At 64.2% G+C, this 55,827-nt stretch carries 54 protein-coding genes (2 of these 54 only partly in view); 26 read left to right on the plus strand and 28 right to left on the minus strand.

All coding sequences use genetic code 11. The annotated features are described in order from the left end of the window. The 3 genes from DEM26_RS06105 to DEM26_RS06115 form a co-directional block, all read left to right on the plus strand. A protein-coding gene (locus tag DEM26_RS06105) for a PfkB family carbohydrate kinase (protein WP_088718586.1) crosses the window boundary here: on the plus strand, window positions 1–896 show its 3' portion. The gene continues 7 nt to the left of window position 1, outside the view; only the last 896 of its 903 coding nucleotides appear in the window; the start codon falls outside the window, past its left edge; its stop codon occupies window positions 894–896. Next, window positions 893–1,813, plus strand: a complete 921-nt coding sequence (locus DEM26_RS06110; protein ID WP_088718585.1) for a pseudouridine-5'-phosphate glycosidase — start codon at window positions 893–895, stop codon at window positions 1,811–1,813. The genes DEM26_RS06105 and DEM26_RS06110 overlap by 4 nt, the downstream gene beginning before the upstream one ends. A 77-nt stretch (window positions 1,814–1,890) precedes the next feature. Further along, window positions 1,891–2,592 carry a DUF502 domain-containing protein gene (locus DEM26_RS06115; RefSeq protein WP_075774844.1) on the plus strand — a complete coding sequence of 234 codons (702 nt, stop codon included), beginning with the start codon at window positions 1,891–1,893 and terminating at the stop codon, window positions 2,590–2,592. Here the strand turns inward: DEM26_RS06115 and DEM26_RS06120 are convergent. The 11 genes from DEM26_RS06120 to DEM26_RS06170 form a co-directional block, all read right to left on the minus strand. Continuing rightward, a complete protein-coding gene (locus DEM26_RS06120) occupies window positions 2,574–3,611 on the minus strand; it encodes a patatin-like phospholipase family protein (RefSeq protein ID WP_075774845.1) in 1,038 nt (345 codons plus the stop codon). The two genes, DEM26_RS06115 and DEM26_RS06120, sit on opposite strands and share 19 nt — an antisense overlap. Before the next feature lie 86 nt (window positions 3,612–3,697). Further along, window positions 3,698–4,918: a cysteine desulfurase gene (locus DEM26_RS06125; RefSeq protein ID WP_075774846.1), complete on the minus strand. Its 1,221-nt coding sequence runs from the start codon at window positions 4,916–4,918 to the stop codon at window positions 3,698–3,700. A gap of 8 nt (window positions 4,919–4,926) precedes the next feature. Then, window positions 4,927–5,520: a YIP1 family protein gene (locus DEM26_RS06130; RefSeq protein WP_075774847.1), complete on the minus strand. Its 594-nt coding sequence runs from the start codon at window positions 5,518–5,520 to the stop codon at window positions 4,927–4,929. Beyond that, window positions 5,520–6,011 carry a Yip1 family protein gene (locus DEM26_RS06135; RefSeq protein WP_075774848.1) on the minus strand — a complete coding sequence of 164 codons (492 nt, stop codon included), beginning with the start codon at window positions 6,009–6,011 and terminating at the stop codon, window positions 5,520–5,522. Before DEM26_RS06135 ends, DEM26_RS06130 begins: the two co-directional genes overlap by 1 nt. Window positions 6,012–6,020: 9 nt before the next feature. Continuing rightward, window positions 6,021–7,298, minus strand: coding sequence for a Fe-S cluster assembly protein SufD (gene sufD, locus DEM26_RS06140; protein WP_088718583.1), 1,278 nt, complete (start codon window positions 7,296–7,298; stop codon window positions 6,021–6,023). Further along, window positions 7,298–8,071, minus strand: coding sequence for a Fe-S cluster assembly ATPase SufC (sufC, locus tag DEM26_RS06145; RefSeq protein WP_075774850.1), 774 nt, complete (start codon window positions 8,069–8,071; stop codon window positions 7,298–7,300). Before sufC ends, sufD begins: the two co-directional genes overlap by 1 nt. Before the next feature lie 9 nt (window positions 8,072–8,080). Beyond that, window positions 8,081–8,395 carry a heavy metal-binding domain-containing protein gene (locus tag DEM26_RS06150; RefSeq protein ID WP_075774851.1) on the minus strand — a complete coding sequence of 105 codons (315 nt, stop codon included), beginning with the start codon at window positions 8,393–8,395 and terminating at the stop codon, window positions 8,081–8,083. A gap of 52 nt (window positions 8,396–8,447) precedes the next feature. Then, window positions 8,448–8,981, minus strand: a complete 534-nt coding sequence (locus DEM26_RS06155) for a hypothetical protein (RefSeq protein WP_109171956.1) — start codon at window positions 8,979–8,981, stop codon at window positions 8,448–8,450. A gap of 99 nt (window positions 8,982–9,080) precedes the next feature. Further along, complete coding sequence (gene sufB, locus DEM26_RS06160; RefSeq protein ID WP_075774853.1) at window positions 9,081–10,601, minus strand: Fe-S cluster assembly protein SufB; 1,521 nt, start codon at window positions 10,599–10,601, stop codon at window positions 9,081–9,083. Between the two features lie 18 nt (window positions 10,602–10,619). Further along, window positions 10,620–11,663, minus strand: coding sequence for a cysteine desulfurase family protein (locus tag DEM26_RS06165; protein ID WP_109171957.1), 1,044 nt, complete (start codon window positions 11,661–11,663; stop codon window positions 10,620–10,622). Window positions 11,664–11,807: 144 nt separating this feature from the next. Next, window positions 11,808–12,266, minus strand: coding sequence for an Rrf2 family transcriptional regulator (locus tag DEM26_RS06170; RefSeq protein WP_075774855.1), 459 nt, complete (start codon window positions 12,264–12,266; stop codon window positions 11,808–11,810). Window positions 12,267–12,521: 255 nt separating this feature from the next. Here DEM26_RS06170 and DEM26_RS06175 point away from each other — a divergent pair, with 255 nt between their 5' ends. The 6 genes from DEM26_RS06175 to DEM26_RS06200 all read left to right on the plus strand — a co-directional run bounded on the left by DEM26_RS06175 (window position 12,522) and on the right by DEM26_RS06200 (window position 18,138). Further along, a complete protein-coding gene (locus tag DEM26_RS06175) occupies window positions 12,522–13,199 on the plus strand; it encodes an alpha/beta hydrolase (RefSeq protein WP_075774856.1) in 678 nt (225 codons plus the stop codon). Beyond that, window positions 13,199–13,462, plus strand: coding sequence for a hypothetical protein (locus DEM26_RS06180; protein ID WP_075774857.1), 264 nt, complete (start codon window positions 13,199–13,201; stop codon window positions 13,460–13,462). Before DEM26_RS06175 ends, DEM26_RS06180 begins: the two co-directional genes overlap by 1 nt. Further along, window positions 13,459–13,896 carry a hypothetical protein gene (locus DEM26_RS06185; protein ID WP_088722800.1) on the plus strand — a complete coding sequence of 146 codons (438 nt, stop codon included), beginning with the start codon at window positions 13,459–13,461 and terminating at the stop codon, window positions 13,894–13,896. The genes DEM26_RS06180 and DEM26_RS06185 overlap by 4 nt, the downstream gene beginning before the upstream one ends. Beyond that, window positions 13,893–14,483 (plus strand): HD domain-containing protein, encoded by a 591-nt coding sequence (locus tag DEM26_RS06190; protein WP_109171958.1) that lies wholly within the window; start codon window positions 13,893–13,895, stop codon window positions 14,481–14,483. Before DEM26_RS06185 ends, DEM26_RS06190 begins: the two co-directional genes overlap by 4 nt. A gap of 135 nt (window positions 14,484–14,618) precedes the next feature. After that, window positions 14,619–16,823, plus strand: a complete 2,205-nt coding sequence (locus DEM26_RS06195; RefSeq protein ID WP_088722801.1) for an NADP-dependent isocitrate dehydrogenase — start codon at window positions 14,619–14,621, stop codon at window positions 16,821–16,823. A gap of 100 nt (window positions 16,824–16,923) precedes the next feature. Continuing rightward, the gene (locus DEM26_RS06200) at window positions 16,924–18,138 is read left to right on the plus strand and encodes an NADP-dependent isocitrate dehydrogenase (protein WP_075774861.1); all 1,215 of its coding nucleotides are present in this window, start codon (window positions 16,924–16,926) and stop codon (window positions 18,136–18,138) included. A gap of 311 nt (window positions 18,139–18,449) precedes the next feature. Here the strand turns inward: DEM26_RS06200 and DEM26_RS06205 are convergent, their stop codons facing one another. Continuing rightward, on the minus strand, window positions 18,450–18,671 hold the full coding sequence (locus DEM26_RS06205) for a hypothetical protein (protein ID WP_088722802.1): 222 nt from the start codon (window positions 18,669–18,671) through the stop codon (window positions 18,450–18,452). Between the two features lie 425 nt (window positions 18,672–19,096). Between DEM26_RS06205 and DEM26_RS06210 the strand changes: the two genes are divergently transcribed. The 9 genes from DEM26_RS06210 to gluQRS all read left to right on the plus strand — a co-directional run bounded on the left by DEM26_RS06210 (window position 19,097) and on the right by gluQRS (window position 30,185). Next, window positions 19,097–19,714 carry a YitT family protein gene (locus tag DEM26_RS06210; protein WP_088718578.1) on the plus strand — a complete coding sequence of 206 codons (618 nt, stop codon included), beginning with the start codon at window positions 19,097–19,099 and terminating at the stop codon, window positions 19,712–19,714. A 118-nt stretch (window positions 19,715–19,832) separates the two neighbouring features. Next, complete coding sequence (locus tag DEM26_RS06215) at window positions 19,833–20,480, plus strand: YitT family protein (RefSeq protein WP_077701228.1); 648 nt, start codon at window positions 19,833–19,835, stop codon at window positions 20,478–20,480. Window positions 20,481–20,498: 18 nt separating this feature from the next. Continuing rightward, window positions 20,499–20,834 carry a DMT family transporter gene (locus tag DEM26_RS06220; RefSeq protein ID WP_075774864.1) on the plus strand — a complete coding sequence of 112 codons (336 nt, stop codon included), beginning with the start codon at window positions 20,499–20,501 and terminating at the stop codon, window positions 20,832–20,834. 99 nt (window positions 20,835–20,933) lie between these two features. Next, window positions 20,934–22,751 carry a translational GTPase TypA gene (gene typA / locus DEM26_RS06225; RefSeq protein WP_075774865.1) on the plus strand — a complete coding sequence of 606 codons (1,818 nt, stop codon included), beginning with the start codon at window positions 20,934–20,936 and terminating at the stop codon, window positions 22,749–22,751. 149 nt (window positions 22,752–22,900) lie between these two features. Continuing rightward, window positions 22,901–25,717 carry a DNA gyrase subunit A gene (gyrA, locus tag DEM26_RS06230; RefSeq protein WP_109171959.1) on the plus strand — a complete coding sequence of 939 codons (2,817 nt, stop codon included), beginning with the start codon at window positions 22,901–22,903 and terminating at the stop codon, window positions 25,715–25,717. Window positions 25,718–26,066: 349 nt separating this feature from the next. Then, window positions 26,067–27,677, plus strand: a complete 1,611-nt coding sequence (locus DEM26_RS06235; protein WP_075774866.1) for a BCCT family transporter — start codon at window positions 26,067–26,069, stop codon at window positions 27,675–27,677. 97 nt (window positions 27,678–27,774) lie between these two features. Next, complete coding sequence (gene trmFO, locus DEM26_RS06240) at window positions 27,775–29,124, plus strand: methylenetetrahydrofolate--tRNA-(uracil(54)-C(5))-methyltransferase (FADH(2)-oxidizing) TrmFO (protein ID WP_109171960.1); 1,350 nt, start codon at window positions 27,775–27,777, stop codon at window positions 29,122–29,124. Continuing rightward, entirely contained in the window at window positions 29,121–29,315 is a 195-nt protein-coding gene (locus tag DEM26_RS06245) for a hypothetical protein (protein WP_075774868.1), read from the plus strand. The genes trmFO and DEM26_RS06245 overlap by 4 nt, the downstream gene beginning before the upstream one ends. A 21-nt stretch (window positions 29,316–29,336) precedes the next feature. Next, entirely contained in the window at window positions 29,337–30,185 is an 849-nt protein-coding gene (gene gluQRS, locus DEM26_RS06250; protein ID WP_109171961.1) for a tRNA glutamyl-Q(34) synthetase GluQRS, read from the plus strand. Between the two features lie 28 nt (window positions 30,186–30,213). Here the strand turns inward: gluQRS and hisI are convergent, their stop codons facing one another. Then, the gene (hisI, locus tag DEM26_RS06255; RefSeq protein ID WP_088718574.1) at window positions 30,214–30,576 is read right to left on the minus strand and encodes a phosphoribosyl-AMP cyclohydrolase; all 363 of its coding nucleotides are present in this window, start codon (window positions 30,574–30,576) and stop codon (window positions 30,214–30,216) included. 61 nt (window positions 30,577–30,637) lie between these two features. Between hisI and DEM26_RS06260 the strand changes: the two genes are divergently transcribed. Then, a complete protein-coding gene (locus tag DEM26_RS06260) occupies window positions 30,638–31,066 on the plus strand; it encodes an iron-sulfur cluster assembly scaffold protein (protein ID WP_109171962.1) in 429 nt (142 codons plus the stop codon). A gap of 170 nt (window positions 31,067–31,236) precedes the next feature. Here DEM26_RS06260 and DEM26_RS20810 read toward each other — a convergent pair whose 3' ends face one another. The 5 genes from DEM26_RS20810 to sciP all read right to left on the minus strand — a co-directional run bounded on the left by DEM26_RS20810 (window position 31,237) and on the right by sciP (window position 36,857). Then, the gene (locus tag DEM26_RS20810; protein WP_255266459.1) at window positions 31,237–31,359 is read right to left on the minus strand and encodes a hypothetical protein; all 123 of its coding nucleotides are present in this window, start codon (window positions 31,357–31,359) and stop codon (window positions 31,237–31,239) included. Window positions 31,360–31,471: 112 nt separating this feature from the next. Then, on the minus strand, window positions 31,472–33,562 hold the full coding sequence (gene recG, locus DEM26_RS06265; RefSeq protein WP_109172133.1) for an ATP-dependent DNA helicase RecG: 2,091 nt from the start codon (window positions 33,560–33,562) through the stop codon (window positions 31,472–31,474). Beyond that, window positions 33,559–35,682, minus strand: coding sequence for an NAD-dependent DNA ligase LigA (ligA, locus tag DEM26_RS06270; protein ID WP_109171963.1), 2,124 nt, complete (start codon window positions 35,680–35,682; stop codon window positions 33,559–33,561). Before ligA ends, recG begins: the two co-directional genes overlap by 4 nt. 88 nt (window positions 35,683–35,770) lie before the next feature. Continuing rightward, window positions 35,771–36,484 (minus strand): response regulator transcription factor CtrA, encoded by a 714-nt coding sequence (gene ctrA, locus DEM26_RS06275; RefSeq protein WP_075774873.1) that lies wholly within the window; start codon window positions 36,482–36,484, stop codon window positions 35,771–35,773. 94 nt (window positions 36,485–36,578) lie between these two features. Continuing rightward, window positions 36,579–36,857, minus strand: a complete 279-nt coding sequence (gene sciP, locus DEM26_RS06280; protein WP_075774874.1) for a CtrA inhibitor SciP — start codon at window positions 36,855–36,857, stop codon at window positions 36,579–36,581. Window positions 36,858–36,988: 131 nt separating this feature from the next. Here sciP and mnmA point away from each other — a divergent pair, with 131 nt between their 5' ends. Next, a complete protein-coding gene (gene mnmA, locus DEM26_RS06285) occupies window positions 36,989–38,125 on the plus strand; it encodes a tRNA 2-thiouridine(34) synthase MnmA (RefSeq protein WP_088724335.1) in 1,137 nt (378 codons plus the stop codon). A gap of 127 nt (window positions 38,126–38,252) precedes the next feature. On the opposite strand, the gene DEM26_RS06290 is transcribed toward mnmA, so the two are convergent. Continuing rightward, on the minus strand, window positions 38,253–38,624 hold the full coding sequence (locus DEM26_RS06290; protein WP_158275091.1) for a phasin family protein: 372 nt from the start codon (window positions 38,622–38,624) through the stop codon (window positions 38,253–38,255). Window positions 38,625–38,795: 171 nt separating this feature from the next. On the opposite strand from DEM26_RS06290, the gene DEM26_RS06295 reads away from it, so the two are divergent. Continuing rightward, window positions 38,796–39,797 carry a ligase-associated DNA damage response exonuclease gene (locus tag DEM26_RS06295; protein WP_088722809.1) on the plus strand — a complete coding sequence of 334 codons (1,002 nt, stop codon included), beginning with the start codon at window positions 38,796–38,798 and terminating at the stop codon, window positions 39,795–39,797. Next, a complete protein-coding gene (locus tag DEM26_RS06300) occupies window positions 39,794–41,368 on the plus strand; it encodes a cisplatin damage response ATP-dependent DNA ligase (protein WP_109171965.1) in 1,575 nt (524 codons plus the stop codon). The genes DEM26_RS06295 and DEM26_RS06300 overlap by 4 nt, the downstream gene beginning before the upstream one ends. Here DEM26_RS06300 and DEM26_RS06305 read toward each other — a convergent pair. Beyond that, window positions 41,365–43,236, minus strand: a complete 1,872-nt coding sequence (locus tag DEM26_RS06305) for a PHA/PHB synthase family protein (protein ID WP_109171966.1) — start codon at window positions 43,234–43,236, stop codon at window positions 41,365–41,367. The genes DEM26_RS06300 and DEM26_RS06305 overlap by 4 nt on opposite strands. A gap of 507 nt (window positions 43,237–43,743) precedes the next feature. Between DEM26_RS06305 and DEM26_RS06310 the strand changes: the two genes are divergently transcribed. From DEM26_RS06310 to DEM26_RS06325, 4 genes are all read left to right on the plus strand, one after another. Further along, window positions 43,744–45,222: an MFS transporter gene (locus tag DEM26_RS06310; RefSeq protein WP_109171967.1), complete on the plus strand. Its 1,479-nt coding sequence runs from the start codon at window positions 43,744–43,746 to the stop codon at window positions 45,220–45,222. Between the two features lie 64 nt (window positions 45,223–45,286). Next, the gene (locus tag DEM26_RS06315) at window positions 45,287–45,772 is read left to right on the plus strand and encodes an Lrp/AsnC family transcriptional regulator (protein WP_152844310.1); all 486 of its coding nucleotides are present in this window, start codon (window positions 45,287–45,289) and stop codon (window positions 45,770–45,772) included. A 102-nt stretch (window positions 45,773–45,874) separates the two neighbouring features. Next, window positions 45,875–47,350, plus strand: a complete 1,476-nt coding sequence (locus tag DEM26_RS06320) for an NAD-dependent succinate-semialdehyde dehydrogenase (RefSeq protein ID WP_088722813.1) — start codon at window positions 45,875–45,877, stop codon at window positions 47,348–47,350. A gap of 47 nt (window positions 47,351–47,397) precedes the next feature. Further along, window positions 47,398–48,768, plus strand: coding sequence for an aspartate aminotransferase family protein (locus DEM26_RS06325; RefSeq protein ID WP_109171968.1), 1,371 nt, complete (start codon window positions 47,398–47,400; stop codon window positions 48,766–48,768). Window positions 48,769–48,789: 21 nt separating this feature from the next. On the opposite strand, the gene DEM26_RS06330 is transcribed toward DEM26_RS06325, so the two are convergent. The 8 genes from DEM26_RS06330 to DEM26_RS20335 all read right to left on the minus strand — a co-directional run. Further along, window positions 48,790–49,053 (minus strand): hypothetical protein, encoded by a 264-nt coding sequence (locus tag DEM26_RS06330; protein ID WP_088734362.1) that lies wholly within the window; start codon window positions 49,051–49,053, stop codon window positions 48,790–48,792. Beyond that, complete coding sequence (lpxB, locus tag DEM26_RS06335; RefSeq protein WP_109171969.1) at window positions 49,053–50,204, minus strand: lipid-A-disaccharide synthase; 1,152 nt, start codon at window positions 50,202–50,204, stop codon at window positions 49,053–49,055. The genes DEM26_RS06330 and lpxB overlap by 1 nt, the downstream gene beginning before the upstream one ends. Beyond that, entirely contained in the window at window positions 50,201–51,016 is an 816-nt protein-coding gene (locus DEM26_RS06340; protein WP_109171970.1) for an LpxI family protein, read from the minus strand. Before DEM26_RS06340 ends, lpxB begins: the two co-directional genes overlap by 4 nt. After that, window positions 51,013–51,810, minus strand: a complete 798-nt coding sequence (gene lpxA, locus DEM26_RS06345; RefSeq protein ID WP_109171971.1) for an acyl-ACP--UDP-N-acetylglucosamine O-acyltransferase — start codon at window positions 51,808–51,810, stop codon at window positions 51,013–51,015. Before lpxA ends, DEM26_RS06340 begins: the two co-directional genes overlap by 4 nt. A 4-nt stretch (window positions 51,811–51,814) precedes the next feature. Next, complete coding sequence (gene fabZ / locus DEM26_RS06350) at window positions 51,815–52,276, minus strand: 3-hydroxyacyl-ACP dehydratase FabZ (protein WP_075774887.1); 462 nt, start codon at window positions 52,274–52,276, stop codon at window positions 51,815–51,817. Window positions 52,277–52,398: 122 nt separating this feature from the next. After that, on the minus strand, window positions 52,399–53,277 hold the full coding sequence (locus tag DEM26_RS06355; RefSeq protein WP_109171972.1) for an OmpH family outer membrane protein: 879 nt from the start codon (window positions 53,275–53,277) through the stop codon (window positions 52,399–52,401). A 9-nt stretch (window positions 53,278–53,286) separates the two neighbouring features. Beyond that, entirely contained in the window at window positions 53,287–55,539 is a 2,253-nt protein-coding gene (bamA, locus tag DEM26_RS06360; RefSeq protein ID WP_109171973.1) for an outer membrane protein assembly factor BamA, read from the minus strand. Between the two features lie 287 nt (window positions 55,540–55,826). Further along, window position 55,827, minus strand: partial view of a hypothetical protein gene (locus tag DEM26_RS20335; RefSeq protein WP_157771582.1) — a 1-nt sliver only. The gene runs 173 nt beyond the window's last position; just 1 of its 174 coding nucleotides falls inside the window; its start codon lies off the right edge, out of view; the stop codon is cut by the window's right edge — 1 of its three bases falls inside, at window position 55,827.

Below are 55,827 nucleotides of genomic sequence, written 5' to 3' on the forward strand. Positions count from 1 at the left end.
AATCCAGACCTGATATTCTGTGCATCGGTTCGGTCCTGTGGGACATCATCGGCCGCGCCTCGGTGCATATGCACGAGGGCTCCGACGTGCCGGGGCGGATCGAGCGGCTGCCCGGCGGCGTTGCGATGAACATCGCGATGACGCTCCATCGGTTCGGGCTGAAACCGGCCGTGCTGACCGCGCTCGGGCGCGACAGCCAGGGCAACGATCTGATCCGAACCGCCGAGGTGCTGGGCGTCGATTGCAGCTATCTCTACCGCTCCGACGACCTTCCGACCGACCGCTACATGGCGATCGAAGGGGCGAACGGGCTGATCGCGGCGATCGCGGATGCGCATTCGCTGGAGGCGGCGGGCGAGAAGATCCTCGCACCGCTTTCCGATGGGCGGCTCGGCACCGAAAACGAGCCGTGGACCGGCGCCATCGCACTCGACGGCAACCTGACCGAGGCTCTGCTCAGCCAGATCGCGCATTCGCCTCTGTTCGCCAAGGCCGACCTGCGCGTGGCGCCTGCCAGCCCCGGCAAGGCGGAAAGGTTGATGCCACTTCTGACGCATCCGGCGGCGACGCTTTACGTCAATCTCGAAGAGGCGGGCATCCTGTGCCAGGGCCGCTTCGACAGCGCCCAGCACGCCGCCGAAACGCTACTGGAGCGCGGGGCGCAGCGCGTGCTCGTGACGGATGGCGGCAAGGCGGCCGCCGACGGAAGTGCTGTCGCGGGCAACGTGATCGCCTCGGCGCCGCCCCCCGTCCTCGTGACCCGCGTGACCGGCGCGGGCGATACTTTCATGGCCGCGCATCTCGTGGCCGAACAGCGCGGCGCGGGTCGTGAGGAGGCGCTGGAGCGCGCTCTGACCGCTGCCGCGCGCTACGTTTCCGGAGAACTGGCCACATGACCGCCCCCCTCACCTTCGCCGCCGAAGTCGCTGATGCGAAAGCACTAAACCGTCCCATCGTCGCGCTCGAGTCGACGATCATTACCCACGGGATGCCCTATCCGCAGAATCTTGAAACCGCGCAGGCGGTCGAGGCCGAGATCCGCAAGGCGGGCGCGGTACCGGCTACGATCGCGGTGATGGGCGGCAAGATCCATATCGGGCTGGAGCCGGAGGAACTGGAGCAGCTCGCGCAGACCAAGGACGCGATGAAGGTGAGCCGCGCCGATCTGGCGGTGTGCCTCGCGAAGGGCGCGACCGGGGCCACCACCGTCGCCGCGACGATGATCTGCGCGAACCTCGCGGACATCGACGTCTTTGCCACCGGCGGGATCGGCGGCGTCCATCGCGGTGCCGAAGACAGCTTCGACATCTCCGCGGACCTTCTGGAACTGGCACAGACTCCGGTCAGCGTGGTCGCGGCCGGTGCGAAGGCGATCCTCGATCTGCCGAAGACGCTCGAAGTGCTGGAGACCCACGGCGTGCCGGTCATCGCCTACGGGCAAGACGCCTTCCCCGCTTTCTGGTCGCGCAATTCCGGCCTTCCCGCGCCGCTGCGCGCCGATAGCGCCGCCGAGATCGCCAAGTCACAACTCGCGCGCGCGTCGCTCGGTCTGCCGGGCGGCCAGCTGATCGCGAACCCGATCCCCGAAGAAGCCGAGATTGCCCGCGAAGAGATCGTGCCGGTGATCGAACAGGCGCTGAGCGAGGCCGAGGCGCAGGGCATCGCGGCGAAGGCCGTCACGCCCTTCCTGCTGTCGCGCATCTTCGAACTGACCGAAGGCCGCTCGCTCGAGGCCAATATCGCCCTCGTTCTGAACAATGCCCGTCTGGCTGCCGCAATCGCGGGCGAAATCATCACAGCTCGCGGCGCCTGATACGCGGACCATTGCTCATCGTGGCGGCGCTGCCTAGATAGCAGGCAACGCATCGCCACGAGAGGGCGCATCCTGACATGACCAAAGACGATTCCCATCCGCGCCGCCGCTCGCGTTTCGGCGCGCTGCGCGCCTCCTTCTTTACCGGGTTGATCGTCGTCGCGCCGATCGGCCTGACGATCTGGCTGATGTGGACGATGGCCGGTTGGGTCGACGGCTGGGTGCTGCCGCTGGTGCCGCCCGAGCTGCGCCCCGAACGCTATATCGGCATCAATGTACGCGGGCTCGGCGTCATCATCTTCCTGGTATTCACGGTCATCGTCGGCTGGCTCGCGAAGGGCTTCTTCGGCCGCACGATGATCCGCTTCGGCGAAAGCATCGTCGACCGGCTGCCCTTCGTGCGCACGGTCTATAACGGTCTCAAGCAGATCGCGGAAACGGTGCTAAGCCAGTCCGAGGGCAAGTTCGACCGCGCCTGCATCATCGAGTATCCGAGCGAGGGCCTGAAGGCGATCGCCTTCGTGTCGTCGACCGCGAAGGGCGAGATCGCGGCACAGGCCGAGGATGGCGACCCGCTGATCTCGGTGTTCCTGCCGACGACGCCGAACCCGACCTCGGGCTTCCTGCTCTTCGTGCCGGAATCGAAGGTCACCTATCTCCAGATGTCGGTCGAGGATGCGGCGAAGCTGATCATCTCGGCGGGTCTTGTCTATCCGCAGCCCAAACCGGTGAAGGAGCCGCGCAAGTCGAAGGCGAAGATTCAGTCGAACAACGCCTGAAGGTCGGTCGACGCCTCTTTGCCGATCTTGTCGGCGTGAGCTTCGAGCCAGCGATCCGCCGCCGCCCGGCCTGCCAGTTTCAGCTTTGCCAGCATCCCCCATTCGGGAAGGATTTTGGACTTCGCACCCAGCTCGGTCATGACGTCGTCATCGGCGATCATGTGGATCAGCACATCCTTCATCGACCCCTCCGGCAGCCGGTCTTCGCGGATCAGCCGATGTACGAAATTGATCGCGCGCAATTCCCGCAGCAGCGAGGTGTTGAAGCTGATCTCGTTGATCCGCTCGTCGATCTGCGCGGGCGTCCGGGGGATTTCGTCGCGCCAGAGGGGGTTGATCGAAATCACCACGACGTCGCGCGGATAGGCGGGTTCGAACAGCGGGAAAAGCGGCGGATTTCCGGTATAGCCGCCATCCCAATACGCCTCTGTGCGGCCCGTCTTCGGGTCGTCGATTTCGACCGCCTGGAAAATCTCGGGCAGGCAGGCCGAGGCGAGGATGGCATCCGCTGTAATTTCTTCGCCGGTGAAGACACGGACCTTGCCGGTGCGCACATTGGTCGCCGAGACATGCAGCCGTGGCCCCTCTTCCGCGCAGACATCGCGATATCGGAACCGTTCGACCACCGAGCTCAGCGGATTGACGTAGAACGGCCCTGCATCATAGGGCGAAAAGACGCGCGACATGCCGTCGATGAAGGCCGCAGGAGTAAAAGCGTCGAACCAGCGTTTCAGCGCCTCGGAGCCGGGCACTTGCGCGGGCATCAACCGCTCGAGCCGCAGATCGACGCTTTCTGCCACCTGGCTCCAAAGTTCGTCGAGCGACTCGCGCGCGCCCTGACGGCCAGCGCGCGCATAGCCCGCCTTGAACGCGGCCCCGTTCAGCGCCCCGGCAGAGGTGCCGGAGATCGCCGCGTAGTCCAGCCACTCTTCATCCAGAAATCGGTCGAGAACGCCCCAGGTGAACGCGCCATGTGCGCCCCCGCCCTGCAATGCGAGATTGATGCTCTTGCGGTTCATCGGCTCGGCCCTTTCGCTGCCCGCCTCCCTGCCGCAGAGTTATGCTGCGTCGCAGCAAAAGCAAGTCTCTCGCCCGGGCGGTCGCCTCAGCCTAGCAGATCGTGGCAGAGTTCCAGCGCGGAAATCAGCGCATCGGCCTCTTCGCGGGTGTTATACATCCCGAAAGACGCGCGCGCCGTGGCGGAAACGCCCAGCCATTCCATCAGCGGCCCGGTGCAATGTTGCCCCGCGCGCACCGCGACGCCCCGCTTGTCGAGGATGGTCGAGATGTCATGCGGATGCGCCGGCCCGTTCAGCGTGAGCGAGAAGATCGCACCCTTGTCGGGCGCGGTGCCCTGCTGGTTGAGCCAGTTCAGCCCGCTCAGTTTCTCGGCCGTATAGTCGCGCAGATCGCGCTCATGCTCGGCGATGTTCTCCATCCCGATCCCCATCAGGTAATCGAGGGCGACGCCCATGCCGATCTGCTGCACGATGCCGGGTGTGCCAGCCTCGAATTTCATCGGCGGCGTGTTGTAGATCACCGTATCGCGGGTAACGGTGTCGATCATGTCGCCGCCGCCAAGGAATGGGCGCATCTCGAGCATCCGGTCGCGGTGAATGAAGAGCGCCCCGGAACCGCTTGGCCCGTATAGCTTATGTCCGGTGATGACGTAGAAATCGCAGCCCAGATCGTCGATGTCGACGGGGCCATGCACTGCCGCCTGCGAGCCATCGACCAACGTGGCGATCCCGCGGGCACGCGCTGCCTGCGCGATCGGTTTCACATCGACCCGGGTGCCCAGCACGTTCGACATATGGGTGATCGCGATCAGCTTGGTGCGCGGCGTGATCGCCTCCAGCACCTTTTCGGGCGGCAGCGAGCCATCGGCCTCGGGCTCCACCCAGACCAGCTTCACGCCCTGCCGCTCGCGCAGGAAATGCCACGGCACGATATTGGCGTGGTGCTCCATCACCGACAGGATGATCTCGTCGCCCGGCTCGAGGTTCGGCGCACCCCAGGCATAGCTCACGAGGTTGATCCCCTCGGTCGAGCCGGTGGTGAACACGATCTGCTCTTCATCTGCGACATGCAGGAAGCGCGCGACGATCCCGCGCACGCTCTCGTATTTCTCGGTCGCGATATTGGACAGCGTATGCAGCCCGCGATGCACGTTGGAATAGTCGTGCTCGTACATCTGCGTCATCGCGTCGATCACGACGCGCGGCTTCTGCGCCGAGGCCCCGTTATCGAGGTAAACCAACGGCTTGCCGTTCACTTCTCGCGTCAGGATCGGGAAATCCGCGCGGATTTTTTCGATATCATACATGGAGCACCTCAGAGTGACGCGGGGTCTGCGGGCATTTGCACGAGGCCGGTCGAGACCAGCACGATCCCCGCGATCATCGCCGAGCCCAGAAAGGTCAAGATAACCCCGAAGCCGGTCGCCAAGGGGTTTTCGAACCCGTGCAGAACCATCGTGAACTGCACCAGCAAGTAGAACATCAGCGCCACCAGCAGCACCGACATCAGAGTGGCCGAGATCGGGAAGAACACCATAAGCACGACCTGGATCATCTGACCGATCATCAGAACGAACTCAATCCAGGTCAGAAGCAGCAGCGCATCCGAGAATTTCCCATTCCCGCCAAAGCGTTGGCCGACGAAAGACATAGCGAAGGCGCCATAGACCAGAAGGGCTGCCTGCAGCCCCACGACGGTCAGCGGCGGCGTCACCGTGCCGATATCGACCTTGGTGATGAACGAGAACACCAGCTGCGCGAGCGTGCCGAGGATCGCCGTCATCACGACAACCAGCACCATCGCCATGAACCGCGCATTGCCGCTCAGATTCAGCCCGATCAAATCGCGCGCAACCGATTTGGGATCGGTGAAGCTGCGGATAAGCCATTCTTTAAGGTCGGGCTGCATCAGTTTGTTTTTCCTTCGAATTCCACCACCCGCAACGCTGCGCCCCATAGCAGGACGAAGGCTACGGTCACAAGCGCGGAGACGAGCGAAAGTTCCGCGCCGCGTCCGATGAACCCCGCGACCAGCCCTTGCAGCAGCATCAGCGGCGAGACAACCAGAAGCGACCAGAACAGCGCGACGCGCGCACCATACCAGCTTCCCTGCCCGCCAAGGAGGCGCAGCACAAGGTGGCTCAATGCCGCAATCGCGTAGAAAACGGGCACGGTGGCCAGCAGCGCCAGCACCGTGCCCATCATCAGCCCGACCATCGGCTGGTCGGGCATCTCATGGGCGATCCGCGACAACCGCGGCCATTGCGCGATGAAGATCACGGTCAGCGCCGCAAGCAGGAAGACCAGCGCGCGCGGCTCGGAAGCCGGACGCGCGAGATGCTCGCGCATCACCACGCGCGGACGCCGGTAGCTGCGCCGGATATCGTCGGTCGCGGACATCGCCGCGCCTCAGCCGCGATGGCGCGAAAGCCACCCTTCCAACCGGGTGAGGATCGCATCGCGGAACCGCTCTTCCTCAATCTCTTCAATGGCATCGGCCACGAAGCTCAGAACCAGAAGCGCGGTGGCTTCCTCTTCCGGCACGCCGCGCGAGCGCAGGTAGAAAAGCGCCGTCTCGTCGATCGCGCCGGTGGTCGAGCCGTGCGAACACTGCACGTCATCGGCGTAGATCTCGAGTTCCGGCTTCGCGAGGAACTGGCTGTTCTCGTCGAGCAGGAGCGACTGGCTGATCTGGTAGCCATCGGTCTTCTGCGCGCCCGGCTTCACGAGGATCTTGCCCTGGAAGATGCCCTCGGCGCCGTTCTTCAGAACTTTCTTGAAGACCTGACGGCTCTCGCCGCGCTCGGCCCCGTGGGTGATGAAGACGGTGTCGTCGTGGTGGAACTTGCCGGTCTTGCCATCGCCAAGAGCCGCGCCCGCGACATGGGCGTTCGCGTCGTCGCCCACGATGTCGATCACGCATTCATTGCGCGTCAGCACCCCGTTCGAGGTCAGCGTGAAGCTCTTGAACAGGCCCTCTTCCGCGACGCGGGTGAAGATCGAGGTGATCGCACGACGCTCATGGTCGCGGCCCTGCACGCGGATGTGGTGGAATTTCGCGTGTTTCGCGACATCCACTTCCATCAGCTGGTTGAAGCGCGCCCCGGCCGGGCCGTTCTCCAGAACCGTGATCTCCGCGCCCTCTTCCAGCTTCACGAGGTGATGAAGGATCGGGTCGGAACTCTCTGACTCATGGGTATAAATCAGGCTCACGGGTTTCTCGGCGGCACCGGTCACGCGGATCAGAACGCCATCGGTCGCCGACGCGGTGTTGAGCGCCGCGAAGGGACGCTTCACCGGGTCCTGACCGTTGGCTTCCAGCGTGCCGTAAAGGCTGCTGGCCCAGTTCACGTCGGGCGCATCGGCAAGACGCAGGATTTCGACACCGGACATCGCCAGATCGTCGGAGGCCTCGGCATCGAAAACACCGTCGCGGAATACGATCTTCAGCCGATCGATTTCCCCGAAAATTTCGGGCTCGTCATCCGCGAAGGGCGCGGCGGGCACCGGATCGGGCGCGATGAAATCGGTCGGGTTGGTCCAGCGCCAGTATTCGTCGCGACGGCCCGGCAGGCCCATCGCGTTCAGACGGTCCAGCGCGGCGCGGCGTTGCGGCCCGAAGCCCTCGGGCAGAGAAACGCGCGCCAGCCGCGTCTCGGCGGGGGTCATTTTCTCGACTGCCGACATTACGCCATCACCTCCGAGATCCCGTGTTTCGCGAGCAGGTCGGCATAGCCGTTCTTCTCGACCTCGAGAGCCAGTTCCGGCCCGCCGGTCTCGATGATGCGGCCATCCGCCATGATGTGGACGACATCGGGTTTGATATGGTCGAGCAGGCGCTGGTAGTGCGTGATGACGAGGAAGGAACGGCCCTCGTCGCGCAGCGCGTTCACGCCTTCGGCCACGAGACGCATCGCGTCGACGTCGAGGCCGGAGTCGGTCTCGTCGAGGATGCACATCTTCGGCTCGAGGATCGCCATCTGAAGGATTTCGTTACGCTTCTTCTCACCGCCCGAGAAGCCGACATTGACCGGGCGCTTCAGCATATCGGCGTCGATCTTGAGCGATTTCGCCTTGCCGCGCACCAGTTTCAGGAAGTCGCCAGCGGAGATTTCCTCCTCGCCGCGGGCCTTGCGCTGTGCGTTGAGCGCGGTACGCAGGAAGGTCATGTTGCCGACGCCGGGAATTTCCACCGGGTATTGGAACGCGAGGAACAGGCCTGCCGCCGCGCGCTCTTCGGGCTCGGAATCGAGCAGGTCGGTGTCGTTGAGATGCGCCTCGCCTTCGGTGACCTCGTAGCCATCGCGGCCCGAGAGCACGTAGGACAGCGTGGATTTACCGGACCCGTTCGGACCCATGATCGCATGGACCTTGCCGGACTCGACGCTCAGGTTGACGCCCTTGAGGATCTGCTTGTCCTCTTCTTCCAGTTTGACGTGCAGGTTCTTGATATCAAGCATGGTTCTTCCTCAGGATACGGTTACAGCGGTGCCGGAGGCCGACACCATTAGCATGGATTGGCCGACGACCTCGTAGTCGAGATCGACGCCGACAACGGCATTCGCGCCCAGCTCGCGGGCGCGGTCTTCAAGCTCGCCGAGCGCCGTGGCGCGCGCGTCTTGCAATTTGGATTCGTAAGCGCCGGAGCGGCCACCGATGATGTCGGTGACCTGCGCGAAGATATCGCGGACGACATTGGCGCCCATGATGGCCTCGCCCACGACGATGCCATGATAGGTCGCGATCGGGCGACCCTCGATGGTGGGTGTGGTGGTGACGATCATGCGCGCTCTCCCCCTTGGCGACCCTTACGGGCCGCGGCGGGCGCGCATGGGGTCAGAAGCGGATCGTTGTCTCGGCGTAGCGCAGTGTGCGCGGCTCGAATTGCGCGGTCTGCTGCTCCACCCAGTCGGGCGTGAAGGCGAGCGCCGCCATATCCGGTTTCCAGAACGCGATATTGTGCAGCCCCACGAAGGCCAGCGCGACGCCCAGCAGCTGCACCGCCATCAGTTTCACCGAGGCGAGCCGCAGCACCATGCCCAGCCCGAAGGCCGTCAGCACTGCCGCGACCACGAGGACCAGATCCGGGTTGGAGCCGACCTTCTCGGCGAGTTCCGGCGTCAGAAAGCGCATCTTGAGCGCCGTCACGATCATCATCCCGATCGCGCCGACCATCAGCGCGGGCAGGACCTTGAACACGGCCAGCCGCGAGTGACGCGGCTTGGCGATGACCCGACGCAGCATCGCGGAATCGTTGGTCACCCAGGCTTCCTGATCGCCGATATGCAGCTGAATCCGGCCCTTCGCCGATTTCCGCGTTTTCTCGATCCGCGCGAGGCGATCGTTGAAGCTGGCGCTCGATATCGTCATGGTCCTCACCTATCCATTTGGACAGGTTAAGACATGCATAATGATTATGCCCGAAATGGGGCAGATCCTCGGCAATTTCGATATTTGCGCGCGTGAAGATCACCCGACGCTCCCCTCCAGCGAGATCGCCACAAGGCTTTGAGCTTCCATCGCGAATTCCATCGGCAGCGCCTGAAGGACTTCGCGGCAGAACCCGTTGACGACGAGCGCCACGGCCTCTTCCTCGTCCATCCCGCGGGCGCGGCAGTAGAACAGCTGATCGTCATCGACCTTCGAGGTGGTGGCCTCGTGCTCGACCCGGCTCGAGTTGTTCTTCACCTCGATATAGGGAACCGTGTGCGCGCCGCATTTGTCGCCGATCAGCAGCGAGTCACATTGCGTGTAGTTGCGCGAGTCGGTCGCTTTCGGGTGCATCGAGACGAGACCGCGATAGGTGTTCTGCGCCTGACCGGCCGAGATGCCCTTGGACACGATCCGCGAGCGGGTGTCCTTGCCGAGATGGATCATCTTGGTGCCGGTATCGGCCTGCTGCCAGTTATTCGCGATGGCGATAGAGTAGAACTCGCCCTGGCTTTCGTTGCCGCGCAGAATGCAGGACGGGTATTTCCATGTGATCGCGGAGCCGGTCTCGACCTGCGTCCACATCACCTTGGCGCGGTCGCCGCGGCAATCGGCGCGCTTGGTGACGAAGTTGTAGATGCCGCCCTTGCCGTCTTCATCGCCCGGGAACCAGTTCTGCACCGTGGAATATTTCACCTCGGCGTCTTCCTCGACGATGATCTCGACCACGGCCGCGTGCAGCTGCGCGGTGTCGCGCTTGGGCGCGGTGCATCCTTCGAGATAGGACACGTAAGAGCCCTTGTCTGCGATGATCAGGGTGCGCTCGAACTGCCCGGTATTCTCCGCGTTGATGCGGAAATAGGTCGACAGTTCCATCGGGCAGCGCACGCCCGGCGGCACGTAGACGAAGGAGCCGTCCGAGAACACGGCGGAGTTCAGCGCTGCGTAGAAGTTGTCACCCTGCGGCACGACAGAGCCGAGATATTTCTTCACCAGCTCCGGGTGTTCCTGGATCGCTTCCGAGATCGAGCAGAAGATCACGCCCGCTTCGGCCAGCTTGTCCTTGAAGGTCGTGCCGACGGAGACGCTGTCGAACACCGCATCGACCGCGATCTGGCGATCTTCGAGGTTGATGTCCTCCGCCCCTTCGACGCCCGCGAGGATCATCTGTTCCTTCAGCGGAATGCCGAGCTTTTCATAGGTCGCGAGCAGCTTGGGGTCGACCTCGTCGAGCGACTTGGGCTTCTCGACCATGCTTTTCGGGCGCGCGTAGTAATACTGGTCCTGGAAGTCGATTTCCGGAACCTTCAGCAGCGCCCAGTTCGGCTTGGGCATATCTTCCCAGCGCGAGAAAGCCTGCAGACGCCATTCGGTCATCCACTCGGGCTCTTTGTTCTTGTCCGAGATCAGGCGGACGATATCCGTGTTCACGCCTTTCGGCGCGTATTCCATCTCGATATCGGTGTTCCAGCCGTATTTGTAGGTGCCCATATTCTGGACGGTCTCGACCGTCTCGCGATCGACGCCTTCACGTACTTCCACCTGATCAACGCCCGCCATATCCGGCTCTCCCATCTCTTACCCGCGCCGTGCGCGGTGTTTCGCTTCGCATTTCAGCCAGTGTTCGGCGAAACGCATGACATCTTCTTCGCGGCTCTGCGGCCCCAGCGAGACCCGCAATGCCGATCCCGCCTCGGTTTCCGAAAAGCCCATCGCGACCAGCGCGGCGGAGCTTTTGACCTTTCCGCTCGAACACGCGGAGCCTGCGGAGACCGCGAACCCGCCCAGGTCCATCTGCATCACCTGCGTCTCGCCCTTCCAGCCGGGCGTGATGAAGCAGGACGTGTTCGGAAGCCTGCACGATTCATTCCCGACAAAAATAGTCTCGCTTGCCCGATCCGCAATGGCGTTTTCTAGAATGTTTCTAAGTTTTTCGATCTCGCGCCAGATTCCGCCCTCAAGATCACGCGAGGCGGCCTCGGCTGCCGCACCGAAGCCCGCGATACCGATCAGGTTCTCGGTGCCGGCGCGGCGCCCCATCTCCTGACCGCCGCCCTTGAGCTGCGCCGCGATATCCGTGCCGCGCTTCACGATCAGCGCGCCGACGCCTTTCGGCCCGCCCAGCTTATGCGCCGAAACGATGCCGCAGGTGGTGCCGAGCCAGTTGAACGCAAACGGGATCTTGCCAAACCCTTGGGTGAGATCGCTCAGATACAGGCCTTCGGGCAACTCCTGCACCACGCCGGTCTCGGAATTGGCCAGCTGCAGCGCCGAATTTGCGGGATCGGTGACGGTGATCCGCCCTGCCCGGTCCACAGGCAGATCCTCCACGCACCAGCTGCGCACCGCGTCATGCTCGACGCCCGCACAATGGACTTCGCGCCCGGCCAGCGCCAAGGCGGCGGCTTCCGTGGCGCCGGAGGTGAAGATCACGTCCTGTCCCTCTGCGCCCAAGGCGGCCGCCACCTGATTGCGCGCCCGCTCCATCAGTGCCTTCGCGGCACGCCCCTCGGAATGCACGGAGGATGGGTTGCCGACCAAGTCCATCGCCTCGATCATCGCCGCACGGGCCTCGGGCCTCAGCGGCGTTGTCGCGTTCCAGTCGAGATAGCTGCGCGCCATGATACGCTCCGCGTGAATGAAATGTCGGATGCCTCCGGCGGGGATATTTGACCCAAGCCGAAGAAGAAAGGGCGTGCCTTCGCCTCGGCGAAAATATCCCCCGCGAAGCGCCCGCGAGCGACCATCATGCCCGGACGGACGGGATCACTCGTCGACGACCGAAAACAGGCTCGGCACCGCCGGACAGGGTTTGAGCTGGTTCTTCACCACGTCTTCGAGCGTCGTCTGATGCAGGAAGACGAAGACCTGCGCCGAGAGGCTCTCCCAAAGACGGTTCGCCATCGACTGCGCCCGCGAACCCGAAATCGCGCCCGAGGCGCCGGCGCCGACATGCATCGCCGAGACGGTCTCGTCCACGGCCTCGAAGATCTCCGAGATGCGGATTTCCGCGGGCGTGCGCGCAAGACGGTAGCCCCCGCCGGGGCCGCGGACCGAATTCACCAGCCCCGCACGGCGCAGCCGTACGAAGAGCTGCTCCAGATAAGGCAGCGAGATATCCTGACGCTCGGACAGCGCCGCCAGCGAGGTCCGGCTGCCTTCGCCCGCCAGCGCCAGATCGACCAGCGCGACCATCGCGTAACGGCCTTTCGTCGACAGTTTCATGCACCCTCCCCGGTCCGAGACCCATCCGAACCCGTATTTGACCGCAAATCGGCCCGAAAACTCTGCCCGCGCAGGAGTGAATCATTGCTAAAGCATTGACGCAAGCGCGAGGGCCGATTACCTCCACCAATGCCCGATCTCCCGGCATGGCGCCGGGGGTGGCTTTCTCCTAGGCCAGCCGCGCCGACCCGTCAAGAAAGGCGGATGCGCTGGCGGCCCCGGAACCCAGAGCTGGCGCAATAAAAACGAGAGACGATGCCCGAAGTCATTTTTCCCGGTCCCGAAGGTCGCCTCGAGGGGCGCTACCACCCGCAGCCCGCACCCGACGCGCCGATCGCGATCATCCTGCATCCCGATCCGCAGTTCGGCGGCACGATGAATAACCGCGTCGTCTACAACCTGCACTACGCCTTTTTCAAAATGGGCTTCACGGTTCTGCGCTTCAACTTCCGGGGCGTGGGCCGCAGCCAAGGCGAATACGATCAAGGCGTGGGCGAATTGTCCGATGCCGCCTCGGCTCTGGACTACCTGCAGGCGATGAACCCGAACTCGAAGCATTGCTGGGTCGCGGGCCATTCCTTCGGCGCGTGGATCGGCATGCAGCTGCTGATGCGCCGCCCCGAGATCACCGGCTTCATCTCCGTTGCCCCGCCCGGCCCGTCTTCGCCCGGCCCCGGCAATTACGATTATTCCTTCCTTGCGCCCTGCCCGTCCTCGGGTCTGATCATCAACGGCACGAACGACCGGATCGCGCAGCCGAAAGAGACCGAGCAGCTGGTCTCCAAGCTGCAGGAGCAGAAGGGCATCACGATCACCCATGAGGTCATCGAGGGCGCGGACCACTTCTTCAAGAACGAAGAAGCCCATATGCAGCCGATGATCGAGACCGTTCAGACCTATGTGCGCCGCCGGCTGACGGAGGGCACGCGCTGATGGCGCTGATCGACGAACTGGCCGAAAAGCTCGCCACCGACACGATGGAGGCGATGCGCAAATACGACGACGATCGCCTCTTCATGGAGGTGAGCAACTATATCGGCACGTCGTCGCCCTCCCTGCAGGAGGCCTACATGACCGCCTGTCGCCTGCACATGGCCGAGCAACGCGGCCGCGAATTCTTCGAGCGCAAGCTGGTGGAGTTGGAAAAACGCGCACAGGCGGCGGCGAAAACACCGGATTCCGGGACCGGGGCATGAGCCCGGGGGCCGCGCGCGTCCTCTTCGCGGCAGCCCTTTCCCTTGCCCTGTCGCTGATCATCGCGACGGCCTTTCATGCAGGCCAGATGCTCTGCGACGGCGACTGGGCCGGATCGCATTCGCGTGGTGAGGCGTTGCGGCTCGGGCTTGCAGACCTGCTCGCGCGTCCGCTGCACCTGATCGTCGTGGCGGTACCGCTCTGGCTTGGCTGGACCGGGCTCCTGCTCGCCGCCGCGAACCGCGCGATCCCGCCGGTTCTGGGCATGGGCATCGTCGTTTTCTCGATCTTCGGCACGGTTCTGTTCTACGCTTTCGCGGCGCCGAACCTCGACTGTGCTGCCTATACCGATCGCGCGATGAGCTGGCGCGCGGGCGGTCTGTTCGCCTTCGTGGCGCTTCTTCTGCTTCTGCCCCGGCTCTGGAGACGTTCATGACCCGGCTCGATCAGCAATTCACCTTCCTCGCCGAAGCCGAGAAACTTAAATCGGTGACCCGCGCGACGCCGATCCACGACGCCTCGCGCCCCGAAAATTCCGGCGAGCATAGCTGGTCGCTCGCGCTCTACGCGCTGACACTGGCCGAGCAGGCGCCCGAAGGTGTTTCGATCGACCGGGTGATCCGCATGCTCCTGCTGCACGATCTGGTCGAGATCGACGTGGGCGACGTGCCGATCCACAGCCAAGGCGGCACGGCGCACGGCGCGGAAGACATCCAGAAGGCCGAAGCCGCCGCCGCCGAGCGCATCTTCGGACTGCTGCCTGAGGACCAGGGGGCAGCGATGCTGGCACTGTGGCAGGAATTCGAGGCCAACGAGACCCCTGATGCGATCTTCGCGAAATCGCTCGACCGGGTGCAGCCGGTCCTGCTCAATCATCAGTCCGGCGGTGGATCGTGGATCGATTACGATGTCAGCTTCACCCAACTCGAAGAGCGCATCGGCGCCAAGATTGCCCGTGGCGCGCCCGCGGTGTGGGACTGGGTGCGCGATCGGGTCGAAGGCTGGTTCGCGGCGCGCAGCTGACGCGTGCGGCCCCTCAGCGCCCGTTGCATGGGGATTTCGGGCAACCTCCGTATACAATCGCATACCGTCTAGCCAAGCGCATCTGAATCGGGTAAGAGGCAGCAAACCGAGGCTTCAACCGAAGAGGGCTGTGCCATGAGCGACAAGAACACTCCTGACATCATTTACACCAAGGTCGACGAGGCCCCGGAACTGGCAAGCGCATCGCTGCTGCCGATCGTGCGCAAATTCGCGCAAGCGGCCGGGATTTCGGTGGGCACCAAGGATATCTCGCTCGCGGGCCGCATCCTCGCCACCTTCCCCGAAGCGCTTACCGAAGAGCAACGCCAGTCGGACGATCTGGCCTGGCTCGGCGATTACGTGAAAACGCCGCAGGCCAACGTCATCAAGCTGCCGAACATCTCGGCCTCGGTGCCGCAGCTGGTCGCTGCCGTCCGTGAATTGCAAGGCCAAGGCTACGCCCTGCCCGATTACCCGGAAGAGCCGAAGACCGATGAGGAAAAAGCCGTCCGCGCGAAATACGACTCGATCAAGGGCTCGGCCGTGAACCCGGTGCTGCGCGAGGGCAACTCGGATCGTCGCGCCGCCGCTGCCGTGAAGAAATTCGCGCAGAACAACCCGCACCGCATGGGCGAGTGGACCGCCGACAGCAAGACCCGCGTCGCCTCGATGTCAGAAGGCGATTTCTTCTCGAACGAAGTCTCGGCCACCCTGCCGAAGGCGGCCACCGCCAAGATCGTGCTGGAAGGCGCCGATGGCGAGACCGTTCTCAAGGACGGCGTGAGCTATCCCGAAGGCACCGTGGTCGACGCGACCTACATGTCGGCTGACAAGCTCGACGCCTTCCTCGCCGAGGAAATCAAGAAGACCAAGGACGAAGGCGTCCTGTTCTCGCTGCATATGAAGGCGACGATGATGAAGGTCTCCGACCCGATCATCTTCGGTCATGCGGTGAAGGAATGGCTCAAGCCGGTCTTCGAGAAATACGGTGACAAGATGAAGTCGCTCGGCGTCGATCCGGCCTCGGGCATGGGCGACCTGCTGGAGCGCGTGAAGGGCGAGCCGGAAATCCTGGCTGCGATCGAGGAAGTCCGCGACCAGCGTCCGCCGATGTATATGGTGAACTCGGACAAGGGCATCACCAACCTGCACGTGCCCTCCGATGTCATCATCGACGCCTCGATGCCCGCTCTGATCCGCGCCGGCGGCAAGGGCTGGGGCCCGGACAACAAGGAACACGACTGCGTCTGCGTGATCCCGGACAGCTCCTACGCGCCGGTCTATGACGCGACGATCGAGTATTTCAAAGCCAACGGCAAACTGAACCCCGCCACCGCGGGCACCGTTCAGAACATCGGCCTGATGGCGCAGAAAGCCGAGGAATACGGCTCGCACCCGACCACCTTCGAGATCCCGAACGACGGCACCGTGAAGATGGTTCTGGACGACGGCACGGTCCTGCATTCGCATGACGTGAAGAAGGGCGACATCTGGCGTTCGGCCTCGGCCCGCAAGGCGCCGATCGAAGACTGGGTGAACCTCGCCATCGACCGTCAGAAGGCGACCGGCTACCGCGCGATCTTCTGGCTCGACGAGACCCGCGCCCACGATGCGGAGCTGATCTCCTACGTGAAGCCGATCCTGGAAGCCAAGGGCGTGGCCGACAAGTTCGAGATCATGGCCCCGCGTGAGGCGACCATCGCCTCGCTCGAGACCATCACCAAGGGCGAGAACACTATCGCGATCACCGGCAACGTGCTGCGCGACTACCTGACGGACCTGTTCCCGATCCTGGAGCTGGCCACCTCGGCCAAGATGCTCTCGATCGTGAAGCTGATGCAGGGCGGTGGTCTGTTCGAGACCGGCGCTGGCGGCTCGGCCCCCAAGCACGTTCAGCAGCTGGTGGAGGAAAATCACCTGCGTTGGGACAGCCTCGGCGAATTCTGCGCCTTGGGCGAGAGCTTCAAGTTCTTCGCGGACCAGACCGACAACGCGAAAGCGCGCGTGCTGGGCGAGACGGTCGAGACCGCGACGCAGGGCATTCTCGACAACGACCGGTCGCCCTCGCGCAAGGTCGGCGAGCCCGACAACCGCGCCAGCCACTACTGGTTCGCCCGCTACTGGGCCGAGGCTCTCGCCGCGCAAGGCGACGATACCGAACTGGCCGCCGAATTCGCCCCGATCGCCAAGGCGCTGGCCGAAGGCGAGGCGAAGATCGTGGCCGAACTGGCAGAGGTTCAGGGCAAGCCCGCCGATATCGGCGGCTACTACCACGCCGATCCGAAAAAGCTCGCCGCGGTGATGCGCCCGAGCGAGACGCTCAACGCCATCATCGGCTGAGAGCACTGAGATCAGGGGGCGGCGCGGGCCGCCCCTTTCAATTCCCGGCCTCCCCGGCACACGAACCCGTGAATTAAGCCCGATCTGAAAAGGAACGCGCATGACCAAGATCAAGGTAGAGAACCCCGTCGTCGAACTCGACGGCGACGAGATGACCCGCATCATCTGGGACTTCATCAAGCAGAAACTGATCCTGCCCTATCTCGATATCGACCTGAAATATTACGACCTCGGCATCGAGAGCCGCGACGCGACCGACGACCAGATCACCGTCGATGCGGCCGAGGCGATCAAGCAATACGGCGTCGGCGTCAAATGTGCGACGATCACCCCCGACGAGGCGCGCATGGAGGAATTCAACCTCAAGCGCATGTATCGCTCGCCCAACGGCACGATCCGAAACATCCTCGGCGGCGTCATCTTCCGCGAGCCGATCATCTGCAAGAACGTCCCGCGCCTCGTGCCCGGCTGGACCAAACCGATCGTCGTGGGCCGTCACGCCTATGGCGACCAGTACAAGGCCACCGATTTCCGCTTCCCCGGCAAGGGCACGATCACGCTGAAATTCGTGGGCGACGATGGCGAAGTCATCGAAAAGGAAGTGTTCCAGGCGCCTGACGCAGGCGTCGTGATGGGCATGTACAACCTCGACAAGTCGATCATCGACTTCGCGCGGGCCTCGCTGAACTACGGCTTGATGAAGGGCTGGCCGGTCTATCTGTCGACCAAGAACACGATCCTCAAGGCCTATGACGGCCGCTTCAAGGATCTGTTCCAGCAGGTCTTCGAGGAAGAATTCGCCGAGAAGTTCAAGGAAGCCGGCATCTGGTACGAGCATCGCCTGATCGACGACATGGTGGCGAGCTCGCTGAAATGGTCGGGCGGCTATGTCTGGGCCTGCAAGAACTACGACGGCGACGTGCAGTCGGATACGGTCGCGCAGGGCTTCGGTTCGCTGGGTCTGATGACCTCGATCCTGATGACGCCCGATGGCAAGACGGTCGAAGCCGAGGCCGCCCACGGTACGGTCACGCGGCACTACCGCCAGCACCAGCAGGGCAAGGAGACCTCGACGAATTCCATCGCCTCGATCTTCGCCTGGACCGGTGGCCTGAAGCACCGCGCCAAGCTGGACGGCAACGCGCAGCTTCAGACCTTCGCGGAAACGCTCGAGAAGGTCTGCGTGCAGGCGGTCGAGGATGGTCACATGACCAAGGACCTCGCGCTGCTCGTGGGCCCCGATCAGAAATGGCTGACCACGATGGGCTTCCTCGAGAAGATCGACGAATACCTGAACAAGTCGCTGTCGCTCTAAAGCGCGCGAAATGGGTTGAGGAAGGCGGGGTTCTCCCCGCCTTTTTCGTTTGGCGAGCGACGCCCGACTGGCACGGGGCGACCAGCCCCGGGCCGCGCCCATTCGTCAGGCTTACGCCGCGCCACAGGCGCGACGGTCCCTCCTCATTCCCCCCGGGAGGGCGCATCGGCGGTGTCTCCGCAAGCACGCAGTCATTCGGGCGTGCGAGATAAAACACCCTCACACGGGCGGATCAGAGCGCCCACCCCAGGTCGGGCGCGCCCTTCATGTCCTTGCATGGGCCGGGCGCATCACACGCCCGACCCTTTCGTTTACCGCATCATGCTCCACGGCTCTGGCGGAGGCTCAGCGGGCCCGAGCCCGATATCTCTGCGCAAGTGGTCGCTCAGCTGCCCGGCATCGAGCGGACGCGGCTTGTTTCCGCGGGAAATAAGCGCGAGCAGCGCCGCGCGCAGCACTTTACCTGCGCCGAACTTGGCGATCGTGGCTTCGATGGTGAAGGCGTCGTTCGGACGCTCGAGAGTCTGGATCATATGATGTCCCGGCGCGGGTCCAATCCCGCAACCGGCCTTTCTTCGATTGATGTGAAAGAAGACCCGACGGGAACCGCGAGAGCGCGGCCAGGATGCGTCGCGACAGGATCGGGACGCGGAAATCGGGTCACTTTGCGGGAGTGGGGCCTAGGCCCCGGGTCGGATCGGTACGGTCAGGCGAGGCGTCGTGCGACGCGGGCGGTGACCGAAAAACCGATACGGGTTTCGCAATACGCTGCGAGGGCTTGGTGATATGACATCATGGCGGCCCTCCTCTTGACTTGGGCGTTGCGAATGGCGCCACTTGGCCCGATCTCCGACAGCACGGCAACTCGCGCGACGGTGTTTGGGAGGTATTGAGGCACCTCTGTTGCCGATGCGCCTCAGTTCTTGCGCTTGGCGTTGCCTCATGGCATCTGAGCGCCATGAGCCAGACCCGCATCCAAGACCCGCATCGTCATACCCTGCCCGAGGACACCCAAGGGCTTCTCTCCGGCACGCTGATGATGGCGCTCGCCGTAGCGCTGCTGCACGGCGCGGGCTTGTTTACCGGGCAGATCGCGGGGCTGTCGCTGGTGCTCTCCTACGTCACCGGATGGAGCTTCGGTGCGATCTTCTTCACCCTCAACCTGCCCTTCTATTGGCTTGCCTTGCGCCGGATGGGGAAGCGATTCACCGTGAAGACGGTGATCGCAGTGGCCATCCTGTCTGTCTTTACCGAGATCTTGCCGCATCTTCTCAGCTTCGCCACCCTTCACCCCGGCGCGGCGGCTGTCTTGGCGGGGGTCGTCTCGGGCGCAGGGCTTCTGGCGCTGTTTCGCCACGGCGCGAGCCTTGGCGGCGTGGGGATCGTGGCGCTTTATCTGCAGGACAAGACCGGGTTCAAAGCGGGCCGCACGCAGATCCTGTTCGATTGCGGCGTGTTCCTCTTCGCGCTGTTCGTGCTGCCGCTCGACAAGGTGCTGTGGTCGCTTCTGGGCGCGATGGTTCTGAACGTGATCATCCTGATCAACCACCGCCGCGACCGCTATATCGCTACCTGATCCGGACGCGATCGGCCGGCCACGGGCCCGCGCGCCCTGCCCGACCCTTTCGAGTACTGCAAGGCGGACCTGCGCCCAGCGAGTTGGTAGGTCAGCGATTATGCCCTATTATTAGGTCATGACCACTGACGCACATATCACCGCCGACCAGATCGCCGCCAAAGACGCGACCCGTCCGCATTACTCGAAGCTCGAGGATCTGCAGGGCCTTGTCGTGGCCGCCGCTCAAGCCGCGCTGGGAATCCACCTGCTGCGCGCCGCGGGCCTCGTGACCGGGGGCACCGCAGGCGCCGCGCTGATCCTGTCCTATATCACGGGGGTCAGCTTCGGGGTCGTGTTCTTCGTGATCAACATCCCCTTCTACGCCTTCGCATATTACGCGCGCGGCGCAGGCTTTGCGCTGAAAAGCCTCGTGACCGTGACGCTCGTGTCGCTGATGGCCGAGGCGCTCAAACCCGTTCTGCATGTCGCGGATATCCACCCTGCCGTGGCCGCCGTGCTGTTCGGGATCTCCGCAGGCGTCGGCCTTCTCGGCCTCTTCCGTCACAAGGGCTCGCTCGGTGGCGTCTCCATCGTCGCCGTGATCTTGCAGGACAAGTTCGGCTTTCGCGCCGGCTGGACGCAGCTGATCCACGACCTCTGCCTCTTCGTCATCGCGAGCTTCATCCTCGCGCCGCCTTTGGTGCTCTACTCGCTTCTGGGTGCAATCGTGCTGAATTTCGTCATCGCGATGAACCACCGCCGGGACTGGTATATCGCCGAGTGATCCGGCAGAGTGCCGGCCATGCTCAAGACCTATGTCATCCTGCTCATCGCGGTCGCTTTCGAGACCTTCGGCTCGGCCTGCCTGCAGGCCAGCCAGCAATTCACGCGGCTCTGGCCGACGGTGGGCGTGGCGGTGGGCTTCATCGGCGGGCTCTATTTCTTCACGCTGGTGCTGAAGGTGCTGCCGCTCGGGATCACCTATGCGCTGTGGTCCGGGATCGGCATGGTCCTGATCGCGGGCGTGGGCTGGCTGATGTTCAATCAGCGGCTGGATTTGCCCGCCCTGATCGGGATCGCGCTGATTCTGACAGGCATCCTCGTGATCAACCTGTTCTCGAAATCGCATTTCCACTGACACGATGCCGCATCGCGGCGAGATCGCCATGCTGGGGGGCTAGCCGAGAGGCGATCTTTCCTTTATGGGCGGGGCAACTCAAGAACAGGACGACCTCCCATGGACCTTCGCAACATTGCGATCATCGCTCACGTGGACCACGGCAAGACGACGCTCGTGGACCAGCTTCTGCGCCAATCGGGCGCTTTCCGTGAAAACCAGGCCGTCGCGGAACGCGCGATGGACAGCAACGACATCGAGCGCGAGCGCGGCATCACCATTCTCGCCAAGGCCACCTCGGTGGAATGGGGCGGCACCCGCATCAACATCGTCGACACCCCCGGCCACGCCGATTTCGGCGGCGAGGTCGAGCGTATCCTCTCGATGGTGGACGGTGTCGTGCTGCTGGTGGACGCAGCCGAAGGCCCGATGCCGCAGACCAAGTTCGTGACCTCGAAGGCGCTTGCGCTTGGCCTGAAGCCGATCGTCGTGCTCAACAAGGTCGACAAGCCCGCGGCCGAGCCCGACCGCGCGCTGGACGAGGTGTTCGACCTCTTCGCGAATCTCGGCGCCGATGACGAGCAGCTCGACTTCCCGCATCTCTATGCCTCGGGCATCGGTGGCTGGGCGGATACCGAGCTGGACGGCCCGCGCGAGAACCTCGACGCGCTGTTCGAGCTGATCCTGAAGCATGTCGAGCCGCCGAAGCAGGAATTCCGCGCCGACGAGCCGTTCCAGATGCTGGCCACCACGCTCTCGGCCGACCCGTTCATCGGGCGCATCCTGACCGGCCGTATCGAGGCGGGCACGCTCAAGGTCGGCGATCAGCTCAAGGCGCTCTCGCGCAAGGGCGAGCGCATCGAAGCCTTCCGCTGCACCAAGATCCTCGCCTTCCGTGGCCTGTCGCAGCAGCCGATCGACGAAGCCGTCGCTGGCGACATCGTCACCGTCGCAGGCATGACCAAGGCCACCGTCGCCGACACGCTCTGCGCGCCGGAAGTCGATACCCCGATCGACGCCCAGCCGATCGACCCGCCGACGATCTCCGTGACCTTCGGCATCAACGACTCGCCGCTCGCCGGCAAGGACGGCTCGAAGGTGCAGTCGCGCGTCATTCGCGACCGCTTGATGAAAGAGGCCGAAACCAACGTCGCGATCCGCGTCGAGGACACCCCCGGCGGCGAGGCTTTCGTGGTCTCGGGTCGTGGCGAACTCCAGATGGGCGTGCTGATCGAGAACATGCGCCGCGAAGGGTTCGAACTGTCGATCTCGCGCCCGAAGGTGATCTTCCGCGAGGAAGACGGCCAGCGCATGGAGCCGATCGAGGAAGTCATCGTCGACGTGGATGACGAGTATTCCGGCGTCGTGATCGAGAAGCTGACCGGCTACCGCAAGGGCGAACTGGCCGAGATGCGCCCGGCCGAGGGTGGCAAGACCCGCATCGTGGCCCATGTCCCCTCGCGGGGCATGATCGGCTATCAGGGCGAGTTCCTGACCGACACGCGCGGCTCGGGCGTGCTGAACCGCCTGTTCCATAGCTGGGCGCCATACAAGGGCCAGATCGACGGGCGTCGTCAGGGCGTGCTGATCTCGATGGAGAATGGCGTCTCTGTCGCCTACGCGCTGTGGAACCTCGAGGAGCGCGGCAAGCTGTTCATCGGTTCGCAGGAGCAGGTCTATACCGGGATGATCATCGGCGAGCATTCGCGCGACAACGATCTCGAAGTGAACCCGCTCAAGGGCAAGAAGCTGACCAACGTCCGCGCCTCGGGCACGGATGAAGCGGTCCGCCTGACCCCGCCGGTGCGTCTGTCGCTCGAGGAGGCCATCGCCTATATCAACGACGACGAACTGGTCGAAGTCACGCCCAAGGCGATCCGCCTGCGCAAACTGCACCTCGATCCTCACGAGCGGAAGCGCGCAGCCCGCGAAGGCTGATCGGCTGCGGCACGGGCCGCGCCCCGATCGCCCTAACCTGACGTCACGAAGAAGGCCCCGCGCACCCGCCGGGGCCTTCTCCATGATTGCACCCGCCGCTTGCGGCCTTTATAAGGTTCCACAACAATATCTAGAATATCGAGGCGCGCGTGACCGACACTCCTGAACCGCCGGAAACCGAAGAAGAAGGCCCCGGGCGGCCCGCTTATCTCGGCCCCACCGTTTCCATCGCGGACGAGATGAAAACCGCCTATCTCGATTACGCGATGAGCGTGATCGTGAGCCGCGCGATCCCCGATCTGCGCGACGGTCTGAAACCCGTTCACCGGCGCATCCTCTATGCGATGCACGAGACCGGGAACACTTTCGACAAGCCCTATCGCAAGTCGGCGCGTCCGGTCGGCGACGTCATGGGTCAGTATCACCCGCATGGCGACGCCGCGATCTACGACGCGTTGGTGCGGATGGCGCAGCCCTTCTCGATGTCGCTGCCTTTGCTCGACGGTCAGGGCAACTTCGGCTCGATGGACGGCGACAACGCGGCGGCGATGCGCTACACCGAAGTGCGCATGGCGAAACCGGCCAATTACATTCTCGCCGATATCGAGAAAGACACGGTCGATTTCCAGGACAACTACGACGGCAAGCAGGAAGAGCCGACGGTTCTGCCCGCACGCTTCCCGAACATGCTGGTCAACGGCGCGGGCGGTATCGCCGTCGGCATGGCGACCAACATTCCGCCGCACAACCTCGGCGAGGTCTGCGACGCGACGCTGGCGTTGATCGAGAACCCCGACATGTCGGACGAGGCGATCATGGAGATCGTCCCCGCCCCCGACTTTCCGACCGGCGGCCAGATCATGGGGCGCGGCGGTGCGCGCAAGGCTTACCTCGAGGGCCGTGGCTCGGTCATCATCCGGGCGAAGACCCGCGTGGAAGAGATCCGCAAGGACCGCTTCGCGATCATCCTTGACGAGATTCCCTATCAAGTGAACAAGGCGGCGATGATCGAGAAGATCGCCGATCTCGTGCGCGAGAAGAAACTCGAAGGCATCTCGAACATCGCCGACGAATCCGACCGCGTTGGCGTGCGTGTCGTGATCGAGCTGAAGCGCGACGCGACCCCCGATGTGGTGCTCAACCAGCTTTTCCGCTTCACGCAAATGCAGACCTCCTTCGGCTGCAACATGCTGGCGCTGAACGGCGGCCGCCCCGAGCAGCTGACGCTGCGCCAGTTCCTCACCTATTTCATCAGCTTCCGCGAGGAAGTCGTCGCACGCCGCACCGCGTTCGAACTGCGCAAGGCGCGCGAGCGCAGCCACATCCTCTGCGGTCTGGCCGTGGCGGTGTCGAACGTGGACGAGGTCGTGGCGACCATCCGCTCCTCGGCCGACGCGGCAGAGGCCCGCACCCGCCTGATGGAGCGGCGCTGGCCCGCGCATGACATCGTCGAATATCTCAAGCTGATCGACGATCCGCTGCATCCGGTCAACGATGACGGCACCTACAACCTGTCGGAAACGCAGGCCCGCGCGATCCTCGATCTGCGTCTTCAGCGTCTGACCCAGATCGGCGTGAAGGAAGTCACGGACGAGCTCGCCCAGCTGGCCGAGAAGATCCGCGAATACCTCGCCATCCTCGCCTCGCGCGAGCGGATCATGGGCATCATCGCCGACGAGCTGCGCGAAGTGCGCGAGCTGTTTGCCGTGCCGCGCCGCACCGAGATCATCGACTGGGCCGGCGACATGGCCGACGAAGACCTGATCGAGCGCGAAGACATGGTCGTGACCGTCACTCAGGGCGGCTACATCAAGCGCACGCCTCTGGCCGATTTCCGCTCGCAGAAGCGCGGCGGCAAAGGGCTGTCGGGTGGCGCGCTGAAGGATGACGACACGGTCACCACGCTCTTCGTCGCCAACACCCACACGCAGCTTCTGTTCTTCACGACCGAAGGCGTGGTCTACAAGATGAAGTGCTGGCAGCTGCCGCTCGGCTCTCGCCAGTCGAAGGGCAAGGCGATCGTCAACATCCTGCCGATCCCCACAGGCGTTTCGATCGCCGCGATCACCCCGGTCGATCGCGACGAGGCGGAATGGGACGACCTGCAGATGGTCTTCGCGACCTCCAAGGGCACCGTGCGCCGCAACCGACTGTCGGATTTCACCAACGTCATGCGCAACGGCAAGATCGCGATGAAGTTCGAGGACGAGAACGCCGGAATGCGCCTGATCAATGCGCGCATCTGTTCCGAGGACGACGACGTGATGCTGGTCACCGCCAGCGGTCGCGCGATCCGCTTCCCGGTGCCGGAAGTGCGCGTGTTCAACTCGCGCAACTCGGTCGGCGTTCGCGGCATCAAGCTGAAGGGCGATGACGAGGTCGTCTCGATGTCGGTGATCCGCCACTTCGAAGCCAGCTCGGAAGAGCGCGCGGCCTATCTCAAGCAGCGTCGCCTGATGGCGGGCGTGACCGAGGACGAGGTCGAGCCCGACGAGGACGAGGAAACCGTGGCCGAGGGGCCGCTCTCGATGGAACGTTATGCCGAGATGTCCGCCGCCGAGGATCTGATCCTGACGATCACCTCGAAGGGGTCGGGCAAGATCTCGTCGAGCCATGACTACCCGACCCGCGGTCGCGGCGGTCAGGGCGTGACGGCGATCGACAAGGCGATGCGGGGCGGCCCGCTGGTGGCCTCCTTCCCGGTCGCGATGAGCGATCAGATCATGCTCGCAACCTCGACGGGTCAGTCGATCCGATGCCCGGTGGAAGACATCTCCTTCCGCTCGCGCTCTGCCGGTGGCGTGCGTGTGTTCAACACCGCCAAGGGCGAAGTCGTGGTCTCGGTTGCACGGATCGCCGATCAGGGCGACGACGACGATCTGGATCCGGATTCCGATGGGTCGGCCGATGCACCTTCCGCGCCGGACGCCTCCGGGAACGGCGGTGCGGAGGATAGCGAAAGCTGATCCAGCGTAAGTTGCTCGCAATTCGCAACGGCTTCGCAAAAAACAATGAAATCAAGCCCCCGTTCCGCAAGGACCGGGGGCTTTCCCATTATGGCTTCCACGTTAGAAGAATAGTCGCGATGGCGAGTTCGATCTCTGGAACGTCGGCCTCCGCGTCACCCCTGGAAAAGGTTCGACCACGAACCTCTTCCGCCACAACCTCGCCTTCTGATCGCACGGAGTTTCGATGTTGCGGCTCAGCCACGTGCCGCACCGTTTCGACTCTTTGTTGCTCTCAATTCGCCATTTGCCCGGAACCACCCCTGAAGCCACCCGTTGCGGTTGCACTATTCAAAAAAGGGAGAGTTTCATGAAAGCCTTGGCAGATAGGCTCGGCCTAAGAACCGACCCGACGATCTTCTTCGTATCGGCAGGCTTCACGATCGTCTTCGTGCTCGCCCTTGTGATCTTTCCCGGCCCGATTGGCGACGCGTTCGCCGCGGGCCGTTCCTGGATCGTCGCCAATCTCGGCTGGTTCTTCATTCTCGGCGTCAATATCTGGCTGGGCTTCCTGATCTGGGCTGCGCTGTCGCGCCATGGCCATATCCGGCTCGGGCCGAAGGACAGCCGCCCGGAATATGGCAATCTGTCATGGTTCACGATGCTGTTCGCGGGCGGTATCGGCACGGTGCTGATGTTCTGGGGCGTGGCCGAACCGATCAGCCATTTCTCCGAACCACCGCTGCCGGGCGTCGAGCCTTTTTCCGACGAGGCCGCGAAAGACGCGATCTCAATCGCGATCTATCACCTCGGCCTGCACACCTGGACGATCTTCACGCTGCCGGGGCTGGGGTTTGCCTATTTCATCAACCGCTACGACCTGCCGGTGCGGGTCTCTTCGGTGTTCTACCCGCTCCTGAAAGAGGGCATCAACGGGCCGATCGGAAAGGCGATCGACATCGCTTCGATCCTCGGCACGCTGTTTGGCGTCGCCGTCTCGCTCGGCCTCGGCTCCAGCCAGATCGCCGCCGGCCTCGATGCGCTTCTCGGTACGGGCGACGGCACCTTCGTCAAGATCGCGATCCTCACCGCGCTGACCGCCGTTGCGATCACCTCCATCGTCGCTGGGCTCGACAAGGGCGTGAAGCTGCTGTCGAATATCAATATCGGCATGGCGGTCGGTCTGATGGTCTTCGTGCTGATCTTCGGCTCGACCCTGTTCCTGCTGCGCGGGATCGTCCAGACCTTCGGGCTCTATTTCTCCAACCTGCCGCATCTGGCCTTCTGGAACGACATGCTGGCCAACGAGAACCCCGACACGCCCGGCTGGGGCTGGCAGGGCTCGTGGACGGTGTTTTACTGGGCCTGGACGGTGACTTGGTCCCCCTTCATCGGGCTGTTCGTCGCGCGCATCTCGCGCGGTCGCACGGTGCGCGAATTCGTTTTCGGCGTGCTGCTGGCGCCGTCACTCTTCACCCTGATCTGGTTCGCGATCTTCGGCTGGCAGGCGATGGAGTTCGACGGCATCGGACAGGCGGCACGCGCCGCGATGGGCGATCAGGCGGGGCAATTGTCGAAAGCGGTCTCCGATAGCGTTCCGCTCGCGATGTTCGCCTTCTTCGAGCATTTCCCCTTCGTCCATATCGTTCAGGGCATCGCCGTCGTCGTGGTGGCGATCTTCTTCGCGACGTCGTCGGACTCGGCCTCGCTGGTGGTCGACATGCTCTGCACCGGCACGCCGACGCCCGGCCCCGTCCATCAGCGCGTTTTCTGGGGCGCGGCCGAAGGTCTGGTCGCGGCGATGCTGATCATACTCGCAGGCGATGCCGGGTTGACCGCGCTGCAACAGGTGATCACCGTCGTGGGCCTGCCGATCTTCATACTGGTGTCGATGATGATCCCTTCGATCATCAAGGGATTTGCGCTTGAAGACATCGACCATGTCTCGATCGGCAAGAGACCCAAGCTCGACGATTTCTGATCGCAAGAAACGGCCCGGGGATGCTCCGGGCCGTTTCCCGTTTTCCCTCCGCGGATCGGCCTTCCCTTTTGCCGCTTTGACCACTACATGAGCGGCCATGACAGAAGAACTCCATATCGTCGGCGGTGGCATGGCGGGCTCGGAAGCGGCCTGGCAGGCGGCGAATGCCGGCATCCGCGTGGTGCTGCACGAGATGCGGCCCAAGGTCGAAACCTTCGCGCACCAGACCGGCAACTATGCCGAGATGGTCTGCTCGAACTCGTTCCGCTCCGACGATCACGAACGCAACGCCGTGGGTCAACTCCATTGGGAGATGGGCGCCGCGAACGGGCTGATCATGGAGACCGCGCGTAAGCACCGTCTGCCCGCAGGCGGCGCGCTGGCCGTGGACCGCGAGGCGTTTTCGCAATCGGTGACCGAGGCGCTCCGCGCCCACGAGAATATTTCCTTTACGGAGGAAGAAGTTACGGAGCTTCCTTCAGAGGGAAAATGGATCTTTGCGACCGGGCCTCTGACGTCTGAGAGCCTCGGCAAAGCTATCCTGCAAGCCACCGGCGAAGAGCGACTGGCCTTCTTCGACGCCATCGCGCCCATCGTCTATGCCGACACGATCGACATGTCCGTCGCATGGCGTCAGTCGCGCTACGACAAGGGCGAGACCGAGGAAGAGCGCACGGCCTATATCAACTGCCCGATGACGAAGGACCAATACGAGGCCTTCATCGACGCACTGCTCGAGGCCGACAAGACCGAGTTCCACGAGGGCGAGACCGCGGGCTATTTTGACGGCTGCCTGCCGATCGAGGTGATGGCTGAACGCGGCCGCGAGACCCTGCGCCACGGGCCGATGAAACCGGTCGGCCTGACCAACGAGCACGATCCGCAGACCAAGGCTTGGGCGGTGGTGCAGCTGCGCCGCGACAACGCGCTCGGCACGCTCTACAATATCGTGGGCTTCCAGACCAAGATGAAGTACGGCGCGCAAGCTGCTGTTTTCCGGATGATTCCGGGACTTCAGGATGCCAAGTTTGCGCGTCTCGGCGGGATTCACCGCAACACCTTCATCAATTCGCCGACGCTGCTCGATGCTCAGATGCGGCTTAAGTCGCACCCGAACCTGCGCTTCGCGGGCCAGATCACCGGCGTTGAAGGCTATGTCGAAAGCGCCGCGATGGGCCTTCTGGCGGGTCGCATGGCCGCTGCGGAGCTTCAGGGCCGCGAGCTGCCGCCGCCGGGACCCGAAACCGCGATGGGGGCGTTGATCACCCACATCACAGGCGGGGCCGAGGCGAAGACGTTCCAACCGATGAATGTCAATTTCGGGCTCTTCCCGCCGATCGACGCCAAGGGCGGGCGGCGTGGCCGCAAAGACCGCTACAAGGCCTATACCGAACGCGCCAAGACGGTCTTCGGCGACTGGCTGGCACATCAAGGAGAGACCGTATGAACTACGTTCTGGCCCTGTTTCTGCCACCGCTTTCGATCCTGCTGATCGGGCGCATCTTCCTTGCGATCCTCGTCTTCGTGATCTGGGTTCCGGCGATCATCTTCTCGGGCGGCCTGACGCATCCGATGTTCATCGCGCTCGCCTGGATCCTGATCTATCAGGCGCATGCGGATCGCCGCGCGGGCGGCTGATTTGGCAGGGTGCGCGCGTCGATGATCACACGCTTCGCCCCCTCGCCAACGGGCCCGCTGCATCTGGGCCATGCCTATAGCGCGATCCTCGCGCATGACATGGCGCGCAAGGCCGGCGGGCAGTTCTTGCTGCGCATCGAAGACATCGACCAGAGCCGCGCGCGCCCGCACTGGGAACAGCAGATCTACGACGATTTACACTGGCTCGGGCTGTCTTGGGACGGGCCGGTTCTGCGCCAATCGGATCGCTTGAACCTCTATCGCGAAGCCCTTGAAAGACTTTGGGAAAGCGATCTTCTCTTTGCATGCTCCTGCACGCGGCGCGATATCGAGGCGGCGGCCTCCGCACCGCAGGAAGGCGCGCAATACGGGCCCGACGGCCTGATCTATCCCGGCACCTGCCGCGACAGCGGCGCGCGCCGACCCGGGGCTCCGCTGCCTGAAAGCGCCTTGCGTCTGAACATGACCCGCGCCGCCCGCAATATCCGCTTCGAGGAAATCTGCGCACTGCACAAAGGCACTCATCACATCTCTCGCGCCGATCTGATCGACAAGGTGGGCGATGTCGTGCTTGCACGCCGCGAGATGGGTACGTCCTATCACCTCGCCGTGGTGCTAGACGATGCCGCACAGGGCATTACCCATGTCACACGCGGCGCAGACCTGTTCGACGCCACGCAGATCCATGTTCTGCTTCAAGAGATACTTGAACTTCCGACGCCAACTTATTGCCATCACGCTCTAACTCGCGACGAGACCGGCAAGCGCCTCGCCAAGCGCGACGACGCCCGCGCGATTGCGAAATACCGCGAGGATGGGGTCACCCCGGACGAGATTCGCCGCATGGTCGGGCTACCCGCTTCCTCTTGACGGAAACATCTTCCCCGAAGGGTCGCTCTCAATCTTCCATCGGCGTGAGGATCTCGACCTCCTCGCCATCGCGGATCGCGGTATAGAAGCACGACCGGCGATTGGTGTGGCAGGCCGGGCCTTCCTGCTCCACCAGCACCAGAAGCGTGTCGCGGTCGCAATCCACCCGCATCTCGCGCAGGCGCTGCACATGGCCCGAGGTCTCGCCCTTTACCCAGAACGATTGTCGCGAGCGCGACCAATAGGTTACGCGCCCTGTTTCGAGTGTTCTCGTAACGCTCTCAGCGTTCATCCATGCCATCATCAGGATATCGCCCGACAGCGCATCCTGCGCGATGGCGGGGATCAAACCGTTGGCGTCATAGGTCAAGCTGGCGGGATCGAATGGCATCGGCTCTTTCCTTCCTGTGGCTCAGGTCCTATCTACGCCGGACGGGCCGAAGGGGAAAGAGATGAGCGACACCGATCTGATCAAGCTCTATTCGCAGCGTATTCTGGCGCTGGCCGCCGATATGCCGAGCACCGATCCGCTGCCCGAGCCCGACGTGACCATGCGCAAGCGCGCGCCGCTTTGCGGCTCCACAGTCGAAGTCGCGCTGACCTGCGCAGACGGCCGCGTGACCGGCTATAGCCAGACCGTACATGCCTGCGCGCTGGGTCAGGCTTCTGCTGCGATCTTCGGGGCCCAGGTCGTGGGCCGCACGCGCGATGAGATCGCGAAGCTGCGCGATCAGCTGGCCGAGATGCTCAAGGGCGGCCCTGTCCCCGATGCGCCCTTCGGCGATTATGAAGTACTGCAAGCCGCGCGCGACTACCCCAACCGGCATGGCTCGATCCTGCTCGCCCCCGAGGCGACGCTCGAAGCGCTCGAGCAGTGCTGAGCCGCTAACCACTCTCTCCGTCGCGATAAAAAAAGCCGCCACTCGAAAGAGCGGCGGCTGAAGGTTGCGCTTTACGGACAGGCGGGGCCTGGGTGACAGGCAAAGCCGCGGGTTTGGGACAGGTGCGGCAGCCAAAAAGCGCGAGGCAGTAACGATGAGACAGGTCGGGCTTAGAGGAGCCCCGGCAGCCAAAGCGCCATGATGAAGCTTGCGCAAAGCGCGATGCCCCCTACGGCGTCGGCCAGCAGCGTGCTGTGATTGCGGTCGAGAAGCTCCTTGATTTCCTTGGCCATCTGGCACCTCCATTCCCTCTGTTGCTACTTTGTTCTCATAATTGACGTCGCGTGTAAAGAACTTTTTAGGAACATTTGAGAACACTAGGGGAGAACGTGAGTCGAACCGGGCTCAGCCGATTCCGATCAGGCGGATCGCACGGTCCTGTTCCATCAGCCACAGCAGCACCCGCGCCGCCTGTCCGCGCGGGCCGCTCAGCTCGGGATCGTCGGACAGGAGCTTGCGCGCATCCGACTGCGCCACCGCCATCAGACCGGCCTGACGTTCAAGGTCCGCCACGCGGAAACGCGGCAGGCCCGACTGCGCCGTGCCGATCACATCGCCCGCGCCCCGCATGGCGAGGTCTTCCTCGGCGATGCGGAACCCGTCCTCGCTTTCGCGCAGGATCGACAGGCGTCGTTCTGCCGTCTCGCTCAACGGGCTCTGGTAGATCATCAGGCAGGTCGAGGCCGCAGCGCCGCGCCCGACCCGCCCGCGCAGCTGATGGAGCTGCGCGAGACCGAAACTCTCGGCCCGCTCGATCACCATGATCGAGGCGTTGGGCACGTTCACGCCCACTTCGATCACCGTCGTCGCGACCAGCACGCGTGTCTGCCCTTTCACGAAAGCCGCCATCGCGGCGTCTTTCTCGGCGGAGGGCATCTGGCCGTGAACCAGTCCCACGACATCGTCGCCAAGCGCCGCGCGCAGCGCCAGAAAGCGGTCGGTGGCGGAGCTCAGATCGACCCGCTCGCTCTCTTCGACCAGCGGGCAGACCCAATAGGCCTGCCGCCCCTCGGACACCGCCTTGCGCAGATGCTCGACCACCTCGCCCATCCGCTCCATCGCGACGAGCGCGGTCTTGACCGGCGTCCGACCCGGTGGCTTCTCGTCGAGAAGGCTCACATCCATGTCACCATATTGCGCCAGCGCGAGCGAGCGCGGGATCGGCGTCGCGGTCATGACCAGCACGTCGACCGCCTGCCCCTTGGCACCCAACTCCATCCGTTGCGCCACGCCGAAGCGATGCTGTTCGTCGATCACGGAAAGCCGCAAATCCTGAAATTCCACGTCTTTCTGAAAAACCGCATGGGTGCCCACGAGGATACCGATCGCGCCCGAGGCCAGATCGGCGAGCTTGCGCGCCCGCTCCGCCCCCTTGTCGCGTCCGGTCAGAATCTCCAGCCGGACGCCCGCCGCCTCGGCCAGCGGCGCCAGACCTTCGAGATGCTGGCGCGCGAGAATTTCCGTGGGCGCCATCATCACGCCCTGCCCGCCAGCTTCGACCGCGGTCAGCAGCGCCATTAAGGCGACCAGCGTCTTGCCCGCGCCGACATCGCCCTGCAGCAGCCGGTTCATTCGCCGCTCGGAGCCCATATCGCCCGAGATTTCGGCGATCGCGCGGGTCTGCGCACCGGTCGGCTTGTACGGCAGGCTGGTCAGAACCTGCGCCGAGAGCTTGCCCGTGCCGCGCGTCACCCGACCCTTCTTGCGCCGCGACTGGCGCCGGGCGAGCGCGAGTGTCATCTGATGCGCGAAAAGCTCGTCATAGGCGAGGCGCGCGCGCGCCGGCGCCGTGGCCGCGAGATCGTCAATCTTTTCAGGGTGATGCGCCGTTTGCACTGCGTCGCGCCAATCCGGCCAGCCCTCGCGGCGCTTGAGCGCAGCGTCGATCCATTCGGGCAGGTCCGGCGCACGCGCCAAGGCCCCCTCGGCCGCCTTCGCCATCAGCTTTTGCGTGACGCCGGCGGTGAGCGGATAGACCGGCTCGAAGCGGGGCATCTCGCCCGCATTTTCGGGCGGCAGGATGTAATCGGGATGCACGATCTGCGCCTGCCCGTCATAAATCTCGAGCTTGCCCGAAATGATCCGCCGCGCCCCGTTGGGCATCTGTTTCGCGAGCCAGTCGCCCCGCGCGCGGAAGAAGACCAGCGTGATGTCGCCTTGCGCGTCATGGCACAGAACCCGGTCTGGCGCGCCCTGCTTGCGCGCAGGGCTATGGGCGCCGATCGTCACTTCGACGGTGACTGTGGTGCCCGCGGGCACGCCTTGCACGGTCGCGACAGGACGGCGGTCGATCACCGAATAGGGCAAGGTGAACAACACGTCGCGCGGGCGGGTGATCCCCAACCCCTCGAAATGCTTGGCCGTTTTCGGACCAACGCCCGCGAGACTGTCGAGCTCGGCGAAGAGCCCGAACAGTTCGGAGGGCCGGGTGCTCATGCGCCCCCCGCGAGCGCGATCCATTCATCCTCGTCGATGACGCGGATGTTCAACTCGGCCGCTTTCTTGGCTTTCGATCCAGCGCCCGGCCCCGCGACGAGCAGGTCGGTTTTGGCGCTGACGGACCCCGAGACCTTCGCGCCAAGCGCCTCCGCCCGCGCCTTCGCCTCGGCCCGGGTCATCTTCTCCAGCGTGCCGGTGAAAACCACGGTGAGGCCCGAAACTGGACTGTCGGATTTCGGCTTCTCGGCCTCCTCGACACTCAGATGCGCGGTAAGACGGTCGATCGAGGCGCGCTCGGCCTCTTGCTGGAACGTCGTCACGACCGAGGTCGCGAGTGTCTCGCCGACGCCGTCGATCGAGATCAGGTCGTCCCATTCCGGGCCCTGGCCGCAGTCTGCCTGCGTCATCGCGGTCTCGAACGCGTCCCATGTGCCGTAATGTGTGGCGAGCATCCCTGCGCTCGTCTCACCGACATGACGGATGCCGAGCGCGAAGATCAGGCGTTGCAGCGGAATCCTGCGTTTCTCTGCGATGGCGGCAAAGAGGTTGCGCGCCGATTTCTCTCCCCAGCCCTCGCGGTTCTTGAGCTGCTGGATGCCCTGCCCGTAGCGCTCTTCCAGCGTGAAGATGTCGGCAGGTTCCTTGATCCAGCCATCCTCGTAGAATTGCTCGACCTGTTTCGCGCCGAGACCTTCGATGTCGAAAGCCGCGCGCGAGACGAAATGTTTCAGCTTTTCGACCGCTTGCGCGGGGCAGATCAGCCCGCCGGTGCAGCGGCGCACCGCATCGCCCTCTTCACGGATCGCCTCGGATCCGCAGCGAGGGCAATGGGTCGGAAAGTCGTAGGGCACCGCATCTTCGGGGCGGCGCGCGAGATCGACATCGGCGATCTTCGGGATCACGTCCCCCGCGCGATAGACCTGCACCCAGTCGCCGACGCGGATATCCTTGCCGCCGCGAATTTCCGCGCCCTTGGAATCGCGCCCGGCGATGTAATCCTCGTTATGCAGCGTCGCGTTCGAGACGACCACGCCGCCCACCGTCACCGGCGTCAGCCGCGCGACCGGCGAGAGCGCGCCGGTGCGACCGACCTGAATGTCGATCCCTTCGAGCTGCGTCCAGGCAAGCTCGGCGGGGAATTTATGCGCGATCGCCCAACGCGGCGTGGTCGAGCGGAAGCCCAAACGGCGCTGCAGCGCGAGGTCGTTCACCTTGTAGACGACGCCGTCGATATCGTAGCCGAGCGTGGCGCGCTTTGCCTCGATCTCGCGGTAATGGGCGAGCATGTCGGCAGGTCCGTCGCAAAGCTCGGTCAGCGGGTTGGTCTGGAAGCCGAGGGATTGCAGCCGCGCGATGGCCTCGATCTGGGTCTCGGCCAGCGGCGCGGAAAGCTCCCCCCAGGCATAGGCAAAGAATTTCAGCGGGCGCGACGCGGTCACTTTCGGGTCGAGTTGGCGCAAGGATCCAGCGGCGGCGTTGCGCGGATTGGCGAAACGCTTTTCGCCCGCGGCCTCGTTGCGGCTGTTGAGCGCCTCGAAATCGGCATGGCTCATATAGACTTCGCCGCGCACTTCCAGCACGTCCGGCGCAGCCGCGATCGAGGTCGGAATGTCGTCGATGGTGCGTGCGTTCTCGGTCACGTTCTCGCCGACCGCACCGTCGCCGCGCGTGGCGGCATGGATCAGCTTGCCCTTCTCGTAGCGGATCGAGAGCGACAGCCCGTCGATCTTCGGCTCGGCCGTGTAGTTCAGCTTTGCGTCGGATTTCAGACCGAGGAAGCTGCGGACGCTTTCGTCGAACTCGGTCACCTCCTCGTCAGAAAAGGCATTGGCCAGGCTCATCATGCGGATCGCATGGGTGATCTTGCCGAAGCCTTCCGCGAGTTGGCCGCCAACCTGTTCGGTGGGCGATTGCTCGGATTTCAACGCGGGAAATTTCGCCTCGATTGCTGCGAGGCGTTGCTTGAGCGCGTCATATTCCGCATCCGAAATCTCGGGCGCATCATGAGTATGATAGGCGGTATTAGCCGCCTCGATCTTGGCGATCAGGCTGGGCATTTCTGCGCGGGCCTCGGCCTCGCTCAGCGCGTCGATCTCGGTGCGGCTTGGCTCGGACATGGAAAACCCCCTCGTGCTGACCTTGGTTTAGGCAAGCGCCGAGGGGGCGTAAAGAGCCGTGACGACGGAGATCGCCGGCTTTGTGAAGTCAGGCGCCCATGGCGATGCGCCGCTCCAACTCCGAAGGGTCGGGATCGCGCAGCACGTAGCCACGGCCCCAGACGGTTTCGATGTAATTCTCGCCCTCGGTGGCATCGGCGAGTTTCTTGCGCAGCTTGCAGATGAAAACGTCGATGATCTTCAATTCGGGCTCATCCATGCCGCCATAGAGGTGGTTCAGAAACATTTCCTTGGTCAGGGTCGTGCCTTTGCGCAGGCTCAGGAGTTCGAGCATCTGGTATTCCTTGCCGGTCAGATGCACCGGCTTGCCATCGACCTCGACCGTCTTCGCATCGAGATTGACCGAGATCTTGCCGGTGCGGATGATCGATTGCGCATGGCCTTTGGACCGGCGGATGATCGCGTGAATGCGCGCCACCAGCTCCTCGCGGTGAAAGGGCTTCGTCATGTAGTCATCGGCGCCGAAGCCGAATCCCTTGATCTTGTTTTCGGTATCGTCGGCCCCGGTGAGGATCAGAATCGGCGTGTCGATCTTCGACAGGCGCAGCTGGCGCAACACCTCGTGCCCGTTCATGTCGGGCAGATTGAGGTCAAGCAGGATCAGGTCGTAATCGTAGAGTTTCGCGAGATCGATGCCTTCTTCACCCAGATCGGTGCAATAGACGTTGAGATTCGCATGGGTCAGCATCAATTCGATACTGCGCGAGGTCGTCGGGTCGTCTTCCACCAATAAAATACGCATTCTGGGTTCTCCGCATTAATCCCTCGATCAGGTCGAGACTTACATCAAATGGTTAACACCGGGTTACCTTCTCACGTTTCCGCGAGGGTGCAACCTAAAGCTGTTTGAGCTTCTGGATCGCGGTCACCTTAAGCCCTTGAATCCCGTGCCTTTCGATCGCTTCGATCCAGAGGTCGAGCTCCTCGTCGGAGAGCCCGTAGCGCTCCAGCACCTCATCGCGCGAGATCAGATCATGCGCGACCGCCTGCACGATTACGGCTTTTCGGCTGGCCACCCATCTTCGGGTTTTCGGAGAAGGCAGATCGGCACGGGTCAGGATCGTGCCGTCGGCGAGGGTCACCGCGCGCGGGCCGTCGACTTTCTTGAGATACATGGGCTCACCCCTTCAAGCTCTTCACGCCGGCCACATTGGTGCGCACGCCGTTAACACTGCGTGAAACGCGGGGTTGAGAGTGGGTCGCATTTTCCTATATTGCTGCACGTCTCGTTAAAGGACGCTTCATCATGCCCAAGGATCTGCCGCTCAATTCGCTCGGTTTCGCCAAACCGCCCGCGGACACCCGCGTCGTCGTCGCCATGTCGGGCGGCGTCGATAGCTCGGTCGTGGCCGCGAAACTCGCCGAGGAAGGCTATGACGTGGTGGGCGTGACGCTGCAGCTTTACGACCACGGCGCGGCGCTGGCCAAGAAAGGCGCGTGCTGCGCGGGGCAGGATATCCACGATGCCCGCCGCGTGGCCGAGGAGATGGGTTTCCCGCATTACGTGCTCGATTACGAGAACACGTTCCGCGAGGCGGTGATCGACGAATTCGCCGACGCCTATCTGGGTGGCGCGACGCCGGTGCCCTGCATCCGCTGCAACGAGCGCGTGAAGTTCAAGGATCTGCTGGAGACGGCGAAGGATCTCGATGCCGATTGCATGGCGACGGGCCATTACATCCAGCGCAAGGACGGCGCGGCCGGGCCCGAGTTGCATTGCGCGGCCGATCCGAACCGCGATCAGAGCTATTTCCTGTTCTCGACCACGCCGGAGCAGCTCGATTACCTGCGCTTCCCGCTGGGCCACCTGCCCTCGAAGGATGCGACGCGGGAACTGGCGGCGAAATACGGGCTGGCGGTGGCCGACAAGCCCGACAGTCAGGATATCTGCTTCGTGCCGAACGGGAACTACGCAAGCGTCATCGAGAAGCTGCGCCCCGGCGCCGCCGATCCCGGCGATATCGTCGACATGGAGGGCAACGTGCTCGGCCAGCATCGCGGCGTGATCCATTACACGATCGGTCAGCGGCGCGGGCTCGGCATCGGCGGACTGGAAGATCCGCTTTACGTTGTGAAGCTCGACCCCGAGACGCGCCATGTCGTCGTCGGCCCGAAAGAGGCGCTGTCGACCCGCACCATCCCCGTGCGCGAGATCAACTGGCTAGGCGACGAGCCCTTCACCTCGCGCGCGGAATGGCACCTGAAGGTCAAGGTCCGCTCGACCCGCCCGCCGCGCGAGGCGATCATCCGCCCCGTCTCGGAGACCGAGGCCGAGGTCGAACTGGTCGTGCCAGAGGAAGGCGTCAGCCCCGGACAGGCCTGCGTGTTCTACGCGCCCGAGGACAGCCGCATCTTCGGCGGCGGCTGGATCTACAAGAAGTAAGCCCGCAAACTGGCCGCAAACGGCACTGCGCGCGGCGAGCCCCTCCGGCTTGCCGCGCCAACGCGTTTTCGGATCGCTCAGACCGGCACGTCGCCGAGGCTCACCCCGTGCTTGCCGACCCGAGGCGTCACTTTTTTCCGACCGCCTTGGCGAGCGCTTCGCCCTCTTCGGTGGCAGAGCGCACCGCGCGTTCCGCGATCCCCGTCATCGAGGTGGCGAGCTTGGTCATCTCGGCGGTGTAATCGCTGGCCGTACGCTGCCAGAACTCACCCCAGAGCGTCATCGCGCGCATCGGATCGGCAGTTTCCGACAGCTGGTTGACCATCTCCTGATCACGCTCGAACCGGGCTTTCAGGAATTCGAGCAGTTCGATGTTCTGCGCGATCATCGATTCCATCATTTTGAGCTGCGGTGCCATCACCGAGCTTACCGAACCCATATCCGGCACTGGCATGCAGCCGGCCATGTTCACGCCGGGTGGGGATTTCTTCTCTGCCATGTAAGCCTCCCTTGTGACTGGATAGCGCAACCCTAACATGGGCGCGCCGAAGATCGTTTGATTTGGAACAATCGTCGCGCGAAAAGCTTGCCCTAGGGCGATTGCCGAAAATTTGGGCCGGGCGCGCGCCCTCGCGTATGCATTTCGAGCGTTACCGTAAGTGAAAGACCGATGGCCGAGCCGCTTCTGATCCCGCGCCCCGAGGGGCTCTATTGCCCGAGCGGCAATTTCTACATCGACCCGAGTCGTCCCGTGGCGCGTGCGCTGATCACGCATGGTCACGCCGATCACGCGCGCGCAGGCCACGGGCATGTGCTGGCCACGCGCCAGACGCTGGAGATCATGGCGATCCGCTATGGCGAGGATTTCGCAGGACAGCGGCAGGCTTACGAGGGGCCGCTCTCGGTGGGGGGCGTGGATGTCAGCTTTCATCCGGCGGGGCATGTGCTGGGCTCGGCGCAGATCGCGATCACGCATAAGGGGCAGCGCATCGTGGCCTCGGGCGATTACGCGCGCGTCGCGAACCCGTCCTGCGCGCCTTTCGAGCCGGTGCCCTGCGACACGTTCATCACCGAGGCCACCTTCGCGCTGCCGGTCTTCAAGCATCCCGATCCTGCCGAAGAGATGGCGAAGCTGATGGCCTCGATGCGCGCAGCCCCCGAGCGGCCGCATCTGGTGGGCGCCTATGCGCTGGGCAAGGCGCAGCGCGTCATCATGCTCGCGCGCGAGGCGGGCTATGACGCGCCGATCTACATCCACGGCGCGCTGCAGCGGCTCTGCGACTACCACCTGGAGCAGGGCATCCCCTTGGGCGATCTGCGCCCCGCCACGATGGACAAGGCAGAGGCGCGGGAGCTGCGCGAGGCGCTGGTGATCGCGCCGCCCTCGGCCTTTTCCTCACCTTGGGTACAGCGCTTCGCCGACCCGGTGATCTCTTTCGCCTCGGGGTGGATGCAAATCCGCGCCCGCGCCCGCCAGCGCGGCGTCGAGCTGCCGCTGGTGATCTCGGACCATATCGACTGGGTGGACCTCACGCGCACGGTGCGCGAGATCGACCCGTCCGAGCTGTGGATCACCCATGGCCGCGAGGAGGCGCTGATGCGCTGGGCGGAACTGGAGGGGCGCGTGGCCCGTCCGCTCCATCTTGTGGGCTACGAGGAGGAGCCGGAATGAAAGCCTTCGCGGTCCTTCTCGAACGTCTCGCCTTCACGCCCGGGCGCAACGCCAAGATCGACGCGCTGGCCGATTACCTGCGCCACGCGCCCGACCCCGAGCGCGGCTATGCGCTTGCGGCGCTCACCGGAGAACTGGAACTGGGCCGCGCGCAACCTGCGGTCCTGCGCGCGATGGTGGGCGAACGGGTCGATCCCGAGTTGTTCGCGCTGTCCTATGACTACGTAGGCGATCTGGCCGAGACGATCGCACTCATCTGGCCGCAGGAAAACACGCCCCAGGACCTCGATCTGGTGGAGATCGTCGAGACCCTGCAGGACACGCCCAAGACCCGCGTCGGGCCGCTGATCGCCGGGTGGCTGGACCGGCTCGAGCCCTCGGAACGCTATGCGCTCTTGAAACTCGCGACCGGGGGGCTGCGCGTGGGCGTCTCGGCGCGGCTTGCCCGGGTGGCTCTGGCCTCGCTCGGCACGCCCGAACTTGAGGAGATCGAGGAAATCTGGCACGGGCTATCGCCGCCCTATCAGCCGCTTTTCGACTGGATCGAGGGCGGCGAAAAGCCCGAGCGCGCAGGTTTTGCGCCGTTCCGTCCGGTGATGCTGTCGACTCCCACCGATCTCGACGCGCTCGCCGAGCTAACGCCCGACGACTTCGCCGCCGAGTGGAAATGGGACGGCATCCGCGTGCAGGCCGTGGCCGAGGGCGGCGAGAGGCGGCTTTATTCGCGCACCGGCGAGGATATTTCGGGGGCGTTTCCTGATGTAGTCGCGCATATGGCATTCGACGGCGCGCTCGATGGCGAGTTGATCGTACGGCGCGGCGACCATGTGGCGCCATTCGGCGATCTGCAGAAGCGGCTGGGGCGGAAATCTCCGGGCAAGGCGATGCTCGCCTCCCACCCGGCGGCGCTGCGGCTCTACGATATCCTGATCGCGGGCGAGGAGGACCTGCGCCCCCTGCCCTTCGAGGCCCGCCGCACCCGGCTGGAAGCGTTTGTTGCTGATCTCAACCCCGAGCGCTTCGACGTCTCGGAACTGCTGCCCTTCGACACTTGGGAGGATCTCGCCGAGTTACGCGAAGCGCCGCCCGAGGTGGTGATCGAGGGCGTGATGCTGAAACGTCGCGATACGCCCTACATGGCGGGCCGCCCCAAGGGGCCGTGGTTCAAGTGGAAGCGCGACCCGCGGATCATCGACGCAGTGATCCTCTATGCGCAACGCGGGCATGGCAAACGCTCGGGCTTCTATTCCGATTTCACCTTCGGCGTCTGGGAGGGCGAGCGGCTCGTGCCCGTGGGCAAGGCCTATTCCGGCTTCACCGACGAGGAGCTGCGCCGCCTCGACCGTTTCGTGCGCAATCACACGGTGGAACGCTTTGGCCCGGTGCGGTCCCTGTCGCCAGAGCTGGTGGTGGAGGTCGCCTTCGAGGGGCTCAACCGCTCCACCCGACATAAATCCGGCGTCGCGATGCGCTTCCCGCGCATCTCGCGAATCCGCTGGGACAAACCCCCAGGTGAGGCCGACCGGATCGAGACCCTGCGCGCGATGCTGCCCGAGGTCGAGCAGCCCTAGCGGGTCAGCACGTACGCCCCCGGCGCATCGCAGAGCGCGCGGTATTTGCGCCCCTTGCCCATCGGGGGCGGCGCGATCTCGGACCCGTCCCCGGTCTTGCGCAGCCATTTCGCCCAAGGCTCCCACCACGACCCTTCGCGGGGCGCACATTCCGAGGCCCAGTCCACGGCGGAGGGATGCGGCATGCCGGGGCGATGCTCCATCAGGCGGTAATGCGCCCGCGGCGCACCCGGCGGACGCACGATCCCGGTATTGTGCCCGCCCGAGACCAGCGCGAAATTCACCGCTCCCGGTAGCGACCATGTCAGCTTGAAGACCGAGTGCCACGGCGCGATGTGATCGGCCTCGGTCGCGACGGCGAAGACCGGCGTCTCGATATCCTGCAGGAAGACCGGCACGCCGCGCGTATCCATTCGTCCCTCTGCCAGATCGTTGTCGAGAAACAGCCGGCGCAGATATTGCGAATGCATCCGGTAGGGCATCCGCGTCGCGTCGTGGCTCCACGAGGCCAGCGCGCTGTCCGTCTCGCGCTCGCCCATCAGGTAGGTATGAACCGCCTGCGACCAGATCAGATCCTTCGACTTGAGCATCGTGAAAGTGCCCGCCATAGCGGTCTTGTCGAGATAGCCCTCCTCCCACATCATATCTTCGATCAGGCTCAGCTGGTCTTCATTGGTGAACAGGCTCAGCTCCCCGGCCTCGGTGAAATCGACCTGCGCAGCCAGCATCGTCAGCGAGGCGAGCCGCTCGTCGCCATCGCGCGCCATCGCCGCCGCCGCGACCGACAGGAGCGTCCCGCCGAGGCAATAGCCCAGCCCGTGGACCTTCTCCGCACCCGTGATCGCGCAGACCGCATCGAGCGCCGTCATCACGCCCTTCTCGCGGTAGTCGTCGAAGCCCAGATCGCGGTCGCCCTCGTCGGGATTTTTCCAAGAGATCGCGAAAACGGTGAAGCCTTGCCCCACGAGCCAGCGGATCAGCGAATTCGTCTCCTCCAGATCGAGGATGTAATATTTCATGATCCAGGCCGGCACGATCAGCAGCGGCACCGAATGGACCTTCTCGGTGCGCGGTTCGTATTGCAGCAGCTCGATCAGATCGTTGCGCAGCACCACCTTGCCCGGCGTCAGCGCCACATCGGTCCCCGGGATCAGCGTGGGTTCAGGCTTGGTATCGCCGGTGAGCGCCTTGACCGCATCCTCGCCCCAATAGCGCGCCCCGCGCAGGAGGTTCACCCCGCCTTCCTTCAACGTCCGCTCGATCACTCGCGGATTGGTCGCGATGAAATTCGTGGGCGCCACCATGTCGAGCCATTGGCGCGCGTAGAACTGCATCATCTGTTCGTGTCGGGCCTCGACCCCGCGCACGTCCGTCGTGGCGTTGTGCCACCATTGCTGGGCATGCAGGAAACTCTGCGCGTAGAGGGCGTACGGAAACTGCTGCCAGTCGGGCGCGGAGAAACGGCGGTCCTGCGGCAGCGGTTCGAGCGGCTGCGCCTCGACATCGTCGCTGCTGTGCGGCGCCATTGCGCGCAACAGGTGCATCCATTTGCGCCCGGCCTTCCAGCCAAGCTCGGCCTGTTTGCCGGGGCTGAGGGCCAGATGCGTCGCCCAATCGGCCCAGGCGAGGCTCAGCGAGATCGGAGACAGCCCGCCCTCGGCCCGGCCCATCAACGCGTGAGAGAGACGGTCGAGCGCCTCGAAGGAGGCCAGCGCCGCGCTGTGTTCCTCGGTCCGGGGCTGATCGGCGCCCGCGAGCTTGCTCACCACATTAGCCGATCCCGCGCCCGCCGTCGCGCCCTTGCGCGGCGACCCCTTGCGTGACGTCCCCTTGCGCGGCGGCACCTTGTCCCCGGCCAGATCCTTCATCCCGCTGTCTCCTGCCTGTGCGATTCCACGCCAAACCTAGCGCAGAAAGCATGACATTGGTTTGACCTGACGCAAGGGAGGACGCGCCCGCGGCACCTCACGGAAAACCGGCGCGATCTCACATGAACGGGAGGCGAGTGAAATATCGGAACTGCGGCATTGCTGCATCGGTTCTCCCTGCACATCTCGAGACGCAAGGGCATAGGCAAGATGGCAGGCCGGGATACGCCACCCCCCCCCCGGACATCGCCGTCGAGCGCAGATGCCTCGCGACATTCGGAAAGGCCGGGTTTCTCTCTCTCCCCCTCCCTGCCCGGGTTTCCGCGACGACCTGCTTCCGGGTTCTCTCGTCTCTCCTGCCCGGAAGCAGGCCCCATCACTCCCAACTCCCCGCCCGTTCTCGGGCGGGGTTTTTCTTTGCCGATCTCACCTGCGCGATATAGCACGGCGCTCTGCGCGCGCCCGGCGGGGTGACACCGCGCGGCAAAGTGCTAGCTATGCCCGGTCATGCTGAGCAGGCTTCGCGAAAATATCATTCCGCTGACGGTGGCGCTGTCGCTCCTGATGGAGCTGATCGACGCGACCGTGCTGGCCACCGCGATCCCGGTGATCGCGCGGGACCTCTCGGTGCCGGTGCTGTCGCTCAAGATGGCGATGGCGACCTACCTGATCGCGCTCGCGGCCTTCGTGCCGATTTCCGGCTGGATCGCGGATCGGATCGGCGCACGACGAACGTTTCTGGCCGCGATGGGTGTGTTTCTTGTGGCCTCGCTCCTCTGCGCGATCCAGACGAGCGTGACGGGGCTCGTGCTGGCCCGCGCGCTGCAGGGCATCGGGGCCGCAATGATGAGCCCGGTGGGCCGGCTCATCGTGCTGCGCCACACCTCCAAGGAGGAGATGACCCGCGCGATGGTCTATGTCACCCTGCCCGCGCTGATCGGCCCGGCGCTGGGCCCCTTCGTGGGCGCGACGGTGACGACCTTCCTTGGCTGGCGCTCGATCTTCCTGATGAACCTGCCACTGGGCGCGCTGGCGATCTGGCTGACGCTGCGCCACATGCCCTCCGACGGCCCGCCCGAGCCGAAACCATTCGATTTTCCGGGCTTCGTGCTCTCTGCCGTAGGTCTGGCCTCCGTGATGACAGGGTTTTCCGCGTTGGGCGAGCATATCCTGCCGTGGCAGGCCGCAGTCGCCCTCAGCGTCACGGGCGTGGCCCTGCTGGTCCTCTACTGGCTGCGCGCGCGCAATACGTCCGAGCCGCTTCTCGATCTGCGGCTGTTCCGGCACAGGACGTTCGACGTTTCGATCACCGGCGGGCTGATCTTCCGGCTGTCGAACGGGGCGATCTCGCTTCTGCTGCCGCTGTTCTTCCAGCTGGGGCTCGGCGCTTCCGTGATGGTCTCCGGCGCACTGACCGGGTTGAACGCCGTGGGCGCGGTCAGCCTGCGGACCTTCGTGCCGCGCATCCTTGATCGGTTCGGCTTCAAATGGGTGATGATCTGGGCCGCCGTCATACGGGGCGCCACGATCTTCGGCTTCCTCACCGTGACCAGCATCCATGACTGGCAGTTGATCCCGCTTCTGCTGATCGGCGGCGCCGCGCAATCGGTGGTCTTCACCGCGATCAACTCAATCGGGTTTGCCGATCTCGACCTGCGCGAGATGAGCCCCGCCACCGCCTTCACCGCGATGAGCCGTCAGGTCTCGCTTGCGCTTGGCATCGCGCTGGCGGGCGTGGTGCTGGAACTGACCGCCGGGGCGGCCGCAACCACCACCGGGGCCGAGATGATCCCGATCCACGCTTTCCTCTGGGGATTTGCCATCGCAGGTGCGACGGGGCCGCTCTCGGCGCTTTATTTCTTGCGCTTGCGCCGGGGCGACGCCGACGGGCTGCGCCGCAAGCGCCGGACGGTCGAGCCCTACGGCTCCTCGCGCGAACGCTTCCACGCTCCGCAGTCCAAGGAGGCGCGCGAACCGGCCGAGTGAGCCCCAGGAGAGCAGCCGGAAAATCGGGGATGCACAAGGCGTTGAGCCGGTGTAGCGTGGCGCCATGATCAAGCTCGACCCCCGCGATATCGAAATTCTGCGCGTGCTGGCACGCGAGGGCCGCATCACCAAGGCGGCGCTGGCCGAGAAGATCAACCTCTCGCCGACGCCCGCATGGGACCGGCTGAAAAAGCTGGAGAAGGCGGGCCTCATCGCTGGCTATCGCGCGACCTTCAACCTCAAGAAGCTCGGGCCGCATGTGACGCTGTTCGTGGCCGCCGAACTGGCCGATCACACCGCCGCCAGTTTCCAGACCTTCGAGCGGTCGCTCGATCAGCACCCCGAGGTCGTGGGCTGCTGGGCTCTGGGCGGCGGCTTCGACTACCTGATGCAGATCGTGACCCGCGACATCGACGCCTATCAGCGGCTGATCGACTCGATGCTGGACGCGCGGATCGGGATCGCGCGCTACTTCACCTATATCGTCACGAAGGAGGTGAAGAACGCCGCCATGCCGCCCTTCGACCTCTTCGCAGACCAAATGGACTGACGGTCGGCGGTATTTCAGCCCAAATGCGGGGCCCGCGCAGCCCATTCGGACTATTACCCTGTCAAAACGGGCGCAGAGTGATCTCAACCAAGGAGGTCTCTCATGCTCGATACCGCCATTTCCGCCCGCCCCGATATCGCCGACAAGCGCCTGCTGCGCAGCTTTGCCTATGTGAACGGTCGCTGGGTCGCCGGCGAGACGGGCGAGGTGATCCCCGTCACCAACCCCGCCAACTCGGAACGGCTGGGCGACATCACCGCACTCAGCCGCAGCCAGTCGCTAGAAGCCGTCGATGCCGCACAGCGCGCGTTTCTCGATTGGTCGACGACGCTCCCGCAGGAGCGCTCCGCGATTATGCGCCGCTGGTTCGATCTTATCATCGAGGCCAAGGATGACCTCGCGCGGATCATGGTGCTCGAACAGGGCAAACCGCTGAGCGAAGCTCTGGGCGAGATCGACTACGCGGCGAGCTTCATCGAATATTACGCCGAAGAGGCCAAGCGCCCGAATATCGAGGGCGTCACCTCGCATCTGCATGACGCAGAGGTGGAGCTGTGGCTCGAACCGGTGGGCGTCGTGGGCCTTGTCACGCCTTGGAACTTCCCCGCCGCGATGCTCACCCGCAAGGCTGCCGCCGCCATCGCGGCTGGCTGCACCGTGGTCGCGCATCCCTCTCACGAGACGCCCTATTCCGCGCTGGCGCTGGCGGAGCTGGCCGAACGCGCGGGCCTTCCCGCAGGCGTGTTCAACGTGCTTACCGGCCACGCCGCCGAGATCGTCGAGCCTTGGGGAGAAGACACCCGTGTTCGCGCGCTGTCCTTCACCGGCTCGACCGAAGTAGGCCGGCTGCTCTATCGCCAATCGGCTCAGACGGTGAAGCGACTGGTCCTCGAACTGGGCGGCCACGCCCCGGTCATCGTCTTCAAGGGGGCCGATCTGGACCGGGCGGTGGAAGAGGTCATCAAGGCGAAATTCGCAACCTCCGGTCAGGACTGCCTCGGCGCGAACCGCATCTATGTCGAGCGCCCCGTCTATGAAGAGTTCTGCCGTCGGTTCACCGAGGCCACACAGGCGCTGAGCGTGGGCATCGGCATGGACGACCCCGATATCGGACCGCTGATGAACGAAAAGGCCGTCGCCAAGCAGGAAGAGCATGTCGCCGACGCGCTGGCCAAGGGCGCGAAACTGGCCTGCGGTGGCAAGCGGCTCGACCGCGGCCCGCTGTTCTTCGCGCCGACCGTTCTCACGGATGTGCCCGACAGCGCGAAGATCATGCAGGAGGAAACCTTCGGCCCGGTCGCTCCGATCACCGTCTTCGACACCGAGGAAGAGGTATTCGATCGCGCCAACGCTACCGAATACGGGCTCGTGGCTTACGTCCATAGCCAGAACCCGAAACGCATCTACCGCGCCACGCGCGCGCTGCAATTCGGCATGGTCGCGGTCAACCGCACCAAGGTCACCGGCGCGCCGATCCCGTTCGGCGGCATGAAGCAGTCCGGCCTCGGCCGCGAAGGCTCGCGCCGCGGAATGGAGGAGTTCATGGAAATCAAATACGTCTGCCGCGACTGGGGCTGATCGCCCCGCCCGCCCGGACGCCCCAAGACAAGAAGAAGGAGAGAAAATTGCTGACCAATGACCAACTCGACAAGTGGGATCGCGAAAGCTTCTTCCACCCCTCGACCCATCTCGCCCAGCACGCGCGCGGCGAGTCCCCCAACCGCATCGTCACCGGCGGCAAGGGCGTCTTCATCGAGGATCGCGACGGCAACAAGCTGCTCGACGCCTTCGCAGGCCTCTACTGCGTGAACGCGGGCTACGGGCGCAGCGAAATCTCCGAGGCCATCGCCGAGCAGGCGAAGGAACTGGCCTATTACCACGCCTATGTCGGCCACGGCACGGAAGCCTCGATCACGCTGGCGCATATGGTCCTCGACCGTGCGCCCGATCACATGTCGAAGGTCTATTTCGGCCTGTCGGGCTCGGATGCGAACGAGACCAACATCAAGCTGGTCTGGTATTACAACAACATCCTGAACCGCCCCGAGAAGAAGAAGATCATCTCGCGCTGGCGCGGCTATCACGGCTCGGGGCTGATGACCGGCTCGCTCACGGGGCTGGAGCTGTTCCACAAGAAGTTCGACCTGCCGCTGAGCCAGGTGGTCCACACCGAGGCGCCCTATTACTTCCGCCGCCCCGATGAGGCGATGTCGGAAGAGGCCTTCACCGCCTATTGCGCCACGGAGCTGGAGCAGCTGATCGAACGCGAAGGCCCCGACACCATCGCCGCCTTCATCGGTGAGCCGGTTCTGGGCACCGGTGGCATCGTTCCCCCGCCGAAAGGCTACTGGGAGGCGATCCAGAAAGTGCTGAACAAATACGACATCCTGCTGATCGCAGACGAGGTCGTGACCGGCTTCGGACGTCTGGGGAGCATGTTCGGCTCGGATCACTACGGCATGAAGCCCGACCTGATCACCATCGCCAAGGGCCTGACCTCGGCCTATGCGCCGCTCTCCGGAACGATCGTGAGCGACAAGGTCTGGAAAGTGCTCGAGCAAGGCACCGACGAGAACGGCCCGATCGGACACGGCTGGACCTATTCGGCGCACCCGATCGGGGCGGCGGCCGGTGTCGCGAACCTCGAACTGATCGACAAGCTGGGTCTGGTCGAGAATGCGGGCAAAGTCGGCAAATACCTCAATGACCAGATGCGCGCCGCCATCGGCGAGCACGCGAATGTCGGCGATATCCGCGGCGAAGGAATGCTCTGCGCGGTGGAATTCGTCTCGGATCGCGACAACCGCACCTTCTTCGACGCCTCCGACAAGATCGGCGCGAAGATCGCAGGCGCGATGGTCGAGCGTGGCGTAATCGGGCGTGCGATGCCGCAGGGCGACATCCTTGGCCTCGCCCCGCCGCTGTGCCTGACCGAGGCAGAGGCCGACAAGATCATCGAAGTCACCGCCGATGCCGTGAAATCGGTGCTGGGCTAAGGCCCCTCGGCAGGGGTCGTCTTACGAGGCGAGCTCTGCCAGCCATGCGGCAATCGCCGCGCGGCTGTCGGGATCGGGCGAATGATGCGAGACGATGAAATCGTCGAGCCATTCGCGCCGCTCCTCCGGCGTCTTCGAACCGAGCGCCCAGCCGAGCCGTGCCATCAATCGCTCCGCATCGCGATGACAGCGCGCACAGGATTGCGTGAAAAGCTGCGCCGGATCGGGTTCGGCCAAAGCGCTTCCCGCCCAAAATGTCAGCGTCATCACCAAAAAGACGCGCATCACGCCCTCCCGAGAAACTCCAGAACCGAACGCGCCGCACGAAGGCCGGGCGGCTCGCCGCCCTCGCCCAAACGGCGCATCACCTCTTCCATCGCGGCCATCTGCTCGTCACGCGCCGCGTCTTCTTCCAGCAACTCCAGCATCTTCGCCGAAATCTCGCGCGGCTTGCATTCTGGGCCGAGGAATTCCGGGATCACCCGCGTGTCCGAGACCAGATTGACCAGCGTCACCGTGTCGATCTTGAGCATCCGCGAGATAATATGCCAAGTCAGGAAATTCGCGTCATAGGCGATGACCATCGGCACCCGGTTCGCCGCCAGCTCCAAGCTGACGGTCCCCGAGGCCGCCAGAGCGATATCGGCGGCGGCGAAAGCCGCGCGCTTGTCATCGGCATTCTCGACCACGATCGGCGCGACCGGCCAGCGCGCCGTCATCTCGCGCACCATCGGCGCCACGCCCCGCACCGTCGGCAGCACGACGCGCAGCCCCGGCTCGCGGTCGCGCAGCTGCATCAGCGCCTCGTCGAACCGCGCCCCGAGCCGCTTTACCTCGCCGCGCCGCGAGCCCGGCAGACACAGCGCCAGCGGTTGATCCTCGCCGATCATATGGGTCTCGCGGAAGGCCGCCGCGTCCGCACCGGTCGCACGCGGTTCGGCGACGACGGGATGGCCCACGAAATCGCAACTCATCCCGGCGGCTTCCATATAGGGCGGCTCGAAAGGCAGCAGCGCGAGCACGTGATCGACCACCCGCGCCATCTTCTGCGCACGCCCCGGACGCCACGCCCAGACCGAGGGCGCGACATAGTGGACCACCTTGAGATCAGGGCGTTTTTCCTTCACCAGCCGCGCGACGCGAAGGCAGAAATCGGGACTGTCGATGGTGATCAGCGCTTCGGCGCCGCTTTCGATCACATGATCCGCGGTCTCGGCGATGCGACGTTTCAGATGGCGGTATTTCGGCAGAACTTCCATCAGCCCCATGACCGAAAGCTCTTCCATCGGGAAGAGGCTGGTCAGGCCCTGCGCGCCCATTTCCTCGCCGCCAATGCCGGACCATTCGACGTGCGGCGTAAGCTCGTTAATCCCCGCCATCAGGGCGCCGCCGAGCTTGTCGCCCGAAGCCTCGCCCGCGATGACGTAGAGCCTCATGACGCCCGCGCCCAGAGAAAGAGGCCCGCTTCCTCGGCGGCCTCGATGACCGCGTCGCGGTCGAGAAGCATCACGCCGCCCGCCTCGAAGGCGATGCCGGACAGGCCAGCAGCGGCGGCGTTCTTCACCGTCTCAACGCCAATGGCGGGCAGATCGGCGCGACGGTCCTGATCGGGTTTCGGCGCCTTGTAGAAGACCCCTTTCACCGCTTTAAGATCGCCACGCAAGCCTTTGTGGCAACGCACGAAATCAAGCATTGCGTCGGTGCCCGGCAGTGTCTCGACGGCAAGGCAAAGCCCGCGCCCAACGACCGCACCCTGACCGATATCCGAGGCCCCAAGCGCGGCCACGATTTCGGCGCCACGCTCGGCGTCGTCTTCGTCCACGGCGGACGGTTTGCCGCACAGCACCCCCGCCTCGGGCAGCAATGCCGGCACTATTTCATGCGCGCCGACGACCTCCAGATCGAACTCCTCAAAGACCTCGATCACCGCCCGCAACGTCGCATCGTCGCCGGCCTGCATCGCCATGGCGAGACGCGGCACCAGCTGCGCCGAGCGCGGATCGAACTGCTCGGGATCAATCGCCGGTCGCTGCATCGCGCCGGCGAACACCACCCGCTCGATCCCGCGATCGGCCAGTTCGTCGAGAAACGGCACCAGCCGCTCGATCCGGAATCGCAGGTGATCGCCGTCCAGATCGCAGGGCGCGCCGATCATCTCGCAAACGAGGATGTCCGGCACGGCCTCTTGCACGATCGCGGGCAGACGGCCAGAGCCGGCGATCAGCGCGGTATGCTTGCCCCCGCTCATTTGCCGGGCGTAAGGAAGCTGCGCTCGGACGGGCCGAGGATGAAGTCGAGCACTTCGCGCGCCAATTCGCCCTCGACGCCCTCATCGGACAGGGTTCGCGCGCTTTCGCGGAAGCTGCCCTGACCGAGCGCCTCGACGGTCTTGCGCAATGCCGAGATTTCCTCGCGCGGGGTTCCACGACGCTTCAGCCCGACGAGGTTCAGCCCTTCGAGCCCGGCGCGCGGTCCTGCGACCAGCGCGTGCGGGATAACATCCGCCGTCACCATCGACAGCGCGCCGATGATTGCGCCGCGCCCGATGCGGACGAACTGGTGCACGCCCGAGAGGCCCCCGACGATCACGTCATCGCCCAGCACGCAATGCCCCGCCACCGCGACCGAATTCACCAGAATGACCCGATCGCCCAGCTTGCAGTCATGCGCGACGTGGCACGACGACATGAAGAGCCCGTCATTGCCGATCTCGGTCAGCCCGCCGCCGCCCTCCGTGCCGGTATTCATCGTCACGTATTCGCGGATGCGGTTGCGCTTGCCGATCTTCAGCCGCGTCTTCTCGCCGTTGAATTTCAGATCCTGCGGGATCTGCCCGAGCGAGGCGAAAGGGAACACCTCCGTCTCGTCGCCGATCTCGGTCGCGCCTTGCACGACGACATGGCTTTGCAACGACACGCCGCGGCCGAGCACGACCTCGGGGCCGACCACGCAGAACGGACCGATCCGGCAGTCCGGACCGATCACCGCCCCGGGCTCGACCACCGCGGAGGCGTGAATCTGCGCGCTTGGGTCAATGCTCATGCATTCAGCCCTGAAGGTCCATCATCGCGGTGAACTCGGCTTCGGCGGCCAGTTCGCCATTCACCGTACCCCGGCCCTCGAATTTCCAGATCTTGCCGCCGCCACGCTTCACAGAGACATGCAGCTCCAGCACGTCGCCCGGAACCACCTTGCGACGGAACTTGCACTTGTCGATACCCATAAAATAGGTCAGCAGCGGCTTGTCGATCACGTCGAGCGAAATCCCCACGACGACCGCCGAGGTCTGCGCCATCGCCTCGACGATGGTGACACCGGGCATGATCGGCTCTTCCGGGAAGTGGCCTTGGAAATGCGGCTCGTTCGCGGTGACGTTCTTGATTCCGACCGCGCCCTTGTTCGGAACGATGTCACGCACCTTGTCGATAAGCAGGAACGGATAACGATGCGGAATGATGCGCTTGATGAGCGACAGATCGGCTTCGGTATAGGGGGCGGGTTCGGTCATGAGCTGTCCTCGTTCTCGGGCAAATTGCGCCTGCGGCCGCATTAGGGCGCCGCATCACGCAATCGTCGCTTTTGGCTTGTTGCTAGCAATCGCGGCCTCGCTTGGCAAGCAGCGCGCGCCTGCTATTGCCCCGGGTTGGTGTCCGTCGGAGTGGCCTGAGTACCATCTACCACCGGCAGACCGAGCGGCAATCCGGGCGCATCGCGGGTCGCCCCGTCCAGCGTGGAATTGCCGTTGCCCTTGGGCTTCGTGTTCGGCGTCGTATCCACGAAAACGCCTGCATCACCACTCGAATCCGTCGTCGCGCCATTCGCAGGTTGATCCGGAGCGGGCTGGGAAGGCGCCGCCTGATCCGAAGGCGCGGGCGTATCGGTCGCCGCACCCGCGCTGTCATTGGAGGCGGGCGGGACCAGCGGTGTCACGCGCCCGGCCCCGTCGCCGATTTCCTTATCGACCCGCGCGCCGAGTTCCTGCGTCACGTCGGCCTGCGCGAGCCCGCGGATGATCGCGCGGGAATCGAGCACCACGACCGCACCGCGCGCCCGCAGTACCTCGTCGAGCAACGGCACCACCGTTTGGACGAAGGTCTGGTGCTCTTGATTGAGCTGGCGCTGGATCGCATCGGCCTTGGCCTTCTGGGCCTGACGAATATCGGTTGCCCGCTTGTCGAACGCATCGGCGGCTTTCTGGAACGCGTCCGAAGGCATCGTCAGCCGCTCCTCGGTGAGCTTTCGCTCCTCCGCCTCGAGCTGACTCGCGATCCGGTCATTTTCCTTGCGCAGCGCGCTCGACGCAGCCTGAATCTCGGATTGCACTCGCTTGCCCCACAGCGAGTTGTCGTAAAGCTTCTCCCAATCGAGGGTCAGAACCGCGCTCTGTTGTGCGCGTGGCCCCAAGGCCTGCGCGTCGGGAGTCTGACCTGCCGATTGCGCGACAGCCGCGCCGGGCCCGAAGGCCAGCGCGGCTGCGATAAGGGTGACGGAGATACGGCTCAGACGCATCGCGCGCCCTTAGAACTGCGTGGAAAGAGACAGATCGAAGTTCTGCGTCTTGTCGTAGCTTTCTTTCTTGATCGCGCGCGAGAAGTTCAGACGCAGCGGACCGATCGCCGATTTCCAGAACAGCGATACACCGACCGCGGAACGGACATGCATCGAGTCGTCGACCTCGTTACCGCCAGTGCCGTTGGTGTCATCCAGACCCCAGACGGAGCCAACATCCCAGAACACGCCGCCGGTGATGCCGTATTCCTCGGGCAGACCGATCGGGAACTCCGCTTCGACCTTGCCGACCCAGTAGTAGTTGCCGCCGAGCGCGTCTCTGTTCGCTGCGTTGAGATCACGCGGACCAATACCGTAGCTCTCGAAGCCGCGGATCTGGCTACCCGAGAAGCGTTGCAGGATCGTCGAACCATCCGTGGCATCGACCGCGCCGCCTTCGAGCGAGGCGCGCAGCGTCGCTTCCTCGTTGAAGATCTTGCGCTCACCGACGATCTTCGCGGTGGTCTGGCCACCTTTCACGTCACCGCCCAGGCCCCAGAACTGCTGGTCGACATTGAAGCGCCAGGTGAAACGCGGGTCGATCTGTTCGCGCGAGGTGTCGTAGCTGTAGCGAAGGCCCGGGCCGCTGTACCGCTGCGAGCCCTTGTCGGTTTCTTCGTCCCGCAGGATCTGCGACGAGTTGGTCGACACGTTGTTCAGCGTGTCTTCGCCGATCTTGTAGCTCACTTGCAGCCGGCCGCGCTCGGAGACCGGGAATTCCAGCGCCGGTTCGATGCTGATACGGCGCGTGTCGTAATTGGTGTTCGAGGCCGAGCTCGAGGTCGCATAGATCGCCGAGAATTTCAGCGCCACGTCACGACCGAGGAAAGCCGGCTCGACGAAGCGGATGCTCGAGCTGTTGTTGTCCTTTGTCGTTCCGAGCGACAGGCCGAGATATTGCCCGCGGCCGAGGAAGTTCTTCTCTTCCAGCGAGGCGTTGAAGCCGATCCCGTCGGTCTTGGAATAGGACGCGCCGAAACCGAGCGAGCCGGTGGGTTGCTCCTCGACGTTCACGTCGACCACGACCTGATCGGAGTTGCTGCCCGGCTTGGTGTTCACGTCGACCGACTTGAAATAGCCGGTGCCACGAATCCGGTCAGCCGCGTTCGAGATCTCGCGCGGGTTGTAGGGGTCGCCTTCGACGGTGCGGAATTCGCGCCGGATCACCCGGTCGAGCGTCGCCGTGTTGCCTTCGATGTCGATGCGCTGCACGAAGACGCGCGGGCCACGGACCAGAACGAAATCGACATTGACCGACTGCGTGCGCGGGTCTTCGGTGATGCGGGGATCGACGCGGACAAATTGCACGCCCTTCTTGATCGCAAGCTGCTCCATCCGGGTCACGGCCAATTCGATCGCCTTTGGCGAGAAGGTCTGACCTTGGCGGATCTTGGTGAGCGGCGCGAACTCGTCAGGCGCAAGCCCGTCGATCTCGGAGCTCGTGTTGATCGCGTTGAAGTGGTATTTCTGCCCTTCGATGATGTTGAAGGTCATGAAGAACGCATCGCGCTGACGCGACATCTGCGAGGACACGCCGGTGACCTGCACGTTCTTGTAGCCGCGCGCCTGGTAGAACTCGATCAGTTTCTGACGGTCGACCGGAATGCGGCTTGCGTTGAACGTGTCGTTCTTCACGAAGGTGCGGAAGATCCCCGCCTGCTTCGTCTCGAGCACCTGACGCAGACGACGATCCGAGAAGGAGCGGTTGCCGGTGAAAGTCACACGTTCGATCGAGGTGACTTTGCCTTCCTTGATCTCGAAGGCCACGTCGACGCGATTGTTGTCGCGGCGAATGACCTTCGGCACGACACGCGCGGCCATGCGGCCATCCTCGGAATAGGCACGCGCCAGACGCTGGGCGTCCGCTTCGATCTGGGCGGGATTGTAGACACGGTTCGGCTTCGCCTGAATGATCGCGGCGAGCTGCGCATCCTTGATGATCTTGTTGCCTTCGAAATTGATCACGCTGATCGTCGGATATTCCGTCACGGCGATCTTGAGCGTGTTGCCCTGCGGCGTGATCGCAACGTTCTCGAACAGGCCGGAATTCGTCAGGCGCTGGTAAGCCGCGTTCAGATCGGCGGCGGTGACGGGCTGATTGCGGGCGATTCTGGCGAAGGACAGAATCGTCGCCGCGTCGACGCGCTCGTTACCGGTGATGACCACCTGCGAGAAGCTGTATTGCTGCGCCTGAGCGATCACGGGAACCGCGAGGCAACTCATTGCAACTGCTGGAAATACTACGCTGGCCCGCAGTGCCTTTCGCGTCGCACAGAGTCTCAGCATAGTTTGCACGCTCATCGACATCGCCCTCTCCCGCCGGAAGTTCACTTTTCCCTTTGGTTAGGGTGGTAGCGAAGGGCGTAACCGATGTCAAAGCTGGGATGGCCCCTCGGCCCCGAGATTTTGTGGACCGCGATCATCTTGCCACGAAGGAAAGGGCCGCGAAGGCGGCCCCGGGATCAAGGAAGAACGGATTTTGCGGGCGTCGCGCCCCTGTCGGCTCCGGCT

Source organism: Thioclava sp. NG1, assembly GCF_003122275.1.
GTDB lineage: Bacteria > Pseudomonadota > Alphaproteobacteria > Rhodobacterales > Rhodobacteraceae > Thioclava > Thioclava nitratireducens.

Coding starts and splice junctions, on each gene's coding strand:
- DEM26_RS06110 (WP_088718585.1), top strand. CDS start 893: ATGACCGCCCCCCTCACCTTCGCCGCCGAAGTCGCTGATGCGAAAGCA.
- DEM26_RS06115 (WP_075774844.1), top strand. CDS start 1,891: ATGACCAAAGACGATTCCCATCCGCGCCGCCGCTCGCGTTTCGGCGCG.
- DEM26_RS06120 (WP_075774845.1), bottom strand. CDS start 3,611: ATGAACCGCAAGAGCATCAATCTCGCATTGCAGGGCGGGGGCGCACAT.
- DEM26_RS06125 (WP_075774846.1), bottom strand. CDS start 4,918: ATGTATGATATCGAAAAAATCCGCGCGGATTTCCCGATCCTGACGCGA.
- DEM26_RS06130 (WP_075774847.1), bottom strand. CDS start 5,520: ATGCAGCCCGACCTTAAAGAATGGCTTATCCGCAGCTTCACCGATCCC.
- DEM26_RS06135 (WP_075774848.1), bottom strand. CDS start 6,011: ATGTCCGCGACCGACGATATCCGGCGCAGCTACCGGCGTCCGCGCGTG.
- sufD (WP_088718583.1), bottom strand. CDS start 7,298: ATGTCGGCAGTCGAGAAAATGACCCCCGCCGAGACGCGGCTGGCGCGC.
- sufC (WP_075774850.1), bottom strand. CDS start 8,071: ATGCTTGATATCAAGAACCTGCACGTCAAACTGGAAGAAGAGGACAAG.
- DEM26_RS06150 (WP_075774851.1), bottom strand. CDS start 8,395: ATGATCGTCACCACCACACCCACCATCGAGGGTCGCCCGATCGCGACC.
- DEM26_RS06155 (WP_109171956.1), bottom strand. CDS start 8,981: ATGACGATATCGAGCGCCAGCTTCAACGATCGCCTCGCGCGGATCGAG.
- sufB (WP_075774853.1), bottom strand. CDS start 10,601: ATGGCGGGCGTTGATCAGGTGGAAGTACGTGAAGGCGTCGATCGCGAG.
- DEM26_RS06165 (WP_109171957.1), bottom strand. CDS start 11,663: ATGGCGCGCAGCTATCTCGACTGGAACGCGACAACGCCGCTGAGGCCC.
- DEM26_RS06170 (WP_075774855.1), bottom strand. CDS start 12,266: ATGAAACTGTCGACGAAAGGCCGTTACGCGATGGTCGCGCTGGTCGAT.
- DEM26_RS06175 (WP_075774856.1), top strand. CDS start 12,522: ATGCCCGAAGTCATTTTTCCCGGTCCCGAAGGTCGCCTCGAGGGGCGC.
- DEM26_RS06180 (WP_075774857.1), top strand. CDS start 13,199: ATGGCGCTGATCGACGAACTGGCCGAAAAGCTCGCCACCGACACGATG.
- DEM26_RS06185 (WP_088722800.1), top strand. CDS start 13,459: ATGAGCCCGGGGGCCGCGCGCGTCCTCTTCGCGGCAGCCCTTTCCCTT.
- DEM26_RS06190 (WP_109171958.1), top strand. CDS start 13,893: ATGACCCGGCTCGATCAGCAATTCACCTTCCTCGCCGAAGCCGAGAAA.
- DEM26_RS06195 (WP_088722801.1), top strand. CDS start 14,619: ATGAGCGACAAGAACACTCCTGACATCATTTACACCAAGGTCGACGAG.
- DEM26_RS06200 (WP_075774861.1), top strand. CDS start 16,924: ATGACCAAGATCAAGGTAGAGAACCCCGTCGTCGAACTCGACGGCGAC.
- DEM26_RS06205 (WP_088722802.1), bottom strand. CDS start 18,671: ATGATCCAGACTCTCGAGCGTCCGAACGACGCCTTCACCATCGAAGCC.
- DEM26_RS06210 (WP_088718578.1), top strand. CDS start 19,097: ATGAGCCAGACCCGCATCCAAGACCCGCATCGTCATACCCTGCCCGAG.
- DEM26_RS06215 (WP_077701228.1), top strand. CDS start 19,833: ATGACCACTGACGCACATATCACCGCCGACCAGATCGCCGCCAAAGAC.
- DEM26_RS06220 (WP_075774864.1), top strand. CDS start 20,499: ATGCTCAAGACCTATGTCATCCTGCTCATCGCGGTCGCTTTCGAGACC.
- typA (WP_075774865.1), top strand. CDS start 20,934: ATGGACCTTCGCAACATTGCGATCATCGCTCACGTGGACCACGGCAAG.
- DEM26_RS06235 (WP_075774866.1), top strand. CDS start 26,067: ATGAAAGCCTTGGCAGATAGGCTCGGCCTAAGAACCGACCCGACGATC.
- trmFO (WP_109171960.1), top strand. CDS start 27,775: ATGACAGAAGAACTCCATATCGTCGGCGGTGGCATGGCGGGCTCGGAA.
- DEM26_RS06245 (WP_075774868.1), top strand. CDS start 29,121: ATGAACTACGTTCTGGCCCTGTTTCTGCCACCGCTTTCGATCCTGCTG.
- gluQRS (WP_109171961.1), top strand. CDS start 29,337: ATGATCACACGCTTCGCCCCCTCGCCAACGGGCCCGCTGCATCTGGGC.
- hisI (WP_088718574.1), bottom strand. CDS start 30,576: ATGCCATTCGATCCCGCCAGCTTGACCTATGACGCCAACGGTTTGATC.
- DEM26_RS06260 (WP_109171962.1), top strand. CDS start 30,638: ATGAGCGACACCGATCTGATCAAGCTCTATTCGCAGCGTATTCTGGCG.
- DEM26_RS20810 (WP_255266459.1), bottom strand. CDS start 31,359: ATGGCCAAGGAAATCAAGGAGCTTCTCGACCGCAATCACAGCACGCTG.
- recG (WP_109172133.1), bottom strand. CDS start 33,562: ATGAGCACCCGGCCCTCCGAACTGTTCGGGCTCTTCGCCGAGCTCGAC.
- ligA (WP_109171963.1), bottom strand. CDS start 35,682: ATGTCCGAGCCAAGCCGCACCGAGATCGACGCGCTGAGCGAGGCCGAG.
- ctrA (WP_075774873.1), bottom strand. CDS start 36,484: ATGCGTATTTTATTGGTGGAAGACGACCCGACGACCTCGCGCAGTATC.
- sciP (WP_075774874.1), bottom strand. CDS start 36,857: ATGTATCTCAAGAAAGTCGACGGCCCGCGCGCGGTGACCCTCGCCGAC.
- mnmA (WP_088724335.1), top strand. CDS start 36,989: ATGCCCAAGGATCTGCCGCTCAATTCGCTCGGTTTCGCCAAACCGCCC.
- DEM26_RS06290 (WP_158275091.1), bottom strand. CDS start 38,624: ATGGCAGAGAAGAAATCCCCACCCGGCGTGAACATGGCCGGCTGCATG.
- DEM26_RS06295 (WP_088722809.1), top strand. CDS start 38,796: ATGGCCGAGCCGCTTCTGATCCCGCGCCCCGAGGGGCTCTATTGCCCG.
- DEM26_RS06300 (WP_109171965.1), top strand. CDS start 39,794: ATGAAAGCCTTCGCGGTCCTTCTCGAACGTCTCGCCTTCACGCCCGGG.
- DEM26_RS06305 (WP_109171966.1), bottom strand. CDS start 43,236: ATGAAGGATCTGGCCGGGGACAAGGTGCCGCCGCGCAAGGGGACGTCA.
- DEM26_RS06310 (WP_109171967.1), top strand. CDS start 43,744: ATGCTGAGCAGGCTTCGCGAAAATATCATTCCGCTGACGGTGGCGCTG.
- DEM26_RS06315 (WP_152844310.1), top strand. CDS start 45,287: ATGATCAAGCTCGACCCCCGCGATATCGAAATTCTGCGCGTGCTGGCA.
- DEM26_RS06320 (WP_088722813.1), top strand. CDS start 45,875: ATGCTCGATACCGCCATTTCCGCCCGCCCCGATATCGCCGACAAGCGC.
- DEM26_RS06330 (WP_088734362.1), bottom strand. CDS start 49,053: ATGCGCGTCTTTTTGGTGATGACGCTGACATTTTGGGCGGGAAGCGCT.
- lpxB (WP_109171969.1), bottom strand. CDS start 50,204: ATGAGGCTCTACGTCATCGCGGGCGAGGCTTCGGGCGACAAGCTCGGC.
- DEM26_RS06340 (WP_109171970.1), bottom strand. CDS start 51,016: ATGAGCGGGGGCAAGCATACCGCGCTGATCGCCGGCTCTGGCCGTCTG.
- lpxA (WP_109171971.1), bottom strand. CDS start 51,810: ATGAGCATTGACCCAAGCGCGCAGATTCACGCCTCCGCGGTGGTCGAG.
- fabZ (WP_075774887.1), bottom strand. CDS start 52,276: ATGACCGAACCCGCCCCCTATACCGAAGCCGATCTGTCGCTCATCAAG.
- DEM26_RS06355 (WP_109171972.1), bottom strand. CDS start 53,277: ATGCGTCTGAGCCGTATCTCCGTCACCCTTATCGCAGCCGCGCTGGCC.
- bamA (WP_109171973.1), bottom strand. CDS start 55,539: ATGAGTTGCCTCGCGGTTCCCGTGATCGCTCAGGCGCAGCAATACAGC.